46 protein-coding genes and 4 pseudogenes are annotated in these 41298 nt (G+C 55.4%); 30 read left to right on the top strand and 20 right to left on the bottom strand.

Annotated elements, in window-relative coordinates; all coding sequences use genetic code 11:
• Positions 1–174: 174 nt before the first annotated feature.
• From xthA to BOW53_RS02315, 5 genes and pseudogenes are all read left to right on the top strand, one after another.
• Positions 175–993 carry an exodeoxyribonuclease III gene (xthA, locus tag BOW53_RS02330; protein WP_078485913.1) on the top strand — a complete coding sequence of 273 codons (819 nt, stop codon included), beginning with the start codon at positions 175–177 and terminating at the stop codon, positions 991–993.
• A gap of 16 nt (positions 994–1009) precedes the next feature.
• The gene (locus BOW53_RS02325; protein WP_078485912.1) at positions 1010–1378 is read left to right on the top strand and encodes a hypothetical protein; all 369 of its coding nucleotides are present in this window, start codon (positions 1010–1012) and stop codon (positions 1376–1378) included.
• Between the two features lie 8 nt (positions 1379–1386).
• Positions 1387–2114: pseudogene (locus BOW53_RS02320) on the top strand (Mut7-C RNAse domain-containing protein).
• A 175-nt stretch (positions 2115–2289) separates the two neighbouring features.
• On the top strand, positions 2290–2457 hold the full coding sequence (locus BOW53_RS12670) for a hypothetical protein (RefSeq protein WP_172838733.1): 168 nt from the start codon (positions 2290–2292) through the stop codon (positions 2455–2457).
• Positions 2427–2753 carry a bacteriohemerythrin gene (locus tag BOW53_RS02315; RefSeq protein ID WP_078485911.1) on the top strand — a complete coding sequence of 109 codons (327 nt, stop codon included), beginning with the start codon at positions 2427–2429 and terminating at the stop codon, positions 2751–2753. Before BOW53_RS12670 ends, BOW53_RS02315 begins: the two co-directional genes overlap by 31 nt.
• Positions 2754–2829: 76 nt before the next feature.
• Here the strand turns inward: BOW53_RS02315 and BOW53_RS02310 are convergent, their stop codons facing one another.
• Both BOW53_RS02310 and mtaB read right to left on the bottom strand, forming a co-directional pair.
• Complete coding sequence (locus BOW53_RS02310) at positions 2830–3549, bottom strand: phosphatase PAP2 family protein (RefSeq protein ID WP_078485910.1); 720 nt, start codon at positions 3547–3549, stop codon at positions 2830–2832.
• Positions 3546–4841: a tRNA (N(6)-L-threonylcarbamoyladenosine(37)-C(2))-methylthiotransferase MtaB gene (gene mtaB / locus BOW53_RS02305; protein WP_078485909.1), complete on the bottom strand. Its 1296-nt coding sequence runs from the start codon at positions 4839–4841 to the stop codon at positions 3546–3548. The genes BOW53_RS02310 and mtaB overlap by 4 nt, the downstream gene beginning before the upstream one ends.
• Positions 4842–5047: 206 nt before the next feature.
• On the opposite strand from mtaB, the gene BOW53_RS02300 reads away from it, so the two are divergent.
• A complete protein-coding gene (locus tag BOW53_RS02300) occupies positions 5048–6451 on the top strand; it encodes a DNA recombination protein RmuC (RefSeq protein WP_245831969.1) in 1404 nt (467 codons plus the stop codon).
• A 43-nt stretch (positions 6452–6494) separates the two neighbouring features.
• Here BOW53_RS02300 and BOW53_RS02295 read toward each other — a convergent pair whose 3' ends face one another.
• The 3 genes from BOW53_RS02295 to BOW53_RS02285 all read right to left on the bottom strand — a co-directional run bounded on the left by BOW53_RS02295 (position 6495) and on the right by BOW53_RS02285 (position 7842).
• Entirely contained in the window at positions 6495–6914 is a 420-nt protein-coding gene (locus BOW53_RS02295; RefSeq protein ID WP_078485908.1) for a YybH family protein, read from the bottom strand.
• Positions 6915–6928: 14 nt separating this feature from the next.
• Positions 6929–7171, bottom strand: a complete 243-nt coding sequence (locus BOW53_RS02290; protein ID WP_078485907.1) for an RT0821/Lpp0805 family surface protein — start codon at positions 7169–7171, stop codon at positions 6929–6931.
• A 242-nt stretch (positions 7172–7413) separates the two neighbouring features.
• Complete coding sequence (locus BOW53_RS02285; protein WP_078485906.1) at positions 7414–7842, bottom strand: rhodanese-like domain-containing protein; 429 nt, start codon at positions 7840–7842, stop codon at positions 7414–7416.
• A 112-nt stretch (positions 7843–7954) separates the two neighbouring features.
• Between BOW53_RS02285 and BOW53_RS02280 the strand changes: the two genes are divergently transcribed.
• From BOW53_RS02280 to BOW53_RS02270, 3 genes are all read left to right on the top strand, one after another.
• The gene (locus tag BOW53_RS02280) at positions 7955–8860 is read left to right on the top strand and encodes a lysophospholipid acyltransferase family protein (RefSeq protein WP_078485905.1); all 906 of its coding nucleotides are present in this window, start codon (positions 7955–7957) and stop codon (positions 8858–8860) included.
• A gap of 109 nt (positions 8861–8969) precedes the next feature.
• Complete coding sequence (locus tag BOW53_RS02275) at positions 8970–10826, top strand: VWA domain-containing protein (protein ID WP_078485904.1); 1857 nt, start codon at positions 8970–8972, stop codon at positions 10824–10826.
• Between the two features lie 4 nt (positions 10827–10830).
• Entirely contained in the window at positions 10831–11931 is a 1101-nt protein-coding gene (locus BOW53_RS02270; protein WP_078485903.1) for a prolipoprotein diacylglyceryl transferase, read from the top strand.
• Positions 11932–12008: 77 nt separating this feature from the next.
• Here the strand turns inward: BOW53_RS02270 and soxZ are convergent, their stop codons facing one another.
• The 7 genes and pseudogenes from soxZ to BOW53_RS02235 all read right to left on the bottom strand — a co-directional run bounded on the left by soxZ (position 12009) and on the right by BOW53_RS02235 (position 18054).
• Entirely contained in the window at positions 12009–12326 is a 318-nt protein-coding gene (soxZ, locus tag BOW53_RS02265) for a thiosulfate oxidation carrier complex protein SoxZ (protein ID WP_078485902.1), read from the bottom strand.
• A gap of 55 nt (positions 12327–12381) precedes the next feature.
• On the bottom strand, positions 12382–12858 hold the full coding sequence (gene soxY, locus BOW53_RS02260) for a thiosulfate oxidation carrier protein SoxY (RefSeq protein WP_172838734.1): 477 nt from the start codon (positions 12856–12858) through the stop codon (positions 12382–12384).
• A gap of 386 nt (positions 12859–13244) precedes the next feature.
• Positions 13245–14738 carry a M48 family metalloprotease gene (locus BOW53_RS02255; protein WP_078485900.1) on the bottom strand — a complete coding sequence of 498 codons (1494 nt, stop codon included), beginning with the start codon at positions 14736–14738 and terminating at the stop codon, positions 13245–13247.
• Between the two features lie 60 nt (positions 14739–14798).
• Positions 14799–16013: pseudogene (locus BOW53_RS02250) on the bottom strand (vWA domain-containing protein).
• 25 nt (positions 16014–16038) lie between these two features.
• Positions 16039–16558: pseudogene (locus BOW53_RS02245) on the bottom strand (ATPase); the annotation flags it as partial.
• A 25-nt stretch (positions 16559–16583) separates the two neighbouring features.
• Entirely contained in the window at positions 16584–17270 is a 687-nt protein-coding gene (locus BOW53_RS02240) for a type I restriction-modification system subunit M N-terminal domain-containing protein (RefSeq protein ID WP_342748392.1), read from the bottom strand.
• Between the two features lie 229 nt (positions 17271–17499).
• Entirely contained in the window at positions 17500–18054 is a 555-nt protein-coding gene (locus BOW53_RS02235; RefSeq protein ID WP_078485899.1) for a hypothetical protein, read from the bottom strand.
• Between the two features lie 98 nt (positions 18055–18152).
• Between BOW53_RS02235 and BOW53_RS02230 the strand changes: the two are divergent.
• Positions 18153–19227: pseudogene (locus tag BOW53_RS02230) on the top strand (Sfum_1244 family protein).
• Positions 19228–19236: 9 nt separating this feature from the next.
• On the opposite strand, the gene BOW53_RS02225 reads toward BOW53_RS02230, so the two are convergent.
• On the bottom strand, positions 19237–19593 hold the full coding sequence (locus BOW53_RS02225; RefSeq protein ID WP_135606964.1) for a hypothetical protein: 357 nt from the start codon (positions 19591–19593) through the stop codon (positions 19237–19239).
• 68 nt (positions 19594–19661) lie between these two features.
• Here BOW53_RS02225 and BOW53_RS02220 point away from each other — a divergent pair, with 68 nt between their 5' ends.
• From BOW53_RS02220 to BOW53_RS02210, 3 genes are all read left to right on the top strand, one after another.
• Positions 19662–20045, top strand: a complete 384-nt coding sequence (locus BOW53_RS02220) for a hypothetical protein (RefSeq protein WP_078485897.1) — start codon at positions 19662–19664, stop codon at positions 20043–20045.
• Between the two features lie 54 nt (positions 20046–20099).
• Positions 20100–20771, top strand: a complete 672-nt coding sequence (locus BOW53_RS02215; RefSeq protein ID WP_078485896.1) for a Fe2+-dependent dioxygenase — start codon at positions 20100–20102, stop codon at positions 20769–20771.
• A 293-nt stretch (positions 20772–21064) separates the two neighbouring features.
• Positions 21065–21394 (top strand): hypothetical protein, encoded by a 330-nt coding sequence (locus BOW53_RS02210; RefSeq protein WP_078485895.1) that lies wholly within the window; start codon positions 21065–21067, stop codon positions 21392–21394.
• 213 nt (positions 21395–21607) lie between these two features.
• Here BOW53_RS02210 and BOW53_RS02205 read toward each other — a convergent pair whose 3' ends face one another.
• From BOW53_RS02205 to BOW53_RS02185, 5 genes are all read right to left on the bottom strand, one after another.
• Positions 21608–22135, bottom strand: a complete 528-nt coding sequence (locus tag BOW53_RS02205) for a hypothetical protein (protein ID WP_078485894.1) — start codon at positions 22133–22135, stop codon at positions 21608–21610.
• Positions 22136–22334: 199 nt separating this feature from the next.
• Positions 22335–22679, bottom strand: coding sequence for a TusE/DsrC/DsvC family sulfur relay protein (locus BOW53_RS02200; RefSeq protein ID WP_078485893.1), 345 nt, complete (start codon positions 22677–22679; stop codon positions 22335–22337).
• A 153-nt stretch (positions 22680–22832) separates the two neighbouring features.
• Positions 22833–23492, bottom strand: a complete 660-nt coding sequence (gene cas6, locus BOW53_RS02195) for a type I-MYXAN CRISPR-associated protein Cas6/Cmx6 (RefSeq protein ID WP_078485892.1) — start codon at positions 23490–23492, stop codon at positions 22833–22835.
• Positions 23493–23512: 20 nt separating this feature from the next.
• Positions 23513–24223 (bottom strand): hypothetical protein, encoded by a 711-nt coding sequence (locus BOW53_RS02190; protein WP_078485891.1) that lies wholly within the window; start codon positions 24221–24223, stop codon positions 23513–23515.
• Positions 24224–24238: 15 nt separating this feature from the next.
• On the bottom strand, positions 24239–24415 hold the full coding sequence (locus BOW53_RS02185) for a sulfur relay protein DsrC (protein ID WP_078485890.1): 177 nt from the start codon (positions 24413–24415) through the stop codon (positions 24239–24241).
• A gap of 477 nt (positions 24416–24892) precedes the next feature.
• On the opposite strand from BOW53_RS02185, the gene dsrA reads away from it, so the two are divergent.
• The 17 genes from dsrA to BOW53_RS02100 all read left to right on the top strand — a co-directional run bounded on the left by dsrA (position 24893) and on the right by BOW53_RS02100 (position 40073).
• Entirely contained in the window at positions 24893–26137 is a 1245-nt protein-coding gene (dsrA, locus tag BOW53_RS02180; protein WP_078485889.1) for a dissimilatory-type sulfite reductase subunit alpha, read from the top strand.
• Positions 26138–26232: 95 nt separating this feature from the next.
• Positions 26233–27306: a dissimilatory-type sulfite reductase subunit beta gene (gene dsrB / locus BOW53_RS02175; protein ID WP_078485888.1), complete on the top strand. Its 1074-nt coding sequence runs from the start codon at positions 26233–26235 to the stop codon at positions 27304–27306.
• 27 nt (positions 27307–27333) lie between these two features.
• The gene (gene tusD, locus BOW53_RS02170; protein WP_078485887.1) at positions 27334–27726 is read left to right on the top strand and encodes a sulfurtransferase complex subunit TusD; all 393 of its coding nucleotides are present in this window, start codon (positions 27334–27336) and stop codon (positions 27724–27726) included.
• Positions 27727–27742: 16 nt separating this feature from the next.
• A complete protein-coding gene (gene tusC / locus BOW53_RS02165; protein WP_078485886.1) occupies positions 27743–28153 on the top strand; it encodes a sulfurtransferase complex subunit TusC in 411 nt (136 codons plus the stop codon).
• A 14-nt stretch (positions 28154–28167) separates the two neighbouring features.
• Complete coding sequence (gene tusB / locus BOW53_RS02160; RefSeq protein ID WP_078485885.1) at positions 28168–28473, top strand: sulfurtransferase complex subunit TusB; 306 nt, start codon at positions 28168–28170, stop codon at positions 28471–28473.
• Between the two features lie 41 nt (positions 28474–28514).
• On the top strand, positions 28515–28847 hold the full coding sequence (locus tag BOW53_RS02155; RefSeq protein ID WP_078485884.1) for a TusE/DsrC/DsvC family sulfur relay protein: 333 nt from the start codon (positions 28515–28517) through the stop codon (positions 28845–28847).
• Positions 28848–28914: 67 nt separating this feature from the next.
• Positions 28915–29640, top strand: a complete 726-nt coding sequence (locus BOW53_RS02150) for a respiratory nitrate reductase subunit gamma (protein ID WP_078485883.1) — start codon at positions 28915–28917, stop codon at positions 29638–29640.
• A gap of 31 nt (positions 29641–29671) precedes the next feature.
• The gene (gene dsrK / locus BOW53_RS02145) at positions 29672–31207 is read left to right on the top strand and encodes a sulfate reduction electron transfer complex DsrMKJOP subunit DsrK (protein WP_078485882.1); all 1536 of its coding nucleotides are present in this window, start codon (positions 29672–29674) and stop codon (positions 31205–31207) included.
• 113 nt (positions 31208–31320) lie between these two features.
• On the top strand, positions 31321–33267 hold the full coding sequence (locus tag BOW53_RS02140; protein ID WP_078485881.1) for an NAD(P)-binding protein: 1947 nt from the start codon (positions 31321–31323) through the stop codon (positions 33265–33267).
• An 11-nt stretch (positions 33268–33278) separates the two neighbouring features.
• On the top strand, positions 33279–33779 hold the full coding sequence (locus tag BOW53_RS02135; protein ID WP_078485880.1) for a hypothetical protein: 501 nt from the start codon (positions 33279–33281) through the stop codon (positions 33777–33779).
• A gap of 2 nt (positions 33780–33781) precedes the next feature.
• Positions 33782–34555: a sulfate reduction electron transfer complex DsrMKJOP subunit DsrO gene (gene dsrO, locus BOW53_RS02130; RefSeq protein WP_078485879.1), complete on the top strand. Its 774-nt coding sequence runs from the start codon at positions 33782–33784 to the stop codon at positions 34553–34555.
• Positions 34556–34573: 18 nt separating this feature from the next.
• The gene (gene nrfD / locus BOW53_RS02125) at positions 34574–35782 is read left to right on the top strand and encodes an NrfD/PsrC family molybdoenzyme membrane anchor subunit (RefSeq protein WP_078485878.1); all 1209 of its coding nucleotides are present in this window, start codon (positions 34574–34576) and stop codon (positions 35780–35782) included.
• A 164-nt stretch (positions 35783–35946) separates the two neighbouring features.
• Positions 35947–37323 (top strand): cobyrinic acid a,c-diamide synthase CobB, encoded by a 1377-nt coding sequence (locus tag BOW53_RS02120; RefSeq protein ID WP_078485877.1) that lies wholly within the window; start codon positions 35947–35949, stop codon positions 37321–37323.
• Positions 37324–37456: 133 nt separating this feature from the next.
• Positions 37457–37771 carry a HesB/IscA family protein gene (locus BOW53_RS02115; RefSeq protein WP_078485876.1) on the top strand — a complete coding sequence of 105 codons (315 nt, stop codon included), beginning with the start codon at positions 37457–37459 and terminating at the stop codon, positions 37769–37771.
• 66 nt (positions 37772–37837) lie between these two features.
• Positions 37838–38953 carry a sulfur reduction protein DsrS gene (locus tag BOW53_RS02110; protein WP_078485875.1) on the top strand — a complete coding sequence of 372 codons (1116 nt, stop codon included), beginning with the start codon at positions 37838–37840 and terminating at the stop codon, positions 38951–38953.
• Between the two features lie 205 nt (positions 38954–39158).
• Entirely contained in the window at positions 39159–39740 is a 582-nt protein-coding gene (locus tag BOW53_RS02105; RefSeq protein WP_078485874.1) for a hypothetical protein, read from the top strand.
• 27 nt (positions 39741–39767) lie between these two features.
• Entirely contained in the window at positions 39768–40073 is a 306-nt protein-coding gene (locus BOW53_RS02100) for a hypothetical protein (protein WP_078485873.1), read from the top strand.
• Here BOW53_RS02100 and rlmJ read toward each other — a convergent pair.
• Positions 40060–40827: a 23S rRNA (adenine(2030)-N(6))-methyltransferase RlmJ gene (gene rlmJ / locus BOW53_RS02095; RefSeq protein ID WP_078485872.1), complete on the bottom strand. Its 768-nt coding sequence runs from the start codon at positions 40825–40827 to the stop codon at positions 40060–40062. The two genes, BOW53_RS02100 and rlmJ, sit on opposite strands and share 14 nt — an antisense overlap.
• A 53-nt stretch (positions 40828–40880) precedes the next feature.
• Complete coding sequence (locus BOW53_RS02090; protein ID WP_078485871.1) at positions 40881–41291, bottom strand: transglutaminase-like cysteine peptidase; 411 nt, start codon at positions 41289–41291, stop codon at positions 40881–40883.
• Between the last annotated feature and the right edge of the window lie 7 nt (positions 41292–41298).

Genomic DNA, 41298 nt, shown 5'->3' with positions numbered 1-41298 from the left:
TCGTGGACACATGACAGGTGCCCACTTACGTTAAAAGAGGTGGACATCTACCGCGTTGGTCGTTCCTTGTACAGGCTGTAACGCCCGGACGCTTACCGTGTTTTATCCATGGCGATGGAAAATGCGGTTTGATAGTCTTTGCTCTTCAATAATCCTAGTCCACAGAAGGTAAGCATGAAGATCGTCTCTTTCAATACTAACGGTATCCGAACCCGTCAGCATCAACTGCAGGCGCTCAAGAAGCAGTACGACCCGGACATCATCGGTATTCAGGAGACCAAGGTCCAGGATCCCGATTTTCCCCTGGAGATGATCGAGGAACTCGGCTACAAGGCTCACTATTTCGGGCAGAAAACCCACTATGGCGTAGCGTTGCTATCCAAGCGTGAACCGCTTTCGGTACAGAAGGGCTTTCCGGGTGACGGTGACGATGCCCAGAAACGCCTGATCTGCGGTGTTTATGAAACCGATGGTGGTGAGCGCATCACGGTGATCAACGGCTATTTTCCCCAGGGGGAGAGCCGGGACCACGAGGTGAAGTTTCCTGCCAAGCGTAAATTTTATGCTGACCTCATGGATTACCTGGGCAGCCAATTCACGCCCGATGAGAAACTGGTGGTGATAGGCGATATGAACATTGCCCCCTTGGACAGTGATATCGGCATCGGCCCGGACAATGCCAAGCGCTGGCTCAAGACCGGCAAGTGCAGCTTCCTACCCGAGGAGCGGGAGTGGTTGCAAACACTGGGCGATTGGGGGCTGCGCGACACTTTCCGTACCCTCCATCCGGATGTGGATGACCGTTTCAGCTGGTTCGATTACCGAAGCAGGGGGTTTGATCGGGAACCGAGAAGGGGGCTGCGGATTGACCTGATAATGGCTACCGATTCCCTCAATAGCGTGTGCAGAGATGCCGGAATAGCCTACGATATAAGGGGGATGGAGAAGCCATCCGACCACTGTCCAATCTGGGCCGACTTTGATATCGATTAGCCCGGCGGGTTAATGAATGGATAAAAAGGGACTCTTTCTCAACGACTGGCATGAGGGCGGTTTAGCCGAACTCAAACAGGCATTTGGCATAGCTGATCACGACCTGCATGGGGCGGAGGTGCTGCTCGCCTCCTATGCCCGGGACGCATACTGCGGTGAGGCTTTCGTTTTGATGCGAAGGGCGGGCGCACTGTTCGAGGTAAATGCCAGTCACGACTCTGTGGACGGATTCGAGGGGCAGTGGGAGCCGGAGGATACTTTCATTGCAGCGCTTCGTTACCGCATGGAGAGGGGGCGTCTCGGCAGCCCCGAAGGTGGCATCAACGAGTTTGCCGATGAGCTTCGCTTTCTGTTGGCGGAGTTGGAGGCAGCCGGCTACCGCTGAATTCAATCATGGCTGTTGCCACCCTTCGCTTCTATGAAGAGCTGAACGATTTCCTGCCCAGGCCGGTCCGCAAACAAGATCGCCGGCTTGAATTCAACGAGTCGGCCACGGTAAGGCACTTGATCGAAACATTCGGTGTACCTCATACGGAAGTGGAGGTGGTGTTGCTCAACGGTGTGTCGGTGGACCTGGAGCAATTGGCTCCCGACGGTGACAGGATCAGTGTCTACCCGGTATTCGAGTCCCTGGATGTCACGCCGCTGCTGCGCCTGAGGGGCTATCCGCTGCGCACCGTAAGATTTCTGGCTGATGCGCACCTGGGCAAGCTGGCTGGCTACTTGCGCATGCTCGGCTTCGATACCCTGTACCGGAACGATTGGCAGTGGCACGTCTTTCCTCAGAGCAGCAGCGTATCCTGCTGAGCCGCGACCGCGCTCTGCTCATGCACAGGGCAGTTACCCATGGCTGTTATATTCGGGCTTTTTCACCCCGGGAGCAGCTCGCCTATCTCATCAACAGGCTGGATCTGTGCGGTAAGATCTCCCCTTTCTGCCGTTGCATGCGCTGCAATGGCGAACTGCATGAACTGGAGTCCAATGAAATACTAGGCAACCTCCCTCAAAGGGTCCTGGAGATCAGGGAGCGCTTTCTGCGTTGTGGTCAGTGTGATCATGTCTACTGGGAAGGTAGTCACTACCAAGTGATGAAGCAGTGGATATCCCAGCTCTGTGGCTGATTTATTGCAAAAGACATCAAACAAAAAAGGGGATTTGTGCTGGTTTGCATTGGGTCAGACTTAATGGTGGAATCAGCTGCAGGGCTTGTTGGAAGTAAAAATTAAAAGAACTCGTCAATAGGTTGCCGATATTCACCATTCTGTTTTTTTAGAGAGTTTTCTCAGGAGGGGGCTTATGTTTTTTGAGTGGGATGATGCCTACAACATGGGCGTCGACGTGATCGACCACCAACACCGCAGAATCGTCGATTACATCAATACCCTGTATCAGGCAATCGGGCGCAGTATCAGGCAATCGGGCGCAAGGATGAGATGTCCGTTGTCGATGTCATGGAGCAACTGACTGATTACACCATTGGCCACTTCGCCTTCGAAGAGAGCCTGATGGAGCAGTGCGGTTATGAGCAGATCTCACAGCACAAGATCATCCACGAGACGTTCACCCGCAAGATCAAAAAATACCAGCAGGATCTCGATGCCGGTGAGGATATTGCCGAGAGGCTGTTGGATGAACTGAAAGTGTGGCTGGTAGAGCATATCCAGAAAGAGGATTTCGCCTATGTCGGTGTCGTCCCAACGAAGCCGGAAAAGGGGATGATCAGCAAGGCCATAGATCGACTGATGCACCCGCTGTCCTGATGCCGGGTCATTCTGTCATTTAGAAAAAACCGCCGAAGAAATCTTCGGCGGTTTTTTTATATCAGGGGTGTGGTGGTTAACCCCGCTTTCCGAAAAGCCCCAGCAGCTTTTCGAACCAGGTCAGCAGTTTGTCCTGCAGGGGAGTGGCAAAGAACCAGCCCATGACCAGGGTATCCACCGCCACTGCACCCACGATTTCGTCGGTCAGCCAGTGGGCGCCGCTCATCAGGCGGGGTAGCGTGAACAGCACCGCAAAAATGCAGGCGGCGATGCCGTAGCTGCGTGGGAGGTGCCACACCAGGAAGCCGGCGCACATCATCAGCACCACGCCGTGGTCGCCGGGAAAGCTGTCACTGGAGTAATCCTTGGTTTTTATCCAGGGGGCCAGTTCCGACAGTCGCAGTGCCTCCGGGAACTGCGCGGTGGCACTGGGGCGCTCGATGGGAATCAGCTGTGTGCCGATCAGTGCGGCCACGAACAGTGCACAGACCAGTACCATTCCTATCGCAATATAGTGCCTGAGGTTCTGGCGGTCTCTGAACAGGGCATAGTGACCGAACAGCAGTACCATGGAGAGCGCGGCCACCAGGTCGAACATGCGATTGTTGGCAACTGCCCAGGTCGCCTGCCAGCTCTTGTTGTCTGCCAGGCTGTTGTTCATGGCCCAGAATACCTTTTCGTCCAGTGCCTGCCACAGGCTGTGGGTAGGCTCCAGCAACCAACTGCCCATCAGCAGCACAGGCAACAGGGTGCAGAGGATCAGTGCATTGGTGTTCCAGGCGGGGGTGTCGTTCAAGAGGCCGGCTCCTTTTCTATGGTTCCCTGCAGCCACTCGCCGTTGGGTGCCAGGGCGTGGAGTTTCACCTGCTGAATGGTGTTCTCCAGCTGTGCAGCGTGTGTATCGGTGATCTGGACGCGCAGGAAGTTGGGCGTGTAGCCCATGGCATGGTCGGGGTCACCACCTGTGCCTTCGATCAGCACCGGAAAGCTGCGTCCAACATAGGCTTCAAGCAGTTCCCGCTTGAGGCGTTCTCCCAGGGCGTGGAGTTCATTGCTGCGCTGCCGGATGGTCTCCCGGGCTACCGGCAGGTCCAGTGTGGCAGCGCGGGTGCCTGGGCGATGGGAATAGGCAAAGATGTGCAGGTGGCCGAAACCGATCTTCTCCACGAAGTCCAGGGTCTGCTGCCACTCCTCCCCGGTCTCGCCCGGGAAACCGACGATGATGTCGGTGGTGATGTTGAAATCGGGGATGCGCTCCCGGGCATTGGCGACCAGGGATTCGAACTCTGCGGCCTTGCAGCGCCTTGCCATGCGGCGCAATACGGTATCCGCACCGCTCTGCAGGGGCAGGTGCATGTGGGGCATCAGCCGCGGGTTGTCGAACAGTTCCCAGAACGCTTCGGGCAGATCCCAGGGCTCCACTGCACCCAGGCGCAGCCGGGGTATCTCGGTACCGTCCAGAATCGCATTGATCAGTTCAGTCAGGCCGCTGCCGCTGTCGCTCCCGTATCCTCCCAGGTGGACACCGGTCAGCACCGCCTCCTGGATACCCTCGCTGTGCAGGGTGTTGATCTCCTCGACAACCTCGGCAATGGGGCGGCTGCGCTCCTCGCCCCGGGCCGCGGTGACGATGCAGAAGGTACACTGGTAGCGACAGCCGTCCTGCACCTTGATGAAGGCACGCTGGCGACCCCGGGCAAGGAGGCTGTTCTCGCCGGGTATGGTGGCCTGTTCGGGCATTGCGTGGAAGTGCAGCTTCTCGGTGGCGATCTCCACCAGCCGATCCTTTTCGGTGTTGTTCACCACCAGGTCGACACCCTGGGATTGGGCCGTCTCGGTGGGATCCAGCGAGGCGTAGCAGCCACTGACCACCAGTTTCGCTTTCGGGTTTTCGCGGTGTGCCTTGTGCAGCAGTTTGCGGGATTTTTTGACCGCCTCACCGGTGACCGCGCAGGTATTCACCACCACAAGCTCGGCCCGGGCCAGGTCGCGGGTGATTTGGTGCCCCAGTCCCTGGAATTTCCGGGACCAAGTTTCCAGCTCCGCTTCGTTGAGTCGGCAGCCGAGGGTTTTCAGGTGTATGCGCATGGCCGGAAGGTGTGCTGTCTGGTAACTGCAAACTGTGTGTAATGGATATGAAACAGGGAAGTGTACGTCTGTGTGGAGTAGATGCAAGCGCAATAGTTCCCATGCAATCATTCGGGGCTCGTGTTTTGAGCCTCTGGATATGTTTTGATAAGAGAAATCAATATGTTAGGCTGTATTTAATATGTCCGGTTTCGGTATGGAGTGGTATGTCGCTTACAGATAATCCATATGAGCTATTGATGCTTGCGCTGCTTGCACTTGTACTGCTGGCAGCCGGCGGGTTGTGGCTGCGCCAGTCACGGATCATCCGGCTCCTGGAGATGGAGCGGGAAGGGGAGGCCGCTGCCAGGGATCGGATCGAAGGCCTGTTGCGGGAGCAGGAGCGGCTGCTGCTTCACGAGTTTGCCGTGGCCCGGGAGCAGCGCAAGGAGGGTACCCACGAGCTTCAACGAAAGCTGCTGCTGCAGATCTCGAAGCTCTACCAGGCCCTGGAGCGGCGTTTCGGCGAGATGCAGAAGCATCTCTCCGATGATGCGGGCAGTTTAAAGGCTGATCTCATTAGCCGTTTCGACGGGCTGCACAACGGCCTGGGCCAGAGTCTCGGTGAGAGCCGGGTAGCCCAACAGGAGGCCCTGGGAAAAGGTTTCGAGGGCATCGCCCGTCAGCTTGCCGAGGGACTCACTCTGAACGCCGAGGCCGTGGGCAAGCGCATGGACGGACTGACAGAGCGTACCGACCAGCGCCTGCAGGAGATCAGCGGCCAGGTGGATCGTCGCCTTAGCGAGGGTTTCGAGAAGACCACCGAGACCTTCAGTAGGGTGCTTGAGCACCTGGGTCGGATAGACGAGGCACAGAAACGCATCACTGAACTCTCCTCCAACGTGGTGAGCCTGCAGGAGGTGCTGGCTGACAAACGCTCGCGGGGTGCTTTTGGCGAGGTGCAGCTCAACGCCCTGATTCGCAACCTGATGCCGGAGCAGGGTTTCTCACTCCAGCATACCCTCAGCAACGGTATGCGCGCCGACTGCATGCTGTTTCTCCCCGAGCCTACCGGTAACGTGGCCATCGATGCCAAGTTTCCCCTGGAGAGCTATCAGCGACTGACCGATACACAACTGCCCGATACTGAACGTGTCAGGGCGGGCAGCCAGTTTCGACAGGATATCCGCAAGCACATAAACGACATAGCAGGTAAATACATCATTCCCGGCGAGACCTCCGACGGTGCGGTGATGTTCATCCCCTCCGAGTCGATCTTCGCCGAGATCCATGGCCACTATCCGGAACTGGTGGAGGAGGCTCACCAGGGAAGAGTCTGGCTGGTATCCCCAACCACCATGATGGCGATACTCACCACTGCCAGGGCAGTGCTGAAAGATGCCGCTACCCGTGAACAGGTGCACGTGATCCAGCAGCATCTCAACCTGCTTTCAAAAGACTTCGGACGTTTCCAGGACCGCATGGACAGGCTGTCGCGCCATATTAAGCAGGCGCACAAGGATGTGGAAGATGTGAATGTCTCCGCGCGCAAGATCAGTGACCGCTTTGGCCAGATCGAGAAAGTGGAACTGGAAGAGCTGCCAGGGCTCGAGGTTGGGACGAAAGAATAAGTCCAGGCTCGTGCATTTGCACAAGCCTGGACTCCATTGAGCTTTACTGGCCGGGCATGCCTGGCGGCATCATCCCCTCCGGTGGCGGCGCAGGGGAGTTGAGGTGCATCAGCATCCGCCATCCGTCATCTACCTTGTGGAAGATGTTGGTTGCGTAGATCGGGGGTTGGCGCTCCCCCATGGCGGGGACCAGTACCGATTCCTCCACCACGTGAATGGCGATCTCTCCAAAGTTGCTCCACTGAAGATGGTTCACGGTGATATCGACCCGCATGCTGGGGTTGAGCATCGCTTGCCACATTCCGCGTATGGCCTGTTTGCCGTGTTGCATCGGTTGCATCGGCAGCAGGCAGACAGTCTGGGACGCATCGGACCAGACCGACATCATCTTCTCCAGGTCACTCTCGTCGATGGCGTCGTAGTAGGCGTCTTCAGCGTCTTCGGGGGTTTCGTATGCTGTCATTATTCTCTCGATTTTTAATTTTCTGCCACCCAGTTGCCGTCCACGTGCCTACAGGCGGTGCCGTGTATGGTTTCACGCCTGCCGTCGATGATTGCTTCGGTCGTGTAGTCGCGGCAAGGCCCTGTTGAGCTGTCGTAGGTGCGGGTGGGGGTGACTTCGTAGTAGTTGCCGGTGTCTGGATTTCTCCAGCTCGTGGTTTCGTGTGACGGCGAGGATTCCATGGCCTCATTGGCGCGGTAGCGGTCATCCTCATCCATGCTCTGGCCGATGGAACCGCCGGCGATACCCCCGATGATAGCACCGGTGTCGCGATTGTTGGTGGTTTAGCAACCCGTGGTGAAGGCCATGCTGAGGGTAAGCAGGCCGGCGATAAGTATTCTCTTGGCCATCGGCAACTCCTGGCAAATCCATTTAACTGAATATTGTGTCAGCTGCACGGTGGATTGTGAACTACAATCGGCCAGCAGTTCGGCATGTTGCCTGGGATTTAGACCTGTTCTCAGCACTGCTTCCAGGGCAGGCCGTGAAACCGCCAGCCATTCATGGAACTGCGGTGATGATCATCGTCGAGATCCCCTTCGAATCCTTCATCGACATGGAATACGCGGTTGAAATCAGCATCCAGAAGGGCTTTTCCGGCTTCCAGGGAGCGCTTGCCTGAGCGGCAGATAAGTATGACTGGTGCGCAACCTTCGTCCACCGTGCAGACGGCGCCACCCAGCAGCAGTTTCCTGATGTCGGTTACGAAATGGGGGTTGACTGTCCAGTCCGGTTCGTCGATCCAGGGTACGTGCACCGACCCCTTGGCATGACCGACGAAGAGGTATTCCATGCTTGAACGGATGTCCACGAGCACGGCTCGAGGGTCGTCCTGTATCAGTTGCCAAGCCTGCTTGGGTGACAACCCAACGGGTTCCTGGTCTGTCATGTCTGTACTCCTCGCCTTTTGGCGGTAATCACCGGCGGAGTTGTTTTTATATCCGTTATTTTTTGCTTCGCCCGGTATAATGTAGTTCTTGAAAATTATATAAACAGTTTTTATGAGAGACAAGTTAATTATTTATACCCTGGAGCTGCTTGCCAAGCTGCCGCTCTCGGTTGCCCAGATGATTGGCGGCTTGATGGGGTGGGTCAGTTATCTTTTCTCCAATGAGCAGAAGAAAGCGGCACAAATAAATATCGCCCTCTGCCTGCCTGAACTCACCGATGGTGAGCGACGGCTGTTGCTGCGCCAGAGCCTGGTGGAAAATGCCAGGACACTGGTGGAGATGCCCGCCATGTGGAGTGGCGACCCTGCGCGCTGGATCGAGAAGATTGAGCTGGCCGAGGGTTCACAGGCCATTTTGGATGAAGCGCTGGCTCAACAGAAGGGGTTGATCGTCGCCGGGCCGCACTTGGGCAACTGGGAGCTTGGGCCGCATTACCTGTCCACTTTCATCCAGAATACAGCACTCTATAAGCCACCCAAATTGCATGCCGTGGAGAGTATGATGACCCAGGGACGCAGCAGTTCCGGGTCTGAACTGGTCCCGACCACCACCAAGGGGGTAAAGGCACTCTACTCGGCGCTCTCACGCCATGAAGCGATCCTGGTGTTCTGTGACCAGGAGCCCTCCGTGACGGGTAAGCAGGGTGGTGTCGAGGCGCCATTTTTCGGCAACTTGGCTTCCACCATGGTGCTGATCAACCGGCTTGCCAGGAAGAGCGGGGCGCCCGTCTTGTTCTGGTTTGCAGAACGGCTGCCCTGGGGGCGCGGGTTCCGTATGCACTGGCTCCCCGCGCCGGAAGGTATGGTTGATGATGATCCCCTGGTTGCAGCGACGGCGTTGAACAAAGGGTTGGAACAGTGCATTTGTCGTAATCTTTCACAATACCTGTGGAGCTATAAGCGCTTTCGTACCCAGCATGGCCGTCCTTCCAGGCTCTATGCCCGCTCTTCCAGGTGAGTGTATCGGGCAGGTGATCTCCTTTGTGGTAGTCTGATATTAAAAAAAGCTAAAGTCTTTTCTATAAAGTGTCGTTAAGGACTGTAGGGATACGTCTGGATACAAACGGATGATAAAAACAATCAGGCACACCATGCTTCAGGCTTTTGTGCTGGCAGTATGTATGTTGCTCGGCTCTTCCGCCGTTGCCGCCCCCCAGGAAATTGATAGTCCGGATGTGCGGGTGCTTATCGATGTCTCGGGGAGCATGAAGAAAAACGACCCACGCAACCTGCGACGGCCGGCGCTCAGGCTGTTGGTGGGCTTGCTGCCGGAGGACTCGAGGGCCGGTGTGTGGACCTTCGGTCAGTACGTCAATATGCAGGTTCCACTTGGCAAAGTGGATACGGCGTGGAAGGCCAGGGCGCGCAAGGGCGCCTCGGAGATACACTCCCGGGGGCTGTTCACCAATGTTGAAGAGGCGCTGAAGCGTTCCACTGCCGACTGGAAGGGGGCAAGCGAGAAATACCAGCGCCACCTCATTCTGCTTACCGACGGCATGATGGACATCTCCAAGGACGCCAAAAAGAACACCGAATCCCGCAATCGCGTGTTGCAGAAGCTACTGCCGGTCATCAGTGGGCATGATGCCAAGATTCACACCATCGCCCTCTCCGAAAATGCAGACCATGAGCTGATGCGCGCCATGGCCGCCGAGAGTGGTGGCTGGTACGAGCAGGTGGACGATGCGGAGCAGCTCCAGCGCATCTTCCTGCGCATGTTCGAAAAGGTAGGTTGTCCCGACACCCTGCCGCTGAAGGAGAACCAGTTCCTGGTTGACGACAGCGTGGAGGAGGTGACGTTGCTGGTGTTCCGGGATGAAGATGCCAACCCCACCACCATTGTCGACCCCGAGGGGGCGTCGTTCAATTCGGAAAGTGCCCCGAATACGGTCAATTGGCACCGGGACGAGGGGTACGATCTACTGACCATTACCAAACCCAAGATAGGCACCTGGAAGATCCAGGCTGCTGTAGATCCCGACAACCGGGTTATGGTGGTCACCAACCTGAAGATGAATACCACCGATCTGCCCAACCGACTGGTGCAGGGTGAGACAGTGCCCATGGAGATCCAATTCACCGACAAGGGCAAGACGATCACTGAAGGTGAGTTCCTGAGCGTGCTGGATCTCAAGGGAGAGCATATTGATGCAGAAGGGGTAGGCGAGCCCCGCCCCGTATTTGATGACGGCAAGGATGCGGACGAGACGGCCGTGGATGGCATCTTCACTCTCTCTGTGGGTGAAGGCATGGCGTCGGGGAAGGTCGAGGTGATCGTGACGGCCGAGGGCAAGACCTTTCAGCGCGAACGCAGGCAGTTTGTTGAGTTGACCGCCCCGCTCTCCCTGGAAAGCACGGACCAGGAACAGGTAGGCAAGCCCGGGGTGTTGGTAAAGGTCATCCCCATGGCCGAGGTCATGGATATGGAGTCGGTCAGCGTGAGCGGTATGCTGATCTCCGCAGAGGGACAGGAGCGGCCCGTTATGCTGCTGCCCGGTATGGATGGCGTGAGCCTGGAGACCTGGGTGGACCGGACCAGCCTTGAGGGAAATTGGTCGCTGAAGGTGAACTTCTCGGGTATGACGCAATCAGGCAACGCACTGGAACTGGCCCTGCGGCCGGTTGAGATCGAGGGTGTGGCACCGCCTCCACCACCTGAACCGGAACCTGAACCCGAGCCAGCGCCTGAACCGGAGCCGGAAGAGCCCGTTGAGGAAGGGATGGATGTCTGGGCGCTGACAGGCTGGGTGTTCGGCAGCGTCAACCTGGTGTTGATCATCGGCGGTGGAATTGCCTTTTGGCTGATGCGCAGGGCGAAAGCCCGGAACCAGGTGAAGCTGGTGGATGATAAAACCGCCGAGATCGCGGCAGCCGAGACCTCGGTTGAAGAGAGTGAAGAGCCGGCGGAGAAGGCAGAGGAATGAGTCGATGATTGAAGTGCATCCGCTGCTGTTACTGTTTATGGGCGAACTGTTGTTCGTGACCACCGTCGGCATGGTGGTAATGGTGGTTTTGAGCATACTGAAGAAGCGCCGGGATCGTGATGCCGCGCGCAAGCTCATTGAACGAATAAAGAGTGACGAGGAGCGCCGCAAGGGTGAGACCCGTGAGATTCTGAATGAGAAGTACGGAATAACGGATGAGCCGTTGGAGTCGTCAACGGTGATGATCGACCATGCCGAGAAGTTTCTCTACCAGACCATAATCAATGCCTACCTGAACCGGGATGCCGACGCCTTTGAGAACTTCGCGGTGGACTTTGAGAGTTCGGTCGCCCCTTACCGGGACCTGGCCATTCCCGAGGCTGGCGTAACCGTAGTGCACAAAGAGTCCCAGACGGCGCGGGTGCAGGAAATCGAAGTAGACGAGAGTGACGAACTGAAGGTGTTGCGCGAGGAGAATGCACGTCTCTCGGAAGAGTTGAGAATCACCATGGATACCATGAGCCGTATGCTCAACGAGTACGCCTCGATGTATGGCGGTGGTACGGGAGCCGACCTCGACAAGGAGAAGATGCTCAAGATGTTCCAGGCTGAGGCGGCCCAGCAGGAAGCCGCTCGGTCTGCAGCGGGTATGGAGGAAGCGTCCGTTGAGCCCGAAGCCGTCGAGGTGGCAATCGCTGAAGAGGAGATAGCGCCTCCAAGCGAGGCAGTTTCCGAACCGGAACTGGATCTCCTGGTAGAGGATGAAGAGATCAAGGAAGTGGGTGAGCTGGATGAAGTCGATTGGGATGAGGTGGAACAGGACATACTCGAGAGCCAGGGCGAAGAGGTTGCCGAGATAGAGGTAACCACAGAAGATGCGGCTGTTCAGGAAGAAGAGCCTGCTCCTGCTGTTGAGACGCCCGCAGTGGAACCGCCTGTGGAGGAAGAGGTTGCGGCGTCAGAGGCGCCTGTTTCAGATGAGGTTGATGAGCCGGAGGGCCTCGAGTTGGGCGAAGATCTCGAACAATCGGAAGAGGATGAGGTAATCGATCTGGACGAAGATGAAGTGATCGACCTGGACGAGGAGGAAAAGCAGGAAAAGTAATACTCACTCCCGTTCTTTCAGGCAAGAAAAAACCGCGCTCCCGGATAGGAGCGCGGTTTTTTTCAGGGCTGCAGCTGTTAGCCGATCTTGGCTTCAGCAGAGTCGGTGTTGCCCTGGTTGTCCACCCAGCTCAGCTTCATCATGTCGCCTTTCTTGGCGCCAGAGAACTTGAAGGAGAGATAGGGGTTCTTGGACACGCCGCCGCTGAACAGTGCGGACATCACGTTTTTACCATTGGCCTCGCAGTTCACTTCCTGGATGAAGTGTGCGGGGATGGGTTTGCCGGTTTTCTTGTCCTTCTGACCGCCGATCTGCATGGGGTGGGTCATAAGTGACTTCACGGTCACCACGCCACCTTTTTCCTTAGCGCGGATCTTGATGGATTTCTTAGCCATGTCTGTTACCTCGAATTCTGTTGTCTTTGGTGTATGTCAGCTGAGGCGCCAGGCCTTAGCCACCGCAGCCACCGATGGTGACCTTGACTTCTTTACGGTTGCTCTGCAGCTTGCCGCCTGATTTGACGACAGCGATGACATCACCGGTCTTACCCATTTTGATTCGGGTGGAGACAAAACCCATTGCGCCTTCGCCCATGTTGAAGCTGGCGACCAGGGGTGCGGGATTGTTGGCTGCGATGATGGAGATGGACTCCACACCTGCCATGTCGGTGGATACGGTTACGGTGATCGGTACTACCGCACCGTTTTCCGCGATATCGGGTGCCTTGATCTTGATGTCGCCGCTCTCTGTGGTATCACCGGTACCGTAGAGTGCGGACAATGCGTCTGCAACCTTTTTGGCTTCGAAGGCCTCTTTAGGCCAGGCGGCGAGTACTGCTTTAGGAGTTAGCAGGCCGGCACCGACTGCCACGCCCAGCGCACCGGCTGCGACGGAACCTTTTACAAAGATTCGGCGTTTCATGTTCATTTCCATCTTGTCTCTCCTATTACGAGGAAATCGAATTTAAAAAACCATTATTTAAGAGTGATTAATTGCCAGGAAGTTCCACGGGAGATCCTGGCGTCTCTTAAAAATGCAAGGCGGTAACCGAGACGGGAGCGGATGTTTTGCTGGCGGATTTGCCGGACATCCGGTTGCGTAACTTCTACTGCCTCCTTCAGTTAGGGATCCAGCCTGTTGCGGCATTGCTTTTATCGCCTGTCCCAGGAGGTTGCCCTTCTGGAATCGGTGCCGTCTTGTTGCTGACGCTAATGCGTTTTTAAACCCTAATAACCCTTAAGCATACCTGAACCGATGATATTGGCAAAGTGTAAAACGAGTACGATGATTGTGGTTTTTAGCCTCCCGAAGCACTATTTCCCGCGCTTTTTGAGATCGGCCAGTTCCTGGCGGATCAGTTTCAATCGCGCTGCCATTTTTGCACTGCGGTAGTAATCCAGTTTCCTGTCACTCAGGGCCAGTTGAAGTTGCTGCATCGCCGGTTCGAGATTGCCGGAATGGTAGTGGTATTCGGCGAGGTACTGGCGCCCCAGTGTTGTATCGCCACTGTCCCCGGCTGCCTGGGCGAGAAGCTTGTAGAGGGAGCTGTCGTCAGGATGGCCAGCCACCTGCTTTTCCAGGACCGGAATCGCTTCGGCAGGTCGACCTGCTTCCAGCAGTGATTGCGCAAGGTAGATGGTCAGGGGGTAGTTGCCGGGATACAGGGTCAGCCCGTCTATCAATGCAGCTATGCCCTGGTCAGGCTGGCCGGTTTTCTTGAGCAGCAGGGCGTCGGCAACAATGTAGTGAATCTGCTGGGGCCGCTGTTTCAGCAGTATGTTGAGCTGCTCACGGGCTCGGTCCATCTCCCTGGCAGCTATCAGTGACAGCATGTAACCGTAGCGCTGGCCCTCTTCGTTTCGGTAGCGTCCATCCCGCAGCGAGCTTCCGAAGAACTGAACGGCATTTTTATCCTGGGTGAATTCGCTTGCTTTCAACTGCGCGCGCAGCAGGTGATATTCAAGGCTGTCCGGGCGCTGCCTGTAGCGGTATTGGTCGGCCCTGCCGTGGGCATCGGCAATGCGATTGCTGGTGACTGGATGAGTGCGCAGAAACTCCGGCAATTGCCCCGTGTCATATAGCCGCGTTGCCTGCCCCATACGGTCGAAGAACACAGGCATCGAGCGGGGGTCGAAATCCGCCGCAGCCAGGATCTGTATCCCGATATTGTCGGCTTCCTCTTCGTGGTTGCGGGTAAAGTTGATCTGGCGTTGTACCATGCCGGCCTGGATTCCGGTTGCTGCTGCGACAGCTGCATCCGGATTGTTGGCGGCTGCACCAATCACGATGGCAGCCAGGATCATGGCTGCGGCAGGCACGCTCATACGGCTGACCGCGTCATAGGTTCGTACCAGGTGATTCTGGCTTACATGGGCGATTTCGTGCGCCATCACCGAAGCGAGTTCACTTTCCGATTCGGTGGTGGTGATCAGCCCGGTATAGACCCCGATATTGCCTGCCGGGCCGGCAAAGGCATTGACCTGGGGATTGTCGACAATGAAGAAGTTGTAACTGCCTGCTGTAGAGCCGGTCTGCTGCGCAAGCCGATTGCCCAGGGATTGGATATAGCTGTTTGCCAGGGGGTCATCCAGCAGATCCATGGTCTTGCGGATGCTGCGCATGAAAGCCTGCCCCAGTTTCTGCTCTTCGGAAGGGGTCAGAACACTGCCGGAGGGGGCGCCGATTTCAGGCAGGGTCTGCTCGTGGGCATGTGTCGGGGACAGGATGCTGGCGTAGAAAAAAAGTGTACAGATCAGGGCAACCAGCCGTCGGTGTGAACCTCTTCTTAATGTATTGTGGTTGTGCATCGTGGTTAAGAAGACCCGGTGGTTACGGTTTAGTTCCGTCTAAGGGTCTGTTAACAGGCCCTAGTTAAGCTGGATGCGCTGTCCCCAGGGAACCTCCTGTTTGCCCTTGACCAGCCAGATCACCGGATAGCCAGGGGGAGTCTCGGGGAACTCACCCTCCGCATCGGTGAAATATACCAGGGACTCGGGACGGAATCCTGCACTGTCCACCCATTCAAAGACCGGCTTGAAGCTGGTGCCGCCACCGCCCTTGAATGATTCAGGCAGGGTGAACTCTTCCCAGGGTTCGAATACCCAGGGGCCGTTTTCTGAGAGTGCCGCATCGCAGGCCAGCAGGGTGACCCTTGCACGGACCTGCCCCTTGAGGGCGTTGATCTCTGCCAGGAACTCGCTGAACTCCTGCTCCTTGATCGAACCGCTGGTATCCAGTGCCACCACGATATCCACCTGGTGGCTGCGAAGGCTGGGCAATATGAACTCGCCTTCGCGTCTGGATGGGCGCATGTAGCTGTAGTCGTCTCGGGCGGAGGGTGTGAGATAGTGGGCCAGCAGCATGCGCCAGGGCAGTTGTGGCTGCAGCAGGTGGTCGATCATGCGCGCCAGGGAACCGCCCATTTTTCCCGCCTGCATCGCCTGCTGTGCGGCACCGGCCATGCGCTGCTGCCACGGGAAAGAGAGGGTTTCCTGTTCGTCGGGAGTCAGGGGCTCCGGCTCGCCTGCACCGTTCTCACCTTCGCTGGGCTGCTTCTGGGCAGTTTCTGCGGGCTCGTCCTGGGGTTTGCACGGGGGAGGCGGGGACTTGCTGAGGTCCTTCTCCGTCTTGCCGGAGCCGCTGCCCTCCTGGTTATCCTTGTCGTAGGCGTGGGTGTCGAGGGTCTCCTTGGTCTCGTCGTCCTCGAGCCAGGGATAGATCTCCTCGGCTGTCATGCCGCGGTAGGCCTCCATGATCAGGGCGCCCGGCGGCGCCTTCAGGCCCTCGTCCACCAGCAGGGGATTGACGGCGTAGTCGCAGGCTAGGTCTCAGAGGTGTTTTTTTTTACGGTGCTGGCGTCGTGCGAAGTGGGACAGGGCGCAGTGCAGGGCGTCGTGGGCCAGCATGAACTGGGTCTCGTCGAGGCTCAGGGCTTCGATAAACTCGGCGTTGTAGTAGAACTTGCGGGCATCGGTGGCCGTGGTTTTGCACCACTCGGGGTCCGCCGCTTCCATCGGCAGGCGCAGTACCAGGGCGCCCAGAAAGGGCTTGTCCAGGATCAGCTTGGTGCGGGCCGCTGCCAGCTTGTTTTCTACTTTAGATCCATGCCTACTCGAGCAGCATCACGTCGGAGATCGCCTGGGCCCAGTTGCTGAACTGGGGTACTTCAAATACCGCGTTGCCGATGGCCCGGTGCATGTCGGAGACAAGCATCACGCCCATCTCACGGTGGGGGAAGAAGCCGGCGTAGTCGAGGATATTGCCCAGGATCTCGTTGCGGTTGGCGTCGCCCTCGGAGCGCACGGCGCGGCCCACCAGGGCGGCGGCCACGGCATACTGCAGGTCGATCTCTTCGGGGACCGCGGTCTCTTCACCGGCGACGATGGCGTCCAGGTCGGGCATCTGGTCGAGGCTGTTGACGAAGGCGTGCAGCTCGATACCGGCTGCCGGTCCCACGCAGGCCTGCAGGGTGCCCTGGAGCAGCTGGGGTGCCCGGTGAACTTATGCAGTCCACGGTGGGGAACTCCCATGAGCGGGGGGAGGGAAAGGCCACTGGGTTGTGGGCGGGATCAAAATCGAACAACAGTTCAGGACGGAAGCGCAGGAAACCGATGATGCGTTCATCGATAAAACATAAGGTTAGAAAACATTGACTACGAAAGCATACAGCTATATTCGGTTTTCAAGACCCGAACAAGTGAAGGGAAATTCACTTTCACGACAACTTGAAAAATCAAAAGCGTATTGTACTTCAAATAACCTAATGCGTCTGTGTCTTCCTGAAACAACAAGTTGACCATAAGGCGGATAACTTCACGCGGGGTAAAATGTTCACCAGCTGTTTCATTGCTTTGTTCTGAAAAGCGGCGGATAAGTTCTTCAAAGATGTAACCCATTTGAAGATTGTTAACTTTATCAGGGTGTAGATCAGCCTGTGCGAAACGACTGACGACCATATACAGCAGGTTGTCCTTATCCAGCCTTGTGACCTGCTCAGGCAAATTGAAACGTTCTATAAATATTTCGCGGGCATCATCACTAAAACCATTGATCAGGTTATTCAGATTAGCTGCAATATTGTCAGGGTCATCCAACAACTTTTCAAAGGTAAAGGGGCTGGTATTGTGGAAGTTTTGGCCTGCTGCCATGTTCAGCATAGTTTCATGCATCTCGTGATCCACGTTTTCAGGCAGCTTATTAAGTTGTTCCAGTACACAATCCAAGCGACGAAGGACTGTAAAGGGAAGCACTACCCTACCGTATTCCGATTGCTTGAAGTTTCCACGCAGAATTTCTGCGATAGACCAGATAAAGCTGACGTGCTCACCAAAATTGGTCATCCAATTCCCTATTTGTCGTTATATTTTAATAATTTAGGAAATCATAACTTAAAACAAAAATGTTAGTCAGAAAATCGTAAAGCAAGATAATATGGTTTAATATATCACACCTTTACGGGGGTGTAGTGGCCCTCGGCGGTACTGGTGAACTCACGGTCGAGGACCGTCATTAACTGTGCTGGGCGCATTAAACAAACTACCTTGGAACTTGGAATAATTGTTTTGCTGTTTACATGAAGAGGTTACGGGTGATCCGCTTCAGCTGTTTGTAGGTCTCGGGGCCGTCCTTGTCCATCACCTGGTCGATCACCCAGCGGTTCTCCTGGCTCTCGCCCATCACCTGCTGGATCTCGAAGCCCAGGTGGCGCATGAAGGGATAGCTCGGGCCCTCGTCGGTGAAGCCGAGTTCGGCATACTCTCCGGCCCGCTGGTTGAAACGCTGAATGAAGTCTGAGCGCGGGTCTTCGCTGGTCAGGAGCTCCGTTGCATTGTCCGCCATGTGGTCAGCCATCTTCAGCACCAGGGCGGTGATCAGGGTCTGCCGTTCTTCGTCGTTGAGCATGTCGCTGGCGATACGGTCCACGATCTGGGCCTGGTAGATGAGGTATTCCGCGATTACGTCCATGCGTTGCTGGTCACTGTCGTAGATGAAATGTTCACCATGGAGGGTGATGGCTTTGTCCACGGCCAGCTTCCAGCCGTTGAAAGCGATGGCGCCGCCGATCTCCTCCAGGGAGCGCGCCGAGTCATCGTTGTGCCATTGGCTTTTGATACGTACCGCCACGAAATAGTCTCCTAATTACTGCTTAACCTGCTTGAAGCGGGGTTTTGCTAATCTTACAGTCATGCTACCGTTAATACCATACTGTTTTACTAGGAAAAATGATGGGATTGAACGGTTATAATTCTTTCATGACGAGTATGAGAGAGCACAACCTGGCCCCCCTGATGAGCGGTGTGCAGCACAACTGCCACATCTCCGATTCCCGTCATGGCACCGAGTACGGCCTCTGCACCTACCTGATGCGGATGCGGGAGTATTTCCGCTGGGAGAAGGGCTTCGGCTTTTCCGCCTCTTTGGACAAGGACGAGGTATCCCAGTGGCTTGAGGAGCGTGAAGCCCTGTGGGAAGGACTGGAGGATGAGGATTTTCGTCCCCTGGACTTTGCAGGAGATCGCTTCGATCCTTTCGATCAACGCTCTCCTTGTCGACCAGGGGCTGGTCTACAGTGGTGGCTTTGGTCACTCCGGAAGGCCGCATTTTTTCCTGGCGGAGCTTGAGCATCATGAGCAACTGGACGGCTTCTCGGTGTTGATATCCGGCCGGGAGCTGGCCCGGGATCTCGCATCGCCTCCAGCTATGAGCGTCGGCAAGACCATGTTCATCCGCCGTGAGTCCCTGCGGCGCATGCTCTGGGAGAAATTGGAGAGCTGGCGCTGGAGCCGACCCGACAGCGCCCTTGGCCGGGCCTTCTCCTGCTACGACTTCGAAAACGATACGGACCGCGCACTGGATGCCATGACAGATCATGAGATCGAGTTGGCGATACTTCACGAAAAGGGTGAGTGCGAGGCGGGCAAACTGCTGGATGACAAGTTGCAGGAGATGCTGGCGGACTTCGACTATACCCCGGCGCAACTCATCGCCCGTGCTGTCCGGGACCACCTGGCGGACTGCATCTCGACGCTGCCAGCACTGGAGAGCCTCGGTCGGCCCTCATCAGTCCATTTCTACATGGGCAACCTGGGAGGAATGCGCAAGGAGATCTTTCCGGGATTGAAAGCAGCCTACAAGGCATGGGACGAGACGGGTGATTTTTCTCCTGTCCGATACCTGGCAGAGAGAGGGAGAACACACTGGGCGGAACTGGCTGAGCAGATCCTGGCACTGCATGCCGGGCAGGGCAAAGGTGCAGCGTCAGCGGTAGCCAAGCTTGCCGCCGAAAACCAGCTGTAGGGGGGCGTTCTATTCGAAGGTCGTCCGGGACGGATCGCCGTTGTTATCGATTACCACCCGCTGGGTTCCTTCACGCCGGTTCAGGATATAGCCTGCGCTTAGCATGGCCAGTCCTTCATTGTGGCTCTCCAGGGCGCTGAGGAGCCTGTTGGCAGCTGCCTGGCAGCGTTGAAGCGCATTCGGTTCGGCCACCCACTCCTGGCCCAGCTGTATTCCTTCGTCCATACCGGCATCCAATCGCGCAAAGGACGCTTCCGAAGAAGCGATATAATCGTCGGGGACATTGAGATTCATCGAGTAGTCATCGATGATGATGTTCAGTTCCATTGCAGCTGCCTTGGGTAGAAAACGGTTTGATGTTGTCACAGTAGGTGAATTCTACCGTATTTTTACGAGAAGCAATGCCACTGAATAAGTGGAAATTGAGATAACGTATGACCGATCAAAAAATAATTTTGTCCATCGTCGAGATGGGCGGGTATCCCGATTTTGCCCCGCTTTTCCGCAGCCTGGGCTACCAGCCGGGGAAGTTGCATGCCATCCGAAAGGCCCAGTCATGGCTCAAGAAGAACAAGCCGGCTGTGGTGGTGAGCGAGTTTCATTTCGATCCCGAACTGCGGGACCGCATGAGTAATCTGGAGTCACTGATGGCCACCTTGCAGCGCTATGCACCGGATGCCAAGGTGATCGTCTTTATCGACAAGAATCACCGAGACAGGCTGGAGAAGGTGCAGGCCCGTTATAATGTGTTTGGTGCGCTGGGCTATCCCATTGACGAGGAGAGTCTGAAGGCGTTGTTGCAGAAGGCGGCTGAATAGCTGTTCATCAGGGCCTGTTAACAGGCCCTAGATTCATTTGGAGTGGTATTTATCATGATGTTGGAAATCCCCGGCCTGCTGAACGAGGCCCAGCTCAAGAAGATCGACGAGATCCTGTTCGATGCGGAATTCGTCGACGGCAAGCTCACCGCGGGCATGGCCGCGCAGCGGGTTAAGAACAACGAAGAGCTGAAAAAGGAACCCCAAAAGCAGGATCTGCTGGTGCGCATCCTGATGGCCAGCCTCTCCCACAACGAAGACTTCAAGGCGGCGGCCCTGCCCGCAAAAATGGCCGACCCTATCTTCGCCCGTTACCAACCCGGCATGACTTACGGTGATCACGTGGACGATCCCATCATGGGCAGCGGCCAGAAGTTTCGCACCGACGTTTCCATGACCGTCTTCCTTCGTGATCCTGAAGCATACGAGGGGGGTGAGTTGGTGGTGCGTACCTCCTTCGGTACCAAGAAGGTGAAGATGCCTGCAGGCGGAGCGGTGGTCTATCCCTCGTCCAGCCTTCACTATGTTGCGCCTGTCACGTCAGGTGAACGCCTGGTGGCCCTGTTCTGGATGCAGAGCCATGTACGCGATCCTGCAAAACGCGAACTGCTGTTCGAACTCAACAAGGCGCGAAACACCCTGCTGAAGGAGCGGCCCGAAGAGGAGGCCTCTGAACTGGTGGACAAGTCATTCGCCAACCTGATGCGCATGTGGGCAGACGTCTGAAGCATGAGCGCAGATAAAAGCTGCATTGCCTCAAACCGGTCCAGCGGGCTTCTGATTCCCTGGTCGTCCCGGCTGAATACATGGTGCAGGTCATTACTGTCGAAACGCCAGTGTGCCCAAGCAGCTATTTGACTGTTCGGATATACGGACCCGATTGCAGTAAATGGGTCGTCAATTGAGAGTCCAGTCTGTACTATATGCGAACATTTTTGGCTTTAATTGGACCTGTTTCAATTAAATAGAATATTTTTGGCGCCCTCATAAATGCGTCTTATCATGATGAGGAAAAACAGATGGAAGACGGAATCATCGTCATCTCTGAACTGAAAACCGGTGATAAATTCACCCTGGACATGGACATTCGAGAGGTCATTCTGACCAAGTTGGATGAACCTAAAAAGTTCACCATGGAAGATTGGTTTGAAAATGAGGTCGAGATCTACATCATGGAAGATCAGATTGAAGAGGATGAGCCCCTTCACTACGCCTTCGAGCCCATGACCCTGGAAGAGGGTATGAGCCGCAACAAGGGCAAGTTCGGCAAGGATCTCGTGATGCACGACTTTATTGGTCGCGTGGTCGAAGGCATCGAGATGGAAGAAGAGGAAGAGGGCGAGGGTTAAATCCCCGGCTCTTGTATCGTCCCCTGTTTGGGAGCGTCATCACTGCAGGGATCCTGTGGCGGATCAATGGCGGACTAAGTCCTGATTTAAGCGATTGGCGTTGACACCACCTATGACTTCTCCCGCATGAAGGCAGACAAATGATCTATTTGGCGAGATCGGAGCGCAGTCCTTGCTGCGTCAGTTAAAGCCTGAATTAGACGGCTTGATGTTCTAGAACGCCGCAAGCCGAGGCCTGGTCGCTGCCTCTCGTTTTTCATGCTCATTGTGGCTCCTGGCCTGAAGGTTCACCGCTTCCATCCAGCGGGAAAAGACCAGGGACTTCTTCACTGTTGATACGTGGGATTTAAAGCGTACCTGCCGCAGTTCAAGTTCCCCTCTGTGCCGGTTTGTATGGGGCAGGGCGAGGGTTACAGTCTTGCTGCTGCGGTCGATATGCTTGCGAAGTACTGCATAGATGCTGCTGGGGTCCCGGCGCCGGTCGTTCTTGTTGACTACTGCCGGACTCTCGAAGACGAGGCTGTGGTGATAGGGGGCGGGGGTGACGATTCTGATGACGTCTCCCAGGGATTCGATGTCGTCAATCACCAGTGCACTGAAACGGCTGCGGGTGCTGACGAATTTTCCTTCCGTGTTTTCCTGGTAAAGGACCAGTCTTTGGTAACCAATGGGTTCCTCGTAGCCCTCAAGCACAACCAGTTGTGCCGGTGTGCGGTGTTCGTCTTCACCAAAACGGGTCATGGTTATTTCCCCTAATTATCTGAATAGGGAGAAATTCCATCTTCTACATGTTGGCCATTCCAGTCGCGTATGTGCAATTCTTGCTGTTCGTGATTTACCACATCAAGTATGGACTATTTAGTTTTAATCGTCGATATGTGTATGAAATGTAACAAAAAAGGGGCCGAGCCCCTTTTTTTGTGCTTTTTTGAGCGGGTGCTTAGTAGCCGCCCTTACGCTTGGTCTCGGGCAGACCGGCAACCTTACTGGCCTGCTTGGCGGGTCCCATGGGGAAGTGCACGTAGAGTGCCTTGGTGTCGACCTTGTCCAGGTCGGTCCACACACCCTTGAAGTGCTTGACCATGTTGCGCTCGTTGGGCTGGTTGCCGCCGTTGTTGAAGTACTCGTCGCGCAGGAAGTTGATGATATCCCAGGCCTTGTCAGACAGGGTGATACCTTCGGCTTCAGCGATGGCCGCTGCGACATCTTCACTCCAGTCTTCCTGGTTTACCAGGTAGCCGTTGGCGGTGGTTTCAAGGGTGTTATCGTTTACTTCATAGGACATTGTTTTCTCCTTCTCGAACTTAATGCAGCAGGGTCTTCATGCACCGCCTGATTTTGTTGGCTTGGGCGGCAGCCCTGATAATCAAAGTTAGCAAAACCTAATATATTAAAGCGAGCCCAGATAATTTCAAACCTGGATTTTTATAACCCGTGATTAAAAACTCTTCTGGGGAATGAAAAGTCCACAGCCCATCTCCCGGTGGGGGCCGAGCCCTTCCTCCTGCAGGTAGACGGCATCCTCGTAAGAGAGGTTGGCTACCATCAGGCTGCGGGTCTGGATCGGCCCGTCAGGATGTTTCAGCTCAAAGCCCTTGCCACAGAGTATCTTCTTGAATTTCAGGCGCATGCCCTTGAGTTCTTCTACCGCCCAGGCCATGAAGTCGTCTTCGCTCCAGTTGGGATCGCAGACTATGTAGCGGGAGTAGAGAATATCGGTCATGGCAAGGGGGCGTTGCTTGGGATTGCCCACCTTCATACTGTGGCCGTCGATACTCAGGGTCTTGCCGCACAGATCGTGGGCGTCCTGGGTGCGGTGTCGGGGCAGGCGCAGCACCAACGGGGTGCGCCTTGAAAGGTAGAGCAGGTCGTCTGCGTCGGTGGGGCGCTCCCAGCCGTTGCCGGTGTCGGCGACGTGGACGATGTGCAGCCCGGTCTGGGCCTCTTCGCTGAACCAGGGAAGCTCCGCACCGATCGCTTCGGAAAGCGCCCAGGCGTGGTCCACGGGGAGGGTGGGGCAGTCGATTCTGAATGCCAGATCAACCACATCTTCCGGCACAACAAACTGTTCTTCGTTGCTCTCTTCCTGCCAGTACATCTTGGTTGCCTCTATGTAGCCTAGGCCTCTTCGGGAATTTTCCCGCGAAGCTCATCACGATCATACCACCACTCGCCGTTGCTGATGACATCCAGCACCTTGGCCAGTCGTGGCAGGAACTTTTCGGGTTCCTTGAGTTCGAGCTGCTCCATCCAGAAATCGAAAATCTCCTGCTCTTCCACCTGGCTGTGCTTGCGGGCCACCTGGCCGAGCAGCTGTATGGTGAAGAATTGGAGGTCTTCCCGCTGTTTTTCCTCTGCGCGCAGATCCACCAGGTAGCAGGCGGTGGCCGCTGCCACGGCTGCACCGTCGGAGCGGTCGACGCTCTCGTCCACAAGGTGCTGAAGCATCGCGACGCTCAGTTCCGGATCGATGGGGAAGGTGACGCCGAGCCAGACACCCTGGGCCAGGGCCTTCAGGGTGTCTGGCTGTTCCGACTGGAACATGATGTCGCAGGCTTCAACAGCGCGCAGCCACTGTTCGGCTTGAATGGCCTGGTCGAACGACTCTCGGGCGATCTTCCAGGCATCCTCGAAGGCGTTGATCTCGAGCAGGCCGTAGCCGCGGTCAAGGGTGAGCTGCAGCCGCTCGTCCACCGGGGCGTCGGCAGGCAGGGCATCGATCTGTTCCTGCAGTTCCTGAAGATGCAGTTTTACGGCCTGTTCGGAAGGTATGGCATCATTGGAGCACTCGTTGCCTTCCAGCAGGGCTTCGGTCTGTAGGTACTTCACTTCTCTATTCCTGAATTAGGTAAAAGCTGCTTCAAGCCGATCTTCCCAGTCTTCGGGTGTATCGCTAAACTGGGGTTTTACGTCGATACGGAAAAACATCTCTGTTTTCCGGTGTTCCTTGATATGTTCGACCAATGACTCGAAAGAGTCGATGTCAGGCGCCTGAATGAGCACCTCGCTGAGCAGCAGCATCTGTCTCTACCTCGTTAAATTCACACCCTTTTATATATAGCCGGGGAATAACCGAGTATTCCACTAGGCTTTTGTGTATTGAACCTCAAATTTTCAGGGTAATGCAAGTCGAAATCGCAGTTTTTGATATTGCAATGCACCATCGGTTTAGGTGGGAATTTTCAGAAAATATCGAAAGGAGGTGTTTTATCTATATGATTTATAAGAAGTAATAAAATTAGAAAAGTTCAAATTTCATATGTTAGCGTATTATTATATATCCCTTTGTGGATATGCTCAAATATACCCCTACCCCCCCATTAGCGGGATATTGCCGTGCATAAGTAGCTCCTAAAATGCCCGGCATGTTGAAAAAGGCTGTCTGTTTCAGACTGTCCTCAAGAAAGGTTTGCGAATCCAGGGTTTCAGACGTTCCAAGAGCCCCAAGGCCAGCAAGACGTCGGGAACCCATGAATTAGACCAATGGGAGAATAACTGATGGCAAAACCGATGCATGATACCCCCATGCTTGACCAGTTGGAGAGCGGTCCTTGGCCCAGCTTTGTAACCGGTCTCAAGCGCCTGGCCAACGACAACGACATGATGGTCGACCTGATGGGGCAGCTGGAGACCTCCTACGAAACCCGTAAGGGCTACTGGAAAGGTGGTACCGTCGGTGTTATCGGTTACGGTGGTGGTGTAATCCCCCGCTTCACCGAACTGAAGGACGAGAACGACAAGGCACTCTACCCTGAAGCGGCTGAGTTCCACACCCTGCGTATCATGCCTCCTCCAGGCATGCACTACGATACCAACACCATCCGCAAGTTCTGCGACATCTGGGAAGAGCACGGTTCCGGCCTGATCGCTTTCCACGGCCAGTCCGGCGACATCATGTTCCAGGGCTGCACCACCGATAAAGTCCAGCCTGCATTCGACGAGCTTAACGAGATGGGCTTTGACATGGGTGGCGCCGGTCCTGCTGTTCGTACCGGTATGTCCTGTGTTGGTGCTGCACGCTGCGAGCAGTCCTGCTTCGACGAAGGCCGCACCATGCGCACCCTGGTTAACAACGCTCTGGATGATCTGCACCGTCCGGCCCTGCCTTATAAGATGAAATATAAGGTTTCCGGTTGCCCCAACGACTGCATGAACTCCATCCAGCGTGCTGACTTCGCTACCATCGGTACCTGGCGCGACGACATGAAGGTCGACCAGGTCGAGGTCAAGAACTACGTTGAGACCCGTGGTCGCAAGTACATCATCGACAACGTAATCACCCGTTGCCCCACCCAGGCCCTGTCTCTGAACGACGACGACACCCTGGATGTAGACAACAAGAACTGCGTACGCTGCATGCACTGCATCAACGTCATGACCAAGGCCCTGTCCCCCGGTGATGACAAGGGTGTATCCATCCTGATCGGTGGTAAGCGTACCCTGAAGATCGGTGACCTCATGGGTACCGTGATCGTTCCTTTCCACAAGCTGGAAACCGACGAAGATTTCGAGTGGCTGGAAGAGCTGGCTACCGAGGTTCTGGACTTCTTCGCCGAGAACGCACTGGAGCACGAGCGCACCGGTGAGATGATCGAGCGTATCGGTCTGACCAACTTCCTGGAAGGTATCGGCATCGAAATCGATCCCAACATGATCGAACGTCCTCGTATGAACCCCTACGTTCGTACCGACGACTGGGACGAAGAAGCTGCCAAGTGGAACGAGCGCCAGGCTGCTCAGTAATCCATTAAATCGACTGCCTGCCGGCCACGTGTCGGCAGGCATGCGCGAAACACGCGCATAGCGAAATACAGAATTAAAGCGAATTGGAGGCAACAATGGCTGAAGCACCTCGCATGCCCGATGAAACAGGTGTACCGGAGATGGATGCGTACCTGCACCCGGTACTGAAGAAGAACTACGGCGACTGGAAATGGCACGACCGTCCCCGTCCCGGCGTTCTGCACCACGTTGCAAACAGTGGTGACGAAATCTGGACCGTCCGCGCTGGTACCCAGCGTCAGATGGACGTCTACACCATCCGTAAGCTGATGGATATCGCTGACGAATTTGCCGAAGGCTACGTTCGTTTCACTATCCGTTCCAACATTGAGTACATGGTCTCCGAGGAGTCCAAGGTTCAGCCCCTGATCGACAAGCTGAACGCCGAAGGTTTCCCCATCGGTGGTACCGGTAACTCCGTATCCATGATCTCTCACACCCAGGGTTGGCTGCACTGCGACATCCCCGGTACCGACGCTTCCGGTGCCGTTAAGGCCCTGATGGATGAACTGTACGACGAGTTCACCAAGGAAGAGATGCCTAACCGCGTACGTATCACCACCTCCTGCTGCCAGATCAACTGCGGTGGCCAGGGTGATATCGCTATCAACATCCAGCACACCAAGCCGCCGAAGATCGACCACGATCAGGTTGCAAACGTTTGTGAGCGTCCTTCCGTTGTTGCTCGCTGCCCGGTTGCTGCTATCCGCCCCGCGGTTGTTAACGGCAAGCCTTCCCTGGAAGTGGACGAGAAGAAGTGCATCTGCTGTGGTGCCTGCTTCCCTCCCTGCCCTCCCATGCAGATCAACGATCCCGAGCACTCCAAGTTCGCGATCTGGGTTGGTGGTAAGAACTCCAACGCCCGCTCCAAGCCGACCTTCCACAAGCTGGTCGCTGCTGGCGTTCCCAACAACCCCCCGCGTTGGCCTGAAGTTTCCGATGTCGTCAAGAAGATCCTGGCTGCTTACAAAGAAGATGCCAAGGACTGGGAGCGTATCGGCGAGTGGGCAGAGCGTATCGGTTGGCCCCGCTTCTTCGAGAAGACCGGTCTTCCGTTCACCAAGTACCACATCGATAACTGGCGTGGCGGTCGTGCGAACCTGAACGCTTCTGCGCACATCCGCTTCTAATTGGTTGATCAATAGAAAGGACAGTCAATGAAGTTTTCTATTCAGATTAATGAAGGCCCGTATCAGCACCAAGCGTCTGATTCGGCCTACATGTTCGCCAAGGCGGCGCTGGAGAAGGGCCACGAGATCTTTCGTGTCTTCTTCTACCACGACGGCGTCGGCAACAGCACCCGCTTGACCACTCCTCCCCAGGACGATCGCAACATCGTGAATCGTTGGGCAGAGCTGGGAGAGCAGCACAACCTGGATATGGTTGTGTGTGTTGCTGCAGCACAGCGTCGCGGCATCGTCGACGACGGCGAAGCTGAGCGTAACGGTAAAGACGCTACCAACATCGATCCGCGCTTCCGCATCTCTGGCCTGGGCCAGCTGATCGAAGCGGCTGTACAGTCGGATCGCCTGGTTGTGTTTGGCGATTGAGCATAGAGGTTGAATCATGTCTGAATCTATAAAAAAGCTCATGTACCTCAACCGCCGTGCTCCCTACGGAACCATTTATGCGTGGGAGTCTCTGGAAGTGGTACTGATTGGTGCTGCTTTCGAGCAGGATGTATCCCTGGCATTCGTTGACGACGGTGTTTATCAGATCGTCAAAGGTCAGGATACGGCTGAAGTCGGTATGAAGAACTTCTCTCCGACCTACTTCGCGCTGGGCGGCTACGAGGTTACCAAGCTCTACGTTGAGAAAGAGTCTCTGGAAGAGCGTGGCCTGACCATCGATGACCTGATGCCCCTGACCTGGGAAGACGAAGACGACGATTGGGCCGAAAAGGACTCCATCCGTCTCGTCAGCCGCGAAGAGCTGGCCGAGGTTATGGCAGGTCAAGACGTCGTCTTCAGTTTCTAAGCTGGAGTGTTGTCATGAGTGAATTGCATACTGTAAACAAATCGCCTTACGAAAAGAGCTCTTTCGACAGCTGTGTTGGTTATGCCGTAGCAGGCAGCGCCATCCTGCTGATGGAAGACGGTGTATACGCCGCCATGCAGGGCGGTGCCACCGAAGCAAAGGTGAAGTCCGCCCAAGGCGTTAAGTTCTACGCACTGGGTCCCGATATGAAAGCCCGTGGACTCTCAGAGGATCGGGTGATCGAAGGTGTTGAGATCGTGGATTACGCGAAGTTTGTTGATCTTGCCGAAGAGCACAGCAAAGTCGTTTCCTGGGTCTGACCCAACACTAATTTTATCTACCTGAACTTAGGAGAAATATCATGCCTATCGAAGTCAACGGTAAGTCCCTCGAGACCGATGAAGAAGGTTACCTGGTAAACTTGGCCGAGTGGGAGCCTGAAATTGCTACCATCATGGCTAAAGAAGACGACCTGGAGCTGACCGACGAGCACTGGGAAATCATCAACTTCCTGCGTGAGTACTACGACGAGTACCAGATCGCTCCCGCCGTTCGCGTTCTGACCAAGGCTGTTGGTAAGAAACTGGGCAAGGAAAAGGGCAACAGCAAGTACCTGTACGCTCTGTTCCCCTACGGTCCTGGTAAGCAGGCTTGCCGTTTCGCTGGTCTGCCAAAGCCGACCGGCTGCATCTAAGCTGCAAGAATCGACCGGGATGATTTTTCCTCCCGGTCATTTTTAACCGACTGAGGAACGCAGGAACATGTCGACTCTCTACGCGTTGCTGTTTATCGTAGCGACCCTTGTTCTGGTGATCGGCCTTGCTCTGAAGATCAAGCAATACGCCCAGACACCAGCACCATTAAAGATTCCTACTACCCCGGCGCCCATTACCGAGGCTGGTGTAGTTATGCGTTTGTTCCGTGAAGTGGTGTTCTTCGAGAGCCTTTTCAAAAGCACCAAGTGGACCTGGATCTTCTCCTGGATGTTCCACATGGCACTGTTTGCCGTGCTGCTTCGCCACCTGCGCTATTTTATCGATGATGTTTGGCTGCCTATCGAGCTGATTCAACCATTCGGCAAGTATGCCGGTTTCGCTATGGTTGCCGGCCTGGGCGGTCTCTTCCTGCGACGCATTTTTGTTGACCGTGTGCGCTATATCTCTGCGCCTTCCGATTACCTCTGGCTGATCATCCTGATTGTGATTGGCATGAGTGGACTGATGATGTCTTTCGTAGCTCACACCGACATTGTCATGGTTAAGCAGTTCTTCACTGGTGTTTACACCTTCAGTTGGGGTGAACTGCCTGTCAATTTTCCGCTGATCGTCCATCTGCTCCTGGTAGCGCTGCTGATGATCCTGTTCCCCTTCAGCAAGCTGCTGCACGTGCCGGGCATCTTTTTCAGCCCGAGCCGTAACCAGGTGGACAACCCGCGCGAAAAGCGTCACCTGGCTCCCTGGGCCAAGGCGCTTGAAGAGCAAGAATAATTAACCTGTACGTAGCCGACGAGGGCAATACATGGCTAAGGCAGATTTTGAGGTACCGGAACTCCAGGAACACGTGGATGTGCCGGCATTAGAAGAGGGCACGATGGCTCACCTGAAGCCATTCGTGGTTAAAAATCCGGATCACAATACTGATCTTGGATTTCCCGGCGAGCTGGTCGAGGACTGGCACGACAAGACCCTGGAGAAGCTGGACGACCTGCGTCATCGCTACCGTTCCCTCCAGGTCTACCTGGACGCCTGCGTAAAATGTGGTTCCTGCACCGACAAGTGCCACTACTACCTGGGTACCAAGGATCCCAAGAACATGCCTGTGGGTCGCCAGGACCTGCTGCGCAAGGTTTACCGCCGCTACTTCACCTTCGCGGGTAAATTCTTCCCGAAGCTGGTGGGCGCTGAAGACCTGACCCGTGAGACCCTGGACGATTGGTACAGCTACTATCACCAGTGTTCCCAGTGCCGCCGCTGCTCCGTGTTCTGCCCCTACGGCATCGACACTGCAGAGATTTCCATGGCAGCCCGCGAGATTCTCGACAGCATCGGTTACGGCCAGAAGTACTGCAACGAGATCATCGCCAAGGTACACAAGGTTGGTAACAACCTGGGTCTGCCTGGGCCTGCAATCCTGGATACGGTTCAAGGTCTGGAAGAGGATGTGTTTGATGAAACCGGTGTGGAGGTCAAGTATCCCCTGGATGTGAAGGGTGCCGACATTCTGCTGGTTACCCCCTCTGCCGACTTCTTTGCAGAGCCCCATGTTGACGGTCTGATCGGCTATGGCAAGGTATTCCACGAGGCTGGTGTCAGCTGGACGCTCTCCACCACCGCTTCCGAGGCGGGCAACTTCGGCATGTTCATCGGCTCCTACGAGAACATGCGCCGTGTTTCCATGCGTATACGCAAGGCGGCCCTGGAACTGGGCGTCAAGCGCATCGTGTTTGGTGAGTGCGGCCACGCATGGCGTGTTGCCTACGCATTCCTCAACACCCTGGCCGGTCCTTTCGATTTTCTGGATCCGAACTACCCTGTGCCACAGCACATCTGTGAGTTCACTGATGATCTGATCAAGAAGGGCAAGCTGAATTTCGACAAGTCGCAGAACGACGATATGACCATCACCTTCCACGATTCGTGCAACGTGGCCCGCGCCACGCGCATGGGCGACAAGCCGGGTGGTCAGTTCGAGATCCCGCGCAACGTGATCAAGTCGGTCTGCAACAACTACGTGGATATGGACCACAACACCATCGGCGAGCGTACTTTCTGCTGCGGTGGCGGTGGTGGTCTGTTGACCGACGATCTCATGGAGATCCGTGTCAAGGGTGCGCTGCCACGTATGACCGCGCTGCAGAACGCGATCGATGAGCATGGAGTAACCCATGTGGCAGCAATCTGTGCGATCTGTAAATCCCAGTTCACCAAGGTAATGCCTTACTACGGACTGGATATGGATCAGATCGTCAGCGTGCACCAGCTGGTAAGTAACGCAATCGTCCTCACCGGTCAGAAGACCGAGGGGGCAGGGGAAGCCGCTGAAGCTGCCGGGTAGGCAGAAGAAGCGTAACGGCTCCCCTGGAGCAGGATTAAAAACAGACGCGCGTTGTTTCCGCCTGGTTCAACGCAAAAGAATTATGAATTACATAGGTTAAGGAGACTTTAAGAATGGCAACTCCTACTGAAGAGATGAAAAACAGTTTGAACTTCCGTCGCTTCGAAGACGGTGAAACCGAATGGGATAGCTGGGACGAGAAGATCTTTGTCGAAGATACTTCCCATAAGTGCCCTACCTATGTACACAAGACACCGCCGTGTCAGGGCAGCTGCCCCTCGGGTCACGATATCCGTGGCTGGCTGGCGATTGTCCGCGGCCAGGAGAAGCCTGTAGAGGGCATGGACTGGAAAGAGTACGCTTTTAAGCGCGCCACCGACTCCAACCCCTTCCCCTCCATGATGGGTCGTGTCTGCCCCGCACCCTGCCAGGGCGGTTGTAACCGTAACGACGTCGAGGACTTCGTCGGTATCAACTCCGTCGAGCAGTTCATTGGCGACACCGCACTGGCCGAAGGCTACAAGTTCACCGCCGGTGAAGACACCGGCAAAAAAGTTGCTGTAATCGGTGGTGGTCCCGCTGGTATGGCAGCAGCTTTCCAGCTGCGTAAGCTGGGTCACGGTGTAACCGTATTTGAAAGAGATCCCGAACTGGGTGGCATGATGCGCTACGGTATCCCCAACTACCGTATCTCTCACGAGAAACTGGCCGCCGAGATTCAGCGTATTGTCGACATGGGTGTTGAGGTTAAGACTGGCATTAGTGTCGGTACCGATGTTGCGGTTGCCGACCTCGAGAAAGAGTATGGCGCCATCCTCTGGGCCCTGGGCTGTCAGTCCGGTCGCGGTCTGCCCGTAGACGGCTGGGAAGGTACCCCCAACTGCGTATCCGGTGTTGCCTACCTGAAGGCGTTCAACGCCGGCCGCATGAAGGCTACCGGCAAGAAGGTGGTATGTATCGGTGGTGGTGACACCTCCATCGACGTGATCTCCGTTGCCCGCCGTATCGGTTACAACGCGGCCATTGGCAACCCCGAAGATATCGTTGCCGATGAGAGCATGGTCCACGACCAGGTCATCGCCGACGGTGCCGAGCAGGCTGAAGCTACGCTGACCTCCCTGTTCACCAAGGGCAAAATGTTCGCCGCCGAGCACGAGATCAACGATGCGCTGGAAGAGGGCTGCACCATTCTGGATGGCGTAATGCCCCTGGAAGTGATCATAGGTGACGACGGTCGCGCTACCGGCCTGAAAGTCTGTGACTGCACCATGGACGGCATGACCCCGGTTCCTGTCGAAGGCACCGAGCGTGTTTTGGAAGCCGATCTCATCGTATCTGCCATCGGCCAGGGCGGTGACATGAAAGGCGTTGAGGATATGGCCAACGACCGCAACCTGATCGACGCTGACAAGAACTACCAGGTTCCCGGCAAGCTCGGTCACTTCGTGGCTGGCGATATTGTTCGCCCCCACCTGCTGACCACCGCTATCGGTCAGGCTGCCGTTGCCGTCGAGAGCATCGACCACTACATGAAGAGTGAAGAGCTGGGCAAGCGTCCCAAGGTTGATGTGCACCACTTCGACCTGATGCAGAAGTTGCATGAAGCGGGCCTGGACCCTGAGCACTTCGATTCCCAGGCGGGTGATCAGCGTGGTGCCAACACTGCCAATTACGCAGTACACAACTACGAAGACCGTTCATTCGCCGAGGTGATCCCCTCCAACGATCTGTTCCTTGGCCATTTCGAGTTCACCCCGCGTAACCTGCGTACCGACGACGTTCCCAGTGGTGACGCTGTTCTGCATCACTTCAAGGAGCGTATGAACGGCCTGAGCGAGGAAGAGACCGTAAACGAAGCCAAGCGCTGCATGAGCTGCGGCATGTGCTTCGAGTGTGACAATTGTGTTGTCTTCTGTCCCCAGGATGCAGTCTTCCGTGTAAAGAAAAACGAAGCCACCACCGGTCGTTACGTTGATACCGACTACAGCCGTTGCATCGGCTGTCACATCTGCCACGATGTGTGCCCGACCGGTTACATCCAAATGGGTCTTGGTGAATAACAGGAGCTCCAATGCGTAGTTCAACCGGCATCAAGCGTTTCGCCGGACTGCTCGTGGGAGGGCTGTTCGCAGCTCTGGCCATGACAGCCCATAGCGGATCAGCTGTTACCCAGGGCTCCAAGGCGGCCTCCATGGACGCCTGTGTTGCCTTGACGGCGGATATGCGCCGTAACCACATGGATTATCTGCAGCACGACCGCCACGCGAGCGTGCGTAAAGGAATCCGTGACATCAAGAACAGCCTCTCCGGTTGTGTCGACTGTCACGCTTCCAAGGATGACCAGGGCAATTACAAACCGGTTACTGCTGAAGGCGAATTCTGCGAAGCCTGCCACAACTACACGGCAGTCAACGTTGCCTGCTTTCAGTGCCACCGCAAGACGCCCCAGGAGATGACCTCTTCTGTGACGACTGGCGGGAACAAGCTCGGTTTGATGCTTGATGACGGTGAAGCACCTGCACTCTCCGCTGAAGAGTTCGAACAGCTCCACGCCAAGATTCTGGAGGACTGATCATGAGTAAGCACACTGACCAGCCCGATATGAAACGGCGTGAGTTCCTGGGCAAGACAGCGATTGCCGCCACGGCTGCGACTGTAGCTCCGGGTGTCATGCTGACCGTTGCCAATGCAGGCTCCGACGAAGGCGTATCCAGCGATACCCGCTGGGGAATGCTGATCGACACCAACAAGTGTGCCGACGGCTGTGCCGCTTGTGTTGATGCCTGTAACAAGGAAAACGGCATCGATATTCTGAGCAAGCCTGAAGATCAGTCAGACGAAATGTGGAATGCCCAGCGTCCCCAGTGGATCCGCAAGGTAAAGCTGAAGGACAAGCAGACCGGCGTGGTAACCAACCTGCCGATGATGTGCCAACACTGCGAGCATCCACCCTGTGAGGACGTCTGCCCCACCGGTGCTTCTTTAAAGCGTGCCGACGGTATAGTGATGGTTGATCGTCACACCTGCATCGGCTGCCGCTACTGCATGATGGCCTGCCCCTATAAGGCGCGTTCCTTCATCCACTCCAACATCGCAGAGCAGGTTGTCAATTCACCTCGCGGCAAGGGCTGCGTCGAGTCCTGCAACATGTGCGCTCCCCGCATCGATGGGGGTGCTACCACTACTGCTTGCCAGGACGCCTGCATGAAGGATGGCCACCAGGCTATTCTCTTCGGTGACATGAAAGATCCCGACAGCGCGATCTCCAAGGCACTTAAAGAGAAGAGCAGCCGTCAGATTCGTGCCGATCTTGAACTCAACACCGGTGTTCGCTACACCGACGTGTAACCGGGGAGACTGTATTCAATGGCAAAGATGCATTATCGCGAACTTTGGTGTGAATCCCCCCGTTACTGGGGCGGACTCGCCTTGCTTGCGTTCATTATCATGCTCGGTATGGCTGCGACCTACCACATGGAGCACAACGGCCACTACGTGACCGGCATGAGCAACCAGGTTGTCTGGGGCCTGCCGCACGTATTCGCCATCTTTTTGATCGTCGCCGCTTCCGGTGCACTTAACGTCGCATCCATCGGTTCCGTGTTCGGCGGTCCGATGTACAAGCCCCTGGGCCGCTTCTCCGGCTTGTTGGCGATTGGCCTGTTGGCTGGCGGCCTTGCTGTACTGGTACTCGACCTGGGTCGTCCGGATCGCCTGATCGTGGCCATGACCACCTATAACTTCAAGTCGATTTTCGCCTGGAACGTTATTCTGTACAGCGGTTTCTTCGCTATCGTTGGCCTCTACCTATGGGCCATGATGGATCGCCGTTACGGTGCCCCTTACTACAAGCCCCTGGGTTTTACAGCATTTTTCTGGCGTCTCGCGCTGACCACCGGTACCGGATCTATCTTCGGTTTCCTGGTCGCCCGTGAAGCTTACGATGCAGCAATCATGGCGCCGATGTTCATCATCATGTCCTTCAGCTTCGGCCTAGCATTCTTCATCATTTCACTGATGGCCGCTTACTGGTGGGCCGGTCGTACCATCGGTGAACTGCGTATGACCAAGCTCAAGAATCTGCTGGGTGTTTTCGTGGGTGCCGTACTGTACTTCACCCTGGTCTACCACCTGACCAATCTTTACATTACCCAGCATTACAGTGTTGAGGCATTCGTATTGCTCAATGGCGGTGTCTACACCACCATGTTCTGGCTAGGCCAGGTCGTGGTTGGCGGAGTCATCCCGCTGTTCCTGCTCTACTCGCCGGCGTTTGCCCACTCCCGCTTGGCGATTGCGTCTGCTTCGCTGCTGGTTCTGATCGGTGGCTTCTTCCAGGTTTACGTGATCGTTATTGGTGGACAGGCATTCCCCATGAACGTCTTCCCGGGTAAGGAAGTGCTCAGCAGCAGTTTCTACGATGGCGCCGTGGCCAGCTACACGCCTTCACTCGCAGAGGGCATGCTGGGTGTGGCAGGTATTGCTATCGCCATGACCCTGGTAGCCGTGGCATCCCGAATGCTGAAAGTACTGCCTGAAAATCTTGAGGATCCGGATGAAGGCGAGATTGCCTAACTAGATTCTGAATACAAAGTAAAAAAACACCGTTGGTAACCCAACGGTGTTTTTTTTGTTTTTGACGGCGTTTGCGGCTATAAAGTCAGTTGTCGAGCTTGGAATCAACCGAACCCGACACAATTGTTTAACACACTTCTGAAGAAACCCTCTGAATTCACTTCATGTCCTACTTCTTCATATCCGCAGCTCACAAGTCTTCCGGTAAAACCACCGTTTCCATCGGGCTGGGTGCAGCGCTGAAAGCCCGTGGCATGAGCGTACAGCCATTCAAAAAGGGGCCGGACTATATCGATCCCCTCTGGCTCACTGCAGCTACTGGCCGCTCTTGCATTAATCTCGATTTCTACACCATGCCTTCGCACGAGATCGAGGATGAGTTCGCCAGGCACATAGTTGGGGCGGATATCGGGCTTATCGAGGGGAACAAGGGACTTTACGACGGCCTTGATCTGGATGGCAGCAACTCCAATGCGGCCTTGGCCACGCTGTTTGATGCCCCCGTCATCCTGGTGATCGATGCCCGGGGAATGACCCGCGGTATTGCCCCCCTTATTCTCGGTTACCAGGCATTTGATCCGGATGTGCGCATCCAGGGTGTGATTCTGAACAAGGTGGGTGGCAGTCGGCATGAGGGTAAGTTGCGCCGGGTAATCGAACACTACACCGATGCCAAAGTGGTCGGCGCAGTGCACTATGCCAAGGATATCGAAATCGATGAACGTCACCTCGGCCTGATTCCCAGCAACGAAGTGGAGAAGGCGAGAGAGCAGATATCTCAACTCGGCAAGGCGGTTGGCAGCCAGGTGGACCTGGATCGGGTGATCGAGATTGCAGCAACATCGCCCAACAGGCCCGAGAGCACCAGTCAACTTTCTGCCTTTTCCGGCACACGAATCCGCATCGGGTTTCCAAGAGACAAGGCATTCGGCTTTTACTATCCCGGAGACCTGGAAAAACTCGAAGCAGAGGGGGTGGAACTCGTCGAGTTCAATGCCCTGGCAGACAGGGAACTGCCTGATGTTGATGGACTTTTCATCGGCGGAGGCTTTCCCGAGATGGTCATGCAGGACCTGGAAGCCAATACCGCCATGAGAGAGAGTATCAGGCGGTTCATAGATGATGGTGGCCCGGTTTATGCCGAATGCGGCGGTTTGATGTATCTCTCCCGCAGCCTGACCTGGGAGGGGAAACGTTGCAGTATGGTGGGGGCAATTCCCGGGCATACGGTAATGTATGAAAAGCCCCAGGGCAGGGGCTATGTGCGGCTTCAGGAGAGAAGCCAAATGCCCTGGCCGAGACCTGAAGGCGGTGTGGCGCCCGAAATCGCTGCTCACGAATTCCATTACTCGGCCATCGAGTACCTGGGGGAGGGCGTTCAGTTTGCCTACGATGTCAAAAGAGGGGCAGGCATTGACGGGCAGCATGATGGCCTGGTCTACAAGAATGTTCTTGCCAGCTATACCCATCTGCGCGATGTGGGTGGAAACTGCTGGACACAGCGGTTTGTAGACCATATCAAGGCCTGTATGGGCAGTTGAGTTTGGGCAGGCCTGTAATTGGTTTTAAATTACCGGGTAATAATCAGAAGGATTTCGGGATAGAATAAAGGGTGGCAGTAAATTGCAGTCAAGTAAATAAATTCATATATGCTGCAGATTCAGGAGTTTTTCCATGTTCGAGATGACTGAATTCGCCGCGGACCAGGTTCGGGTTGCCGCGAGAATGGGTGGTACTGAAGGTATGGCATTACGCATGGATGCCCGCGAGAAAGAGGACGGTACCATCGATTACCTTATGGGTTTCGATGAAGCCAAGGATGAGGATATTCAGATCAACAGCAATGGTATCGATGTGGTGATTGGTCCTGAAGCTGTCCCCCTGCTCGATGAGGCAGTAATGGATTTCGTGGAAATGGATGATGGCCAGAGCCGCTTCATATTCCTGAATCCCAAAGATGCCAACTACTCCCCCCCAACTGAAGACTAATACGTTATCTGCGCAGCGATAGCTGCGCAGATAAATTCCCAGTCTCCCCCTGTATTCCCGGATTCCATGGAACTTACCAGCGAAGACGCCCTGCGCCTGAATGTCCTGTTGGCTAATAAACCCCTGGCCATACGGATACATGATTCGAGCATGGCCCTGTATGGTCTGCTCGAGAACGGTGAGGCGACGGTCAAGCTGAATCCAGAGGGCAATGATGAGAAGTATCTCAAGGTAGTGCGGGCCTTTCTCTCGGAAAAGGCGCTGGGCAGTCCGGGGGGTTACCCACTCTATTTACAACGCTGGACCCGCCAGGGACAGATGCAGGAGCAGAGTCTCGAACAGCTGCTCCAGCTGGGAGATCCCCAGGCTGTTTTCGCCGTGGTCTGCGCAGAAGGCCTTACGGTTGAGCTTGCCCGCCGAGCATGGTGGGCGGCCCCCGATGCGGAAAATGCCCGCAGAATGCTACAGACCGGGGATATCGTGGCGGCTGATATCGGCAAGGAGATGGCCGACTACCTGGTCGAGTATCTGCCCTTCGAGACGGATGTAGAAGACATGATGGAGTCTGTGCGCATGGCAGCCCAGCCGGGTTTGTTGAGCGAGGAGAAGCGCCAGACCCTCTGGGAAAAATCGGCCCGTAAAACGCCTTACCTTGTCGGCTTCATTGCGGCTACACCTGATGACCTGCCCGAGAAACAACCGGCGCGAAACGATCATGATCAATTGATATCCGGTCTTTCGCCTCTGGCTGAAGGTGGTAACCGCCTGGCTGAATTGATGATCAAGGTCAGCTCTTCCAATGGCCAGGGGTTTCTGCATACGGTACAGCGTATTCTCTCCAAGCCACCTACCCAGGAAGTGGTCAATACGACGCTGGATATTGCCCGGGACTACTTCAAGCTCCTTCGTCCCGAGGGAGATCCTGACTGCGCCGTGGATGATCTTATCGATGAGTCGCCGGTCTACCTGCTGGAGAATGACGAGGCCCGTGCTTGTCTTGATGCCATGCCTTCGTTGGAGCAAGACCTGTTGGCCATGCGTGTGCTCTCGGGGGTAGGGTGGGGTATTCTCCGTCTAGTACTCAGCGGCAGCACGGCCATGGGCAGTCTGATGCGTCGAAAACTGGAACCGGTGTTGACCCCGGTCAATGAGAAAATATCCCGGCTTTCCTCCTCTGCGTAAGCTGAACCCCTAACTCTTCGCATCTTATCTTTGTGGCTTCCGGAAAACGATCGTGGCCTCCGGCTTCTGTGCTTCTCATTTCCTATACTAAAGTTACTGGGTAGGTAGTTGGTGCTGATAGGGTATCCAGTTGCCAGTTTAGGTTTGAAAAAATGCCGACTGCCAAACAAAGGTGGTCAGTTATATATCTGAAGGATAAAGAAATATGACAGAAAAGCGCATTGCCGAGGCTTCCTCGTTACGCGGTTATTTCCAGGAGCAGTGGGATCAACTGATGAGGTTGCTGGAAGCGCAGAGCCAGAAGCGTGAGGCGCGTCTGGCCGAGGAGGACAGGCTCGATGAAGCGATAGAAAGTATCGTCACCCGTACCGATTCCAGGATGCGGGCGTTAACGCGATATAAGACCCGCCTCAGGGAGGGGGCAAGGGGCCTGTTGCTGCATATCGACAACCTGGTGGATGAACTTCCGGATGCGTTGCTGATTTCAAAGGATACCTTTCTGCAGGATCCGCAAGTTTCCACCTTTTTTTCCAGCATCGAAGAGGTGAACGAACTGTGTAATCAGTTTTATGACATGCACGATTACCTCATCACCCCTGAGCATAGAGGCGCCAATGAAATCTTTTTCATTCTTTTCCTGAAGTACCAGGAAAAAACTGTGCTGGGCAGTGAGATTCAGGGAGATATTTTGCTTCGCGAAGTGCAACAGACCAGTGTGACTTTTTTCGGGCATCAATTGCTGGCGCCTTCTGTCACAGAACTGGAAGTGAGGCATGCTCTGAAGTAGACCTTGTTTGACAATGTCGTGAGATATATGCGCGCTCACATCGTCGGACTTAAACAGGACCAGCAACAGTCCACTTCAGGGCTGATTCACCACGATGAGGACCTGCGCAATCCGGAAGTTTACCTGACACACATTCTTGGATATCTATCCTTGCCCCAGGAGTTGATCAAGATCCTCGAGAATATAATCCGTGTCGATCGAATGGGGATTAAAATAGAAGACCAGGGCAAAAAGGGCGGTGCTGCCATCAATCTTAAAGAGTTGGAAATTGGCGAGGATTACAGGCAGTTGCTTTCAATGGTGTCTATCCCGCGCGAGATTATCGATTTCTGAAAAATACTTCTGAGTCGAGGAGGGCGGCAATCTTTTCGAGTTCGCCAAGCCTTGAGAGCAGTATCCCCTTCGAACGCATGTCGACGACTACGCCGGATCCATACATCTGGTTTTTCGCAGCGGTCTGTTTATTACGCCAGTGAATTTCAAAGCCTGTTCGGCCTGGTACCTCCAAAGGCTCGCTGTCTCCCTGTAAGGGATACCAGGCACAATATGCGACTCTACGGTCATTGAGTTTATCGGCAGCCTCCCGGGTGCGTTGCCTGTCTGCCGTATAACCTGGTCGATATGGCGGGTCAATCAGGACCAGGTCAGGATTGATGCCGGTGCCAATGGCTTTAAATCCATCGGTTGGCCTGTAGTCAATCTCAGGGTCAAGGGTGGAGTCTTTGCCAACTGCCGATGCCACCTTCCCGGATGTGTCGAACAGCCTGATGTTGGCGGCTATGTGGTGTTGTTTCAGATAGTGGTGAACCAGTCTCCAGGAGCCGGGGTAATAGCCGCGATCGAGGTAGGAGCTGGCGATAGTGAAGTAGGGGTGCTCTCCCCGCACCTGGGAGTCGATCCGTCCAATGCCCTCCTGCCAACTGCAGCAGTCGTCCAGTCGGTACAGGCCTGAACCGGCATGGGTATCCAGATAACTGAAACTGTCAGGTTCTGCCTGGCTGACCAAGTCATCCAATACGGTCAGCAGGATGTAGTGTTTCCAGACAACCCCGCGGTTGCCAGCCTTGGTGCTGTGGTCATAACTCATGGATTCGCTAATGCTTGGTTGAGATTGGTTATGCAGGTTTTCCAATGGCCTGATCAGAAGTTATCGGCAAATCGCCAACGCTGTTGGTCAAAGCGTTCCCAGCGTCTGTCGCTCTTTTCCCTTGCCTCGAAATTATAAGGTGTCTGAAACCAAAGTTTTACCTTGTCGGTAAATGTATCCAGAACATAGGTGCCATGGTTGGTTTCAAGGAGAAGCAGGCTGTGCGGGGTGTGATGGGTGCGATGATGAGCAAGGGCTATACGCATGGCGCCCCGTGATATGCCTTGCAAGAAAAGTCTTCTACGTTTCTCAAGCGCTTTATCCTCGCAATCGCCAAAACCGGATTCCGGGTAGCTCCAGTACCCCTCATCTCTATACTGGGCGGTTTCGGATAATAAGTGCAATTGGTAGTTGAAGGGCCAGCTGGTAGAGTCGGCGCTTCTCCCGACCAAGAGACGAAGCACTTATGAG

It is taken from the genome of Solemya velesiana gill symbiont, assembly GCF_002020805.1.
Classification (GTDB): domain Bacteria; phylum Pseudomonadota; class Gammaproteobacteria; order Chromatiales; family Chromatiaceae; genus Sedimenticola_A.
This window is presented reverse-complemented; position numbering and strand designations above follow the sequence as displayed.

Coding starts and splice junctions, on each gene's coding strand:
- xthA (WP_078485913.1), top strand. CDS start 175: ATGAAGATCGTCTCTTTCAATACTAACGGTATCCGAACCCGTCAGCAT.
- BOW53_RS02325 (WP_078485912.1), top strand. CDS start 1,010: ATGGATAAAAAGGGACTCTTTCTCAACGACTGGCATGAGGGCGGTTTA.
- BOW53_RS12670 (WP_172838733.1), top strand. CDS start 2,290: ATGTTTTTTGAGTGGGATGATGCCTACAACATGGGCGTCGACGTGATC.
- BOW53_RS02315 (WP_078485911.1), top strand. CDS start 2,427: ATGTCCGTTGTCGATGTCATGGAGCAACTGACTGATTACACCATTGGC.
- mtaB (WP_078485909.1), bottom strand. CDS start 4,841: ATGCGCATACACCTGAAAACCCTCGGCTGCCGACTCAACGAAGCGGAG.
- BOW53_RS02300 (WP_245831969.1), top strand. CDS start 5,048: ATGTCGCTTACAGATAATCCATATGAGCTATTGATGCTTGCGCTGCTT.
- BOW53_RS02295 (WP_078485908.1), bottom strand. CDS start 6,914: ATGACAGCATACGAAACCCCCGAAGACGCTGAAGACGCCTACTACGAC.
- BOW53_RS02290 (WP_078485907.1), bottom strand. CDS start 7,171: ATGGATGAGGATGACCGCTACCGCGCCAATGAGGCCATGGAATCCTCG.
- BOW53_RS02285 (WP_078485906.1), bottom strand. CDS start 7,842: ATGACAGACCAGGAACCCGTTGGGTTGTCACCCAAGCAGGCTTGGCAA.
- BOW53_RS02280 (WP_078485905.1), top strand. CDS start 7,955: ATGAGAGACAAGTTAATTATTTATACCCTGGAGCTGCTTGCCAAGCTG.
- BOW53_RS02275 (WP_078485904.1), top strand. CDS start 8,970: ATGATAAAAACAATCAGGCACACCATGCTTCAGGCTTTTGTGCTGGCA.
- BOW53_RS02270 (WP_078485903.1), top strand. CDS start 10,831: ATGATTGAAGTGCATCCGCTGCTGTTACTGTTTATGGGCGAACTGTTG.
- soxZ (WP_078485902.1), bottom strand. CDS start 12,326: ATGGCTAAGAAATCCATCAAGATCCGCGCTAAGGAAAAAGGTGGCGTG.
- soxY (WP_172838734.1), bottom strand. CDS start 12,858: ATGAACATGAAACGCCGAATCTTTGTAAAAGGTTCCGTCGCAGCCGGT.
- BOW53_RS02255 (WP_078485900.1), bottom strand. CDS start 14,738: ATGCACAACCACAATACATTAAGAAGAGGTTCACACCGACGGCTGGTT.
- BOW53_RS02240 (WP_342748392.1), bottom strand. CDS start 17,270: ATGACCAATTTTGGTGAGCACGTCAGCTTTATCTGGTCTATCGCAGAA.
- BOW53_RS02220 (WP_078485897.1), top strand. CDS start 19,662: ATGACCGATCAAAAAATAATTTTGTCCATCGTCGAGATGGGCGGGTAT.
- BOW53_RS02215 (WP_078485896.1), top strand. CDS start 20,100: ATGATGTTGGAAATCCCCGGCCTGCTGAACGAGGCCCAGCTCAAGAAG.
- BOW53_RS02210 (WP_078485895.1), top strand. CDS start 21,065: ATGGAAGACGGAATCATCGTCATCTCTGAACTGAAAACCGGTGATAAA.
- BOW53_RS02205 (WP_078485894.1), bottom strand. CDS start 22,135: ATGACCCGTTTTGGTGAAGACGAACACCGCACACCGGCACAACTGGTT.
- BOW53_RS02200 (WP_078485893.1), bottom strand. CDS start 22,679: ATGTCCTATGAAGTAAACGATAACACCCTTGAAACCACCGCCAACGGC.
- cas6 (WP_078485892.1), bottom strand. CDS start 23,492: ATGTACTGGCAGGAAGAGAGCAACGAAGAACAGTTTGTTGTGCCGGAA.
- BOW53_RS02185 (WP_078485890.1), bottom strand. CDS start 24,415: ATGCTGCTGCTCAGCGAGGTGCTCATTCAGGCGCCTGACATCGACTCT.
- dsrA (WP_078485889.1), top strand. CDS start 24,893: ATGGCAAAACCGATGCATGATACCCCCATGCTTGACCAGTTGGAGAGC.
- dsrB (WP_078485888.1), top strand. CDS start 26,233: ATGGCTGAAGCACCTCGCATGCCCGATGAAACAGGTGTACCGGAGATG.
- tusD (WP_078485887.1), top strand. CDS start 27,334: ATGAAGTTTTCTATTCAGATTAATGAAGGCCCGTATCAGCACCAAGCG.
- tusC (WP_078485886.1), top strand. CDS start 27,743: ATGTCTGAATCTATAAAAAAGCTCATGTACCTCAACCGCCGTGCTCCC.
- tusB (WP_078485885.1), top strand. CDS start 28,168: ATGAGTGAATTGCATACTGTAAACAAATCGCCTTACGAAAAGAGCTCT.
- BOW53_RS02155 (WP_078485884.1), top strand. CDS start 28,515: ATGCCTATCGAAGTCAACGGTAAGTCCCTCGAGACCGATGAAGAAGGT.
- BOW53_RS02150 (WP_078485883.1), top strand. CDS start 28,915: ATGTCGACTCTCTACGCGTTGCTGTTTATCGTAGCGACCCTTGTTCTG.
- dsrK (WP_078485882.1), top strand. CDS start 29,672: ATGGCTAAGGCAGATTTTGAGGTACCGGAACTCCAGGAACACGTGGAT.
- BOW53_RS02140 (WP_078485881.1), top strand. CDS start 31,321: ATGGCAACTCCTACTGAAGAGATGAAAAACAGTTTGAACTTCCGTCGC.
- BOW53_RS02135 (WP_078485880.1), top strand. CDS start 33,279: ATGCGTAGTTCAACCGGCATCAAGCGTTTCGCCGGACTGCTCGTGGGA.
- dsrO (WP_078485879.1), top strand. CDS start 33,782: ATGAGTAAGCACACTGACCAGCCCGATATGAAACGGCGTGAGTTCCTG.
- nrfD (WP_078485878.1), top strand. CDS start 34,574: ATGGCAAAGATGCATTATCGCGAACTTTGGTGTGAATCCCCCCGTTAC.
- BOW53_RS02120 (WP_078485877.1), top strand. CDS start 35,947: ATGTCCTACTTCTTCATATCCGCAGCTCACAAGTCTTCCGGTAAAACC.
- BOW53_RS02115 (WP_078485876.1), top strand. CDS start 37,457: ATGTTCGAGATGACTGAATTCGCCGCGGACCAGGTTCGGGTTGCCGCG.
- BOW53_RS02110 (WP_078485875.1), top strand. CDS start 37,838: ATGGAACTTACCAGCGAAGACGCCCTGCGCCTGAATGTCCTGTTGGCT.
- BOW53_RS02105 (WP_078485874.1), top strand. CDS start 39,159: ATGACAGAAAAGCGCATTGCCGAGGCTTCCTCGTTACGCGGTTATTTC.
- BOW53_RS02100 (WP_078485873.1), top strand. CDS start 39,768: ATGCGCGCTCACATCGTCGGACTTAAACAGGACCAGCAACAGTCCACT.
- rlmJ (WP_078485872.1), bottom strand. CDS start 40,827: ATGAGTTATGACCACAGCACCAAGGCTGGCAACCGCGGGGTTGTCTGG.